The following is a 57,671-nucleotide window of genomic DNA, read 5'->3' as shown; positions in this document are numbered from 1 at the left end:
TGGACTGTGCAAAGAACTCCTTGCCGGTACCGCTTTCGCCTCGCAGAAGCACGGTGGAATTGGTCCTGGCCACGACCGAGACGATCTCCAGCACTTGCTTGAGTGCGGGACTTTCTCCGATGATTCCGTCGACCTTGACATGCGGATGTCGGGCCGGATGGGTCCTGTCCTCGTCGAGCGATTGCTCTGGTCTCGATTGCTTCTCGATAAGTCGCTGACCAGCCGTGCTCAAAGTGCGATGCAGGCGAATGGTCCGGCCGACCAGATTGGCGACCATGGCCAGGAAACGTAGGTCCTCCTCGTAACGGAACTCGGTGGTACCGTTCCTGACCCGGTCGATCGACAGCGTCCCGAAGATCTTTTCCTCAGCCTTTAGCGGGACACCGATAAACGCAGTTGCGATCGTGCCGCTGGTCGATTGAGGATCAGCCTGAAACAGCTCCGACGTGCTTGTGTCTTGTATGACGATCGGCACTCCAGTAGCGACGATTTTGTCTATTACGGCCTGGGGTATGACACTGCCGATGGCTGACTGAGGCACAGCGCCGCCGGTAGTTGCGCTAATCTCCGGCTCTCCTTCAGCGTCCAGGACGACGATTGCGCCATGACGCATTTGCACAAACGAGGAGAGGATATTCGCGACATTGGCAAGCGTAATCTCCAGCCGGGTCGGGGCAGTCAGAATCTTCGATATCTCGTAGATTCCCCTGAGCAAGCTGTCCGCATTGCGCGCCGCTTCGACCGCAGGTTCAGGCGGGGTGTTCCGAGATGCAATTTCACCGACCTGATCTGGAAGCATGTGAGCCACGCAAACACCTCAAGGGTTGTCCAAGGTGCTCCTCCCAAGCCCTTTTTTGTATTTTGAGTTCCAGAAACATAGTATTTTCAGCCTTTCGGCAATTGTGAACGATATTGGCGGTCTTGACCGCATTGCGAGCCTCTCGTTTCCCGCTCTTTGCGCCAGTCATCCGAACTTGAAGAGAACGCCAAAGCCGCCGCGCGGGTAATTCCACACGATCTCACCGCTGGCCTCGCACAGCACGCGACAGGTGCCGCATTCCATGCAGCCGTCGGAAGTCGTCTCCACCTGTCCCTTGTCGTTCAACTCATAGCACTTGGCCGGGCAGATGTGTGTCAGCGCGAGCAGGTTCGCGCTCGGCCTCTCGTGCGGTCGCACTTTGATATGCGGGCGGCCCGGATCGACCAGATAGCGGTTCTGATAAAGCTTCTCCTCGACACGTAACTTCGTCACGGCCATCGTCATCCTGTTTCTCCTTCAGCGCCACGCGAGTGCCAGGCGGACCACATCGCTGATCAGCCCCCAGCGCGAACGCGCCTTGATGAAGGCAGCAGTGGTCGCCTTTTCCTTCTCGATTTTTGGGGTGCCGTCGACCCGCATGAAGTTCTGCGCGGCCTGCGACATCAACTGCGGGTAAGTCATGAAGAAATTGCGGGAATTGGTGTGTATCAGGGCCGGCATGTCCTTATATTTCATCAGGTCTTTGACTACGAAGGACTTGTCCAGCATGGTCTTGTAGAGGGCGAGGTTCCTCCTGATCATCGGCTGGTTGCGGCCCTTGATCTCAATGATTGCCTCGCCCGCGATGCGGCCGGAAGTCATGGCGAGGTTCGAACCCTCGCGGTGGATAGCGTTGTTCAGTTGGGCGGCATCACCGACCGCCACCCAACCGTCGCCGAAGAGCTGCGGAATTGCCTTGTAGCCACCTTCGGGAATGAGATGCGCGGAATACTCCTTGACTTCCGAGCCCGCGATCAGCGGCCGGATCGAAGCATGGTTTTTGAAGGCGTCGAGGAGGACGTAAGGGCTCTCCATTGTCTGGGCGAAATCGGAGACGAGGCAGCCGATGCCGAGAGAGATCGACTCCTTGTTGGTGTAGAGGAAGGCCAGTCCGGCCATGCTGCGGGAAATCGTGCCCGCCGCTTCGATCACGCAGCCTTCGTCGCCCTGGAGGCCGAACCGCTGCTCAATGACCTCATCGGGTAGGAAATGCATTTCCTTGACAGCGAGCGCCACGCTTTCTGGCTTCGGCATCTTGCGCAGGCCGGCCCGTGTACCGAGCAGTCCGTTGACACCTTCTGCGAGCACGACGACGTCCGCGTAGATCGGCCCGCCAGCCCGGTCGGTGCGCACGCCGATCACCTTGCCGCTGGCACTGCGGACAAGTTCGGTCACCGTCGTCTCGCACAGAACCGTCGCGCCGGCGTGGCGCACCTTGCGCGAAAACCACTTGTCGAATTGGGCGCGGATGATCGTGTAGCGATTGGGCTTCGCCTCGTTGAAATCGTCCGATCGATACTGCATCCCGGTGTGGGAGCTGTCGTCCATCAACCAGAATCGCTGCTCGACCAGATGCCGCTCGAGAGGCGCATCATCCCGGAAATCCGGAATGATTTGCTCCAACATGTCGGCGTACATGATGGCGCCCTGGACATTCTTGGAGCCCGGATACTCGCCGCGCTCCAACTGCAGCACCGTCAGGCCCTGGCTTGCCATGGTGTAGGCGGCCGCGTTTCCGGACATACCGGCCCCGACGACGATGGCGTCGAATTCTTCCTCGATCATGGCCCTCTCCCTTAGCTCGCAAGCTTGTCGTGGCTGTGCGGCGACAGCCGCCGGGTGAAAGCTTCCGTCAATGCCGGCAGGAAACGGATTGCGTCGGTGACGATGCCGAGGTGGGCAAAGTCGAAGATCGGGGCGTTCGGGTCGGTGTTGATGGCTACGATCAAATCAGCCCCCTCCACGCCAACCCGATGCTGAATGGCCCCGGAAATCCCGGCCGCTATGTAAAGCTTTGGCCGGATGGTCTTGCCCGTTTGGCCAACCTGCCGATCGGCCGGCATCCAGCCCTTCTGGACCAGCGGGCGCGAACAGCCATATTCGGCGCCGATTGCCCGCGCTAGATTCTTCACAAGCTGCAAATTCTCCGCTGAGCCGAGACCGAGGCCTCCGGCAACCACGATGTCGGCGTAGGCGAGATTTGCCTTTGCCGATTGGCGATCGAGGTTGAAGCCAAGGACTTTGGTGATGATCTCTTCCTCGGTCATTGACAGCTTGTGCCGGATGACACGCCCGACCGGCTTATCCGTCCGCGGTGGCATGGCCATAACCCTCGGTCGTACGGTGGCCATCTGCGGCCGGTAGTTGAGCGTATAGATCGTGCATAGCAAGGAACCGCCGAAAGTCGGACGGGTCGCGGCGAGCGAACCGTCGACAACATCGAGTTCGGTACAGTCGGCAGTGAGCCCTGTCAGCAAGGTCGTCGCTACTGAGCCAGCGAGATCCCTGCCGAGCGTGGTCGCCCCGAGAAGCAGGATCTCCGGCTTGTGGGTATTGACCAGATCCGTCATCGCCTTGGTGAAAGGCTCGTTGCGATAGTCGGCAAGCAACGGTGCCTCGACGAGATAGACAAGGTCGGCGCCGTAAGCGAAGGCCTCGGCAATGGCATGCTGCGTGGCCTCACCGGGCGGTCCGAGCACGATCCCCGCAAGCTGGATGCCAAGCTTGTCGGCGAGCTTGCGGCCTTCGCCAAGCAGTTCGAAGGACACGGGATGGACCTCGCCGCGTTCCAGTTCGATGAAAACCCAGACGTGCCGATAGTCCCTAAAGTGCTCAGGCAATTCCCTCTTGATGCCGGCACGGCCGGCGGAAGGAGGGGCTTCGCGGTTCGCGTTCGACATCATCTCTCCTTGCCGTCCCGTCACTGGCCGCCGTCGAAGGCGAGTTCGTGTTCCAGCGCTGGCTGGCGGGTAAAGATTGCGGCGATCAGTTCGTCAGCGAGGTCGTGCTGCGTCTTGTCGGTCATGTCGATCTGCGTCGCCTTTTCCGCCCGCGTGGTTGGGGCGAAAACGCGCTTGACGACCGTCGGCGAGCCGCGCAGGCCGCATTTGTTGAGGTCGTCAATGCCAGCTTCGGCCGCGCTCCATTTCACGATCTGGCTGCGCGCGGCGCGCATGGCGTCGTCGAGCGAGCCCCTGCGGATTTCGTTGGTGCCTTCCAGCATTGTGACGAGGCAAGGCAGCCTGCTTTTCAGCATCTGCGTACCGCCTTCCGAACGGCGCTTGACGGTGATCTCGCGCGCATCGACATCGATAGAGTCGATCTTCGCCACATAGGTGAACTGCAGGAGGCCGAGGCGCTTGGCGATGCCGGGCCCGACCTGGGCGGTATCGCCATCAATCGTCTGCTTGCCGGCGAAGACGATGTCCGGCGCGCCAAAGGTCTCGCCAATTCTCACGATTGCCCGAGAAAGCGCGAAGGACGTCGCCAGCGTGTCGGAGCCGGCAAAACAGCGGTCGGTCAAGAGTACCGCGCGGTCGGCGCCATAGGTGAGCGCCTTGCGCAGCGCATCTTCTGCCATCGGCGGACCCATCGTAAGCACGGTGACCTCGCCGCCATGGGCGTCGCGCAATCTCAGTGCCTCTTCGAGGGCGAACAGGTCGTAAGGGTTGATGATGGTCGGCACGCCCTGGCGCATGATCGTGTTCGTCACCGGGTGGACACGTATCTGCGCGGAGTCCGGCACCTGCTTGATACAGATTACAATGTGCATTGCGTCTTTCTCGGCTCCAATCCGCAAGCGGCCCTGGCGTTCATCTCCTTCGCAGCATCATTCGTGCCAACCGTTTTGCGTTGCTCTGTTCCCTTTGACATGGGGTTGGTTTGTTCCGAAGGTGCCGTCGTGATGACCGGGTTTGTCGGCTTTTCGACCTTGTCGCGTCGCACTAGTGTCGCGTTCATTCTGTCCCGAACCGCCTCAGGATCGACTCGAACGGGACAAAGGTGTGGTCCCGAGTGGCCGGTTTGTCGGGATCGTGCTCTTTGAGCACCTTGAAGACCCGGTGGGTGAGTGGCGAGGATGTCGCGAAATCCTCATAGGCGCGTTCCAACGTCGCACGCGCCCGCGCGGCGATCACCCCATCGGGAAGACCGGCGAAATCCTCTTCAGCGAGATATTGGCCCATGCGCTTCAGGATATGCAGCCGTGAGACATTGAGCACCTTCGGATCATAAGAGATGCAAAGGACTGCGAAGAACTCCTCCGCAGCCGACAGGCTCTTCAGCCGGGCGAGGATGTCGGTGACATCGATGGCACGACTTTCAGCGAAACAACTGCACATTGCATTACTCCTGGGCCGGAAACGGTGGTCGGGGTTGCGTCGTCGCCCAGGCCTGGAACTGATTGAAGTCCTCTCTGGCTGGCGAAGACGGGGAAAGCTCACGCAGCTTCTTCACGATCCCGGGCATGACCTCGAGCACCCGGTCGACGTCCTCCTCGCCGTTGTTGCGCGAAAAGGAGAAACGGATTGCGCCGTGTGCCGCGCTATTGGGGATATTCATCGCCACCAAGACGTGGCTCGGCTCCAGCGAGCCGCAGGCGCAAGCAGAGCCGGAGGAGCAGGCGATGCCCTCGCGATTGAGGAAATGCAGTATGCCCTCACCTTCGATATCTCCAAAGGCGATGTTTGCGGTGTTCGGCAACCGCTTTAGCAAATCGCCGGCGACGAAGGCGTGTGGGATGCGCTGGAGAAGTTCCTTCTCCAGTCGGTCGCGCAACGCCTTTACCCGTGTGTTCGCGTCGTCCATGAATTTCAAGGCAAGATCGGCTGCCACGCCGAGGCCGACGATGCCTGGCGTATTCTCCGTGCCGGCGCGGCGGTTGCCCTCCTGGCGTCCCCCCTTGATCAGCGCACAGAAGAGCACGCCGCGCTTTACATAAAGTGCGCCGACCCCTTTCGGTCCGTGTAATTTGTGACCGGAGAGAGACAGCATATCGATTGCCGTCGATTTCAAGTCGATCGCAAGCTTGCCGACCGCTTGCACCGCGTCGGTATGGAAAAGGGCGCCGACTTCCTTGGCCAACTCAGCAAGCTCGACCACCGGGAAGATGGTTCCGGTCTCGTTGTTCGCCGACATGATCGAGACGATCGCCACGCGCGGGGTGAGAGCGGCCTTATAGGTGTCGAGGTCGAGCCGGCCGTGGTGATCCACCGGGATCCTATGCACCTTGATGCCGCGCGCCTTCTCAAGGTGGGCGCAAAGCGTCAGCACGGCCGAATGCTCGACTGCGGAAGTCACGATCTCTGTGCGCTCAGGCATCACCTCGAGCGCCGAAAGGATCGCCGCGTTGTCGCTTTCCGTCCCGCCCGAGGTGAAGGTGATCTCGTCGTCGAACTCCGCGCCGATCAGCGTTTGCACCTGCAGGCGCGCCTTTCTCACCGCCGCCCCGGCGGAAGCGCCAAAATCGTGGCTCGACGAAGGGTTGCCGAATTGGTCGGTAAAAAACGGCAGCATTGCTTGAACGACTTCAGGATCGACCCGTGTCGTTGCGTTGTTGTCCAGATAAACAGGTCTCATGGATGTGATCCTTCTCCTGAGCGCAATCACGCAAAGCGCACGCCCGGTCTGTCATGATGATGATGATGGTTAGCCGAAGGAGTTGCCGCGGCCACATTCGGCCTGCGCGCTTCTTGGCGCCGGCGCGGCAACCCGCCTCGACCTTGGTGCGCCAGCGTTGCGCCGGCTCGGCCCCCGGCAAGCGCGGTCTTTAGGCCACGGCGTTTTCGGTGCGCTGGATCATGGACTGTCTCTCCTTCAGGCCGGACGCTTTCGCGAACAGCTACGCATGGACCGTGCCAAAGAAGGGAATCATTTCAAAACAACATGATGGCTCTAACACTGCTATGTCGCATTTCCGACATCGGCGGGAATTGTTCAACGCGGAACGCCGTTGAATCGGGCGTGAATTCCGCTTCGCGTGAGGAGCAATCCTGTCCGGCCGTCCGCCAGGGATGCCCCGCCGACCGATGCGTCCTGTCGGGTTTGTCGAGTGCGCGACGCGGCGCTGTCCGCCCCCGTTGCCTGCTGAGATCTCGTTTGTCCTTGAAGAATATGCAGAAAATTCTTCTGAGCTTCTTTCTGAGCCTTTGGCACGGCTGTTGCGGTCCTCTCCTCGTAGAGCAGCGCGTTCCCGCAGCCGATATTCATCTCGCGGGTGACATCGCGATCGATGGAACGAAGGAAAGAAAGCAACATGTCAGGTCCAGATCAGCCACCCGCGTTCCGAGCGATGATTTCGTCCTCACGCAGACCTTCCATTTCAGGTTTCTTGAGACCGAGCGTCCTGGTGCGCTCGTACAAAGCCACGCGTCGTTTTCACATCGATCTGCGCGGCGCGGCCTTTCGCGACGTTTTCGCCTTCACCGTGCGCCACTGGAGCAGGCAGCCGGTCCGGCTCGCGATCATCATGATCGCGGTGCTTCTCGCAACGCTCCTTGACGTCCTGACGCCGCTCTATTCCGGACGGCTCGTAGACGCGGTCGCCCAAGGAGCGGCAGCCGACGCCGTCGTGTGGGATGCGACGCTTGCGGCCTTTTCAATGTTGATTGCGCTCGCACTCGGCGCCGTCGTCATGCGCAACATCGCCTTCATTGCCGTCAATGACTTCATTCTGAAGATGATGTCCGACATCGCCAGCGACGCGTTCCATCGCGTCCAGCGCTTTTCGACCGATTGGCATGCGAAAACCTTCGCCGGCTCGACGGTGCGCAAGATCACGCGCGGCATGTGGGCGCTCTGCCTCCTCAACGACACGATCCTTTTCGCGTTGTTCCCGTCGCTCATCATGCTCGTAGGGTCGAGCGTTCTGCTCGGCTGGTACTGGCCGATGATGGGGTTGATCATCGCCTGCGGCTCGGTTGGCTATGTGGCGCTGATCATTGTCCTGTCGCTCGGCTATGTGGCGCCAGCGGCAGGCCTTGCCAACAACTGGGATACGAGACTTGGCGGCTCGCTTGCGGACGCGATCAGCTGTAACGCGGTGGTCAAAGGCTTCGGCGCCGAGGTGCGGGAAGATCATCGCCTCGCGAAAGTTATCTCCAAGTGGCGGCACCGGACCCTCCGGACCTGGGTGCGCGGGACGGTCAGTGCTGCATTCCAGGGGATCATGCTTCTTGCGCTGAGAGCGGCTTTGATCGGCTATGCCTTATTTTTGTGGTCGCGCGGCCAGGCTACCCCAGGTGACATCGCCTTGGTGCTCGGGTCTTTCACCGTCCTGTATGGCTACTTGCGTGATGTTTCCATACACGTGCGCAACATCCAGCGCTCTGTAAATGAGATGGAGGAACTGGTCCAAACCTACAGCCAGCCGCCCGACGTGGCCGATGTTCCGGGCGCCAAGCCGATCCGGATCACGAAGGGTCACATCGATTTTGAGAGCGTCCATTTCCACTACGGCAATCATTGGTCGCCCTTCTACAGCGACTTGTCGATTTCGATTGAGGCCGGCGCACGGGTCGGTCTGGTCGGCCCCTCTGGCTCCGGCAAGACCACCTTCGTCAAGCTCATTCAGCGGCTTTACGACCTGGATGCTGGACGAATCTTGATCGATGGGCAGGACATCTCGCGGGTGACGCAGGCCTCGCTGCGCTCGCAGATCGCGATCGTACAGCAGGAGCCCCTCCTGTTCCACCGCTCGCTGGCCGAGAATATAGCCTATGGGCGGCCGGGTGCTTCTCGGTCCGACGTCGAGCAGGCGGCGCGGCTCGCCAGCGCGCATGACTTCATTGCGCGCCTGCCGAACGGCTACGGTACGCTGGTCGGCGAGCGCGGCGTGAAGCTTTCAGGCGGCGAGCGCCAGCGTGTGGCGATAGCGCGCGCCTTCCTCGCCGATGCCCCGATCCTGATTCTGGACGAGGCGACATCAAGCCTCGACTCGGAATCGGAGGTGCTGATCCAGAAGGCGATGGAGCGGCTCATGGTCGGGCGCACCACGCTCGTCATTGCGCACCGGCTCTCGACGGTGCGGGCACTCGACCGGCTGCTTGTCTTCGACCGTGGTTGCATCACCGAGCAGGGCGACCATGCCGCGCTGATCCGTCGCGACGGCATCTACCGCCGCCTGTTCGAGCGGCAGGCCTTGGAACTGACAAAGGGGTGGGATGAGACCAATGTGCAACGCGGTTGAACGCGGCGTGAATTCAGCTTGCCTCCCCAGCAATCCTGTCGGGCCGTTCCTGAAAAGGCGGCCGCAACCTGTCGTCGGGCTTGTCCAATCCACGACACGCCTGGTGCCGGCCTGTCTTCCTGCCGCGCTCTTGAGCAAACCCATCAATGCGATGAAGACAATTTTTTATGAGCTGCGTCCTGCGTTCCCGGCACGGCGCTTGAGGCTTCCTCCTGAGGCGGCAGCCGCCGCGCGATCATTTAGATCCTGGTTGATGCGATCAATGGAGCGAAGGAAAGCAACGCGCCGGATCCACGCGAGATCCGCATTCTCTGGCATAGGGGCGTCGCCAAATCGACACCCTCACAATATGCGCTCACCGCCCGCGTCGACGTCGGGAACAAGATCTTGATTGTCGTCTGCGCTCAACCGCTCTTATGCCGAGCTCGAAGGATACGGACCTGCGTCTCGCCGCGCGGGATTGCATAAGGTGGCTGCAGCGTCTCGCCTTCCATCGGCATCACCGGTTCGGCTTCGAGACGTTCCGGAAACCCGCCGAGGCCGGCACGCCGGCGATGCGGTCGTAGCCATCGAAGCGCGTCCCGACATGGCGCGGGCGTAACGACCGGCTTGCGAGGAAGGGGATCATGTCAGACCTTGCGCTGTTGCAGAAGAAGGTCCGCAAGCTGCAGTCGCGCGCGGGAGCCGCCAAGATGGAATTGCACGACCTTGCCCAGGACCTTCCGGTCAACTGGACCGAGATCAAGGCGGTCGCCTGGAAAGCCTTCAAGGTTTTTTCCGAGTTGGATGCGGCAAAGGAAGAACTCGCAGCGTTGGAGAATTCACAATGACGGGCGCTTTTGTCACCCGCGACGGCTCGCCATGGACGCCGCACTATCTGACGGCGATCGATGGCGCGACCTGCATCGGCTGCGGCCGCTGCTTCAAGGTCTGCTCGCGGGAGGTCATGCACCTTCATGGCCTCGATGACGCAGGCGAAATCCTCGGCATCTGCGCGGGCGAGGACGACGACTTCGATGGCGAGCTCAACCGCATGGTCATGGTCGTCGACCAGGCCGGCCGCTGCATCGGCTGCGGCGCCTGCGGCCGCGTTTGCCCGAAGAACTGCCAGACCCACCTTGCGGCCGACACGCTCGCTGCATGAGCCGAGGACAAGACCAGGAGAACGGCGCCACACTCGCCCATCACGATGGCTGTTTTCTCACCAGCCAATGGTCGCCGACCGATCTGGCGACGGCGTTCGACCGGCATGTGCTTGCCCGTGTTGTCTACCTCGCGCTCAAGGAGGTCGAGGCCGGCAAGGCGACCGCGACCGAAGCAACCGGCCTTTCGCGTGCCGACCTGCGAGATGTCATGACACGCTATTTCCCGGCTGTGCCCGTCAACGCCTTCGCGCTGGAAAAGCTGACCGATCCCGAGCCGGATATGGAGGAAGGGCTTCTGCGCGGCCTGCTCATTGGGCATGCCAGGCCAGGCGATCCGGCCAGCATCCTCTTCGCCAAGATCATCGCCAGGCGGAGTTTGCGAAATGACCATCTGTGGCAGGACCTTGGCCTTTTCAATAGGGCCGAGCTCAGCCAGTTAATCGCCAGGCATTTCCCGGCGCTGGCGGCCGGCAACACCAAAAACATGAAATGGAAGAAGTATTTCTATCGTAAGCTCTGCGAGGCTGAAGGCTTTTCGCTATGCACCGCGCCCAGTTGTCAGGAATGCGGCGATTTCGAAAGCTGTTTTGGACCGGAGGAAGGCGAAAGCCACTTGGCACGGATCAAGAACGGGTTCGCTTTGGATTAAGAGCCGCTTTCGTCGCCGCCGCCGCCCGGGCTTGATTGGCATCGAAGCCGCACGCGCTTTTCCCGGCGACGTCGCGCGGAGGACGGGATGTTCAGCGCCTCACGATATTTCGCAACGGTGCGGCGAGCAATGTCGATCCCGGTTTCCTTGAGCCGGTTGGCGATGTCGTCGTCGGAAAGCACTTCGTCGGGCAATTCCACGGCAACCATCGCCTTGATTTGATGGCGCACAGCTTCGGCGGAGTAGGCGTCGCCGCCTTCGGAGGAGCCGATCGCGACAGTGAAAAAATACTTCAGTTCGAACACGCCGCGCGGGGTCAGCATGTACTTGTTCGACGTCACCCGGCTTACCGTCGACTGGTGCACGTTGATCGCATCCGCGACAGTCCTGAGATTGAGAGGCCGCAGGTGGGCGACCCCATGTTCAAAAAAGGCGTCCTGCTGGCGGATGATTTCAGCCGCTACCTTGAGGATCGTCTTGGCGCGCTGATCAAGGCTGCGAATTAGCCAGTTCGCGTTTTGGAGGCATTCGTTGAGAAATGACTGGTCTTTCGAATTTTGGGCGCTTAGGCGGGAGACCTGGGCAAAATAGTTTTGGTTCATCAGCAGCCTGGGCAGCGTGTCTGGATTGAGTTCGATTTGCCACCCACCTCCGGGAGAGGGCTGGACCAAGACGTCGGGAATGATCGATTCAGGCCCTCCGGATTGGAATCGGTTTCCAGGCTTGGGATCGAGCGCGCGGATTTCGTGCAACATGTCGAGAAGGTCGTCTTCATCGACACCGCAATGGCGCTTCAATGTTTGAAAATCGCGTCGCGCCAGCGCTTCAAGATTGGCGACCAGCGCTGCCATTGCCGGGTCGAACCTGTCTAGCTGCCGCAATTGTATCTCAAGGCATTCGCTGAGAGTTCGCGCAAAAATACCCGGTGGATCGAACTGCTGCAAGGTTCCGAGAACCCGTTCCACAACAGCCTCCCGGACATTCAGGCTGCGGGCCAGTTCCGAAAGGTTCACCGGAAGGTATCCGGTGTCTTCCAGATGACCGGCAAGCTCGCCAGCTATTCGCCGCTCCAGCGGCGCGAATGCGCTGAGAGCGATCTGACGAGCGACATGGTCGTGCAATGTTTCGATGGACGTCCAGGAATCTTCGAACGCATGGTTTCCCCCCGGTTGGACATTGTTTTTGCCGCGGATTGATTTCCACTGCGAGGCCCGATCCGATATTCCGCCCGTGGTCGGCCCGATGCGCGGATTCCCGGCCGAAATCGCCCGGTTTGCGGCCCGTTCCAGAAAGGGGTTCTTCTCGATTTCCTGCTCGACGAACTGATGCAGTTCGGGATGCGCCAGTTGCAACAGGCGAATGGATTCCATCATTTGCGGCGTCAAAACCAACGATTGCTTCTGACGCTGAAGCAGGCTTGCTGAGGACTCCATGGTTAGCGTGAAACTCCTACCGAGCGACCCTTCGCCTTGTGCAAGGGGATTTTCGAGACGTTGACTCGTCTAGATCATGCAGCCGTCACGGCTTTGGCGGCTCTCAGCGTTTCAAGGACGTTCTGCGGCGACGATACGCCATAGGGGTCCGTCTCGCAGTTGTCGCAGAAACCGTCCTCCTCGAACCACCGCTCCACCACGCCATTGTTGATTGCGGCAGCGTAGCGCCAGGAGCGCATGCCGAAGCCGAGATTGTCCTTGGCAACCAGCATGCCCATCTTGCGGGTGAACTCGCCCGAGCCGTCTGGGATCAGCTGGACTTTCTGCAGCCCCAGGGCCTTGCCCCAGGCATTCATGACGAAGGCATCGTTGACGGAAACGCAGTAGATCGCGTCAATTCCCTCCTTCTCGAACTCGTCGTAGAGCATTTCGAAATCGGGCAACTGCAAGGTCGAGCAGGTCGGGGTGAAGGCACCGGGCAGCGAGAACAGGATGATGCGCTTGCCGCTGAAATAGTCGTCGGATGTCTTGTCTTCCCAGCGGTACGGGTTTGGCCCCTCGATGGACTCATCGCGAACACGCGTGCGAAAGGTGATGAAAGGAACCTTTTTTTTGACCGTCATCAATGTGCTCCTGGCGGAAAACTGGTGCGCTGCTTTTTCGGTTGAAACTGACACGGCATCGACCTCGGCCGGCAATTCGGTCGAGCGCCGCGCGTTTTGCGTCGGCCTTGGATCAGCCATGGCAAAACCGCTTGCGAGCACGGGCGTCTGAAGAAACGAGCTCTCGATTTGCGGCGGCAACGAGAACGGTACGCGCTTGTACGGGGCGTCGCGATGTCAGCAATGGTCTTACTCCTGGCCACCTTGTGATGGGTTCTGCCGAGTACGACGCAAGCGCCATGCCATTTGATTTTCAGGCTTGGGTTCACACTGTTTTTTGCAGCGACCCTCTTTGCCTTGAGCGGCCAGAACCATGCCTTCGCCGAGACCGAGCGCGCCCATAATCACCTGATCGTGGGCTCTGGGCGGAGGGGATTCCCTTTATGCGTATCAAGCCGCGACCCTCTTTGTCCGAAGCTGGACAAAAAATGTCGGAAGTCGGACCGGAGGGTCGCCGGGTCGCCGGCGCGGAGAACAGGTGGCTCGTATTCGAAGCGAAAATCTGGGGCTCAAACTCGGAACGAGGGACAGGAGTCGATCGAGGTTACCTGACGAGGTCCCTATGGCCTCCGTTCTCAGGATTGAGACGGCTGACGGGCCACGCGCTTCGCCCTATCGACGCTCGCGAGACAGCTTCGAAATCGACAATGGGTACAAGAAAGCCAGCACGTCCATTAGCAAGCTGGCCATGTGATTTTCTGAACCGCGCTTGCGTGAGGCGGGCACGGTCCCGAAGTGACGGAAAAAGCCGCCTTGTGCTCTCAGAGCATTTTGAAGCTGCCGCGACTTTGCTGCCGGGTTTGTCATGTCCGGGACACGGCTTTGCTCCGCCAGGCTTGCGGCTGCGTTCGTTCAAGCTGTTGAATGATATGTAGAAAATCTCCTGCAGGGCTCTTTCCGCGCCGTTGGCACGACTTTTGAAGCTCTCATGTGAGACGGCAGGAGATACCGACTGGCGTCCATTCGTGAGTGATATCGCGCTCAATGCAATGAAGGAATACAACATGTCAGGCCAGCGTCAGTTCAGATTCTATCCGAAACGGGCATTGCCTGTGGAATGCAATAGCGACCGGCGTGGCTGGCGTCACCGTCACAATCGCCCGGCCCCGGCCAATGGCCACCGATCGACCTGGAGATACAATTCGACCAGCATGTGCTTGCTCGTGTCCTCTCGCCGGCGCTCGAGGAGACCGGCGAGCGCGTCGGCGGCCAACCGGCCTTTCGCGTGCCGCGCTGCGGAAATCCTTGAAGAGATGACCGACCCCGAACCGCTTTGGAGCAAGAGCTTCATTCCGGCTCGCCGTTCGAAGCTGGAAATCGCCGCGTCTCCGACGATTTCGCTCGTCGGCTCTTTGGCGGGCAGGCAGCGGTCTGGCCAAGAGGGTTACAAGTTGCCGGATGGCCAAGATGCAATGCCGCGCGGCCTGGTTAGTTGTCAGACGGCAGAATAAATCCAATGGCGCTCAACCCGGTTCCGGATCATGTCCCGCCCGAAATGGTGAGGGACTTCAGCCTGTTCACGTCGCCTGGCATGCCGCCGACGCCCAACGGGGACCCGCAGGCCGCCACTGCTTGCGTTCATGCCGGGCCACCGATCTTTTATTCCCCCTTTAACACGCGCGATGGCCGAGGCACCTGGGTAATCACTCGCGCCACAGACCAGCGCAGGGTGCTGCAAGACGCTGATACCTTCTCCAGCCATCGCAGCATCTTCGCCTCCGCGCTTGGCGAGAACTGGCCGATGATCCCGCTTGAACTCGATCCACCCGCCCACGGCGTCTTTCGTTCGCTACTCAATCCGCTGCTCTCGCCCAAGCGGGTGACGGCACTCGAACCGGCTGTCCGTGAGCGAGCGATAGCCCTGATCGACAGCATCGCCGCATCGGGCACGAGCTGCGACGTCATGCAGGATTTCGCCTTTCCTTTTGCGGTCAGCATCTTCCTTCGCCTTCTTGGGCTACCCAATCACCGGCTCCATACATTTGTCGGCTGGGCGAACGACCTGCTCCACGGCGACGATGTCAAAAGACCGGCGGCGGCCCGGACGATCCTGGCGTTCATCGATGAGCTCGCAGCCATGCGCCGCGAGGAACCGGTCGATGATTTCATGACCTTCATCGTGCAGGCACAGGTCGAGGGCAGGCGGCTGACCGACGAGGAAGTCCGTGGCATCGGCGTGCTGGTGTTCGTCGCGGGACTCGACACGGTCGCTGCAGCGATTGGCTTTGACCTGGCCTTTCTCGCGCGTCATCCCGAAGAACAGGAACTGCTGCGGAGCGAACCGAACCGAATCGTGCTCGCAGCCGAAGAGTTGCTGCGTGCCTATCCGACCGTGCAGATTATCAGGGTGGCAAGGAAAGATATCGACTTCGAAGGCGCGCCGATCCGTAAGGGGGACTATGTTTCCTGCGCCACGATGATTGCCAATCGCGATCCGGCGGAATTCGAATGTCCCGACACGATCGATCTCATGCGCGAGGACAACCGCCACGCCGCCTTTGGCTATGGTCCCCACCGCTGCCTTGGCTCACACCTCGCCCGGCGAGAGATTGTTATTGGCCTGGAGGAATGGTTGGCGCGCCTCCCGGCCTTCCGGATCAAGGAAGGTACAGCGCCCATCGCCTATGGCGGCCATGTGTTTGGGATCGAAAACCTGATTGTCGACTGGTCCTGACCAAGCAGCCTTAAGCCACGGCACAGACAATGGAGGAGCGCCATGCACATCGTCGTCCACAAAGCCAAATGCCAGGGTCACGCACGATGCTGGGCGCAAGCTCCGAACATCTTCAAGCTTGATGATGAGGGCTACGTCCTGCTTGGCGACATCAATGTCGCGCAAGGGGACGAACTGCTCGCGTCACGGGCGGTGCGATCCTGCCCCGAAAGTGCGCTGGAAATCGATCGCACATCGGCCGCGCGGTTCGAACCAGCCGCCATGCAACCAAGAGCTGGGGAAGCTTAGGTGGAATCGACGAGACGTGGCCCCACACCGCAAGGCAAGCTGTCCGGCCGCTTCCCTGCCTATCTCCTCTCCGGCATCGAGACCTCAATGACACGCACGCGACGCGTGAAGTTCGTCTCCGTTCTGGCTTCTTCAGTTGCCGATCGGTTCGTCCTTACACGCACCTAGAGGCACGAAGCGCCTCTTCCAATCTCAAAATTTGCGACAGAGCGATGGGCCAGGCAAAAATCACCGAAATGCGCGACCGCGAGGCGATCCGCGACTGCCTTTATTGGTACTGCCGCGGCATAGACCGCGCTGATGAGGCTGCGCTGCGCAGTGCGTATTGGCCCGATGCGCAGGACAATCACGGTGCCTATTGCGGCTCAGCCGAGGGCTTCTTTGAGTTTGCGCTTGGTCTCTTCAAGACCGGACCGCGCTTAATCCACCAGATCACGAACGTATTGATCGAATTCATCGACCCGGCGGAGGCCGTGGTTGAAAGCTATTTCACCGCGCTGCAACGCGGACCGGACAACGACGGAGAAGCACGCCAGGTGCTTCTCTGCGGCCGTTACTGCGACCTGTTTCAGAAGAGGGAAGGGGCGTGGCGCATTGCCGAACGGACCGTCGTCTACGATTGGTTCGAAGAGCAGACCCCACCAGCGGTCCCCGAGGCAGAACGGTTCGGCCTACGGCAACCGATCGGAGCAGCGCATCCCAATGACCCGGTTTACGCGCTCAGGAAGCGCCGCAGCTCGTCATCAAAATGAAAATGCAATGCATGTCACCACAATGCTTTCCAAGGGTCCCAACTGGAGAGCCGCATCGCGGGAGCGGTCCCGGAACGCAACACGTCTGCCCGGTATGGAAACTTGCGGTCACCAGGACGTCTTGCAATGCCGCGACCGGCTGGCTCGCGTCGAGATCGCTGACGCTGGCTGCGGAGAGGTTCATATGAAGCAGACAGGACGCGTCGTCATCATGACGGGAGCGGCAGGCGGAATCGGCCGTGCGCTGGTCGATATCGTTGCCGCCGATGGAGACATCGTCGTTGCGGTGGACCTTCCTGGCAGCGGCGTCCTTGAACTGGCCGACGGACTCGGCCATCCGCATCTGGGCCTCGAATGCGATGTCTCGCGAGAAGAGGACATTATCGCGCTATACGGTCGCGTCGAAGCGCAGTTTGTGAAAATCGATGCTCTCGTCAACAACGCGGCGATAGGACCCGCCATGGCTGCGACTGTCGACACCGGTTTCGAGGCCTTCCGACGCGTGCTGGCAACAAACCTGATCGGGCCTTTCATCATGGCCGGCGAAGCAGCGAAGCGCATGCAGCCCGGCGCTGCCATTGTCAACGTCGCTTCGCTGGCGGGCGTGCTCGGCAATCCCAAGCGCAACGCCTATGCCAGCTCGAAGGCAGGCTTGATCGCTCTCACGAGGTCGCTTGCATGCGAGTGGGCCTCGCGCGGCATCCGCGTAACGGCGGTAGCGCCAGGATACGTGCGCACGCCGATGATGGCGGAACTGGAACGCGCGGGAAAGATGGACCTCGCGGCCGTGCGCCGCCGCGTGCCGATGGGTCGAATGGCGCGCCCCGACGAGATCGCTCGGGCCGTGCGTTTTTTGGCCAGCCCACAGACGGGCTACATCACCGGATCGGTGCTGACGGTCGACGGCGGTTGGATGTCGTTCAACCAGCCGGGCGACGCGCACCCGCCGGTCGACGAGACGCCTCGAGCCGAACTCTTCCGGCCGGCCGAACGAACCGGCGCGCGCACAGTGGTCGTGACGGGCGGCGCGAACGGTATAGGCGCCGCCGTCGTTCGCCGCTTCGCCGCGAACTCCGACACAGTCGTGATCGCAGATAAAGATGGTGCTGGGGCGGCAGAACTCGCTGGTTTGCTGGGCGGCAGGCACATGGCGAAATCCGTCGACGTGGCGGTCGAGAGCGAGGTGGTGGCGCTGTTCAAGGAAATACGGGGGCGCTTCGGTCGCATAGAGGCCCTCGTCAACTGTGCTGCTGTTGCCGATACGTTTGTGCGAGGGATCGAAATCCCGCAACAGATCGAGCGGGTGCTGGACGTCAATCTCACCGGCACCTTCACCTGCGCGCGCGAGGCGATCAAGTCGATGGACGCCGGCGGCGTAATCCTCAATCTTGGATCGATCAATAGTTTCCTGCCCTTCGTGCCGCGCCATGCCTATGGGGCGTCCAGGGCGGGTATGAACATTCTGACCCGGTGCATGGCGGCCGAACTCGGGTCGGTCGGCATTCGAACGGCCACCGTCGCTCTTGGCTACATCCGTACGCCTGACATTGCTCAGTTGGTCGAGTCCGGCTGCATCGATTCCGTAGCGATCACACGGCGCATCCCGATGGGCCGGATGGGAGAGCCCGAAGACGTCGCCGAGGCAGTGTTCTTTCTGGCCTCGCCTGATGCCTCATACGTAAACGGCTCGACCCTCTACGTGGACGGCGGCTTGACCTCGTTGGCTGACGCGCGAAACGCCCAGCCAACCGATCAAGAAGATCCAACGGAATGTTCGCCGGCGACGGGTTGCGGTTCGTCGAAGCCGACGAGGTTCGAGGATTGAGACTGCGGCTGCATGGCACGTGCCAAGCGCGGCTTGCCAAGTGATCGTCTTCATCGGTGACGGAAAACTCGTTATCAGGGCCGAACCACTAGCCAAGTTTTGGCGCTTGCCTGCGGCCGCCGAACGATAAGCGGCTTTGCGCAAGATCGTCCACTGCGTCGCCGCCAGGCCGGATCGATACCGAGGCCCACCCGCAATCGGCACAAGTCGAAGGCTTGATTGGCCACTTTGTGTAAACGAGGACACGCCATGGAATTCGCGACATTCATCTTGGCGGCCCAGCGAGGCTATCATCAATCGTGCGACAGCGTCATCGGTAACTCCATAGAACAGGCAATCGCTTCGGAGCAGGCCGGCTTCAACACCGCTTGGTTCGCCGAGCACCACTTCAACAATTACAGCCTGGTTCCCTCGCCCTTGATGATGGTGGCACACTGTGCCGGCCTTACGAGCACCATTCGCCTTGGCACCGGCGTGTGTGTGCTGCCGCTATATCAACCGCAGCGCCTGCTCTCCGAGATCGGCTTTGCCGATATCGTTTCGAACGGCCGCCTCGAACTCGGCGTCGGCTCGGGATACCAGCAGTTCGAGTTCGAGCGCTTCGGCGTCGATGTCGACGAGGCGCCGGCCGTGTTTGCCGAATACCTGGATATCCTTCTCAAGGGCCTCAACCAGAAGGTCTTCGAGCACACTGGCCAGTATGAGAAGATACCTTTGACGGCGATTTCGCTGCGCACCATCCAAAGGCCAGCCCCACCGATCTGGATCGCCTGCGGGTCCGCGCGAAGCATGTGTCGGGCCTATCGTGAGGGCCACAATCTTTTCGTGACGGTGTTCCACAACGGCTTGGAGAACGTGAGAGCGCTGCGTGAGACCATCGAGGCGGCGGCGGCTTCGCGGGGCAAGGATGTCACCGCCGCCAAGATAGGGCTTCTGCGCTGCTGCTATGCCAGCGACGATCAGGCGGAGATCGACAGCTATCTCGACAACGCCCGCTTCCAGCGCCGGCTATCTGAAGCACTTCATCAGCGCCGCCAGCAGAGTCGGGACGGCTATCTGCTGCAGGAAACACCGACGCAGCAGGATCTGTCGTTCGAGACCATGCGCCAGAACCTGCCGATCGGCAGCGTAAGTCGCGTCATCGATCGCCTGCTGGAAGAGATAAGTATCCTGAAGCCGGACCAGATCGCTATTCAGACCCAATTGGGAGATTTCGACCAAAAGACGATGCTGCGCCAGATTGAGCTCTGGGGAGACAAGATCATTCCAGCGATCAACAAGTCGCTTGGTTAGGTCAAGGCTTGAAGTTCGGGGCGGCCACTGGGGGTGTTGAAATTTCGCGTGCCGATGCTCGACAATTCGTCCATGCGGCATGGAAATATAGTCAAGCCGCCTGATGATTACCGGATCGAAGACCAACGCCGTCCGTCACCTTGCCTGCACGGACCGCCGGTCTGCCATTCTCTGGGCCATCTCGCTTGCGTTGATCGGCAGCCTCGGAACGGCCGCCATGGCGTAGACGAATGGCCACTCCCGCGACCCCTCTTGTGTCGGAAGTTGGACGAGGATGTCGGAAGCCCGACAAATGGTCGAGAGGGGACCTGGCTCGCCGGTATGGAGAACTGGTGCGGCGCAGGTAGTACGCCAATTCGGCACGCGCCTTGCTTCATTGATTCTGTGTGGGTGCACGACAGTGGCAGATCGCCGATCGGTGGGCAGAGCGGTTCGCCTCTGAAAGTACTTCGTGCGGCAGCGATGACAGGCTTGTCGGCTGGATAGCGTCGGTGGAGGTGAGACCGCATGGTGGAGAGGCAGTCTGCGCAGATGGGAGAGAGCTTGCGCCGAATGATCGCGTCCAGTGAACTCGCCTTCGCAATGGAGGCTCATGACGGCCTTTCGGCGGCGATTGCCGAGCGCGCTGGCTTCAAGGCGCTCTGGGCGTCCGGCCTCTCGATTTCATCCAGCCTCGGATACCGAGATGCTAACGAAGCTTCCTGGTCCCAAGTCGTCGATGTCGTTGAGCGAATCACCGACACGGTGGACATTCCAGTCCTCGTCGACGGGGACAGCGGGTTCGGGAACTTCAACAATGCCCGTATGGTCGCCCGCAAGCTGCGCCAACATGGTGCGAGCGGCATATGTCTTGAGGACACGGCGTTCCCGAAAATGAACTCGTTCGTCGGTGATCGGCACCCGTTGGCCGATATTCCCGAGTTCTGCGGCCGGCTTAAGGCAGTGAAGGACCAAGTGCCGGATGCGGAGTTCGTTCTGGTCGCCCGGATCGAGGCGCTCATCGCCGGCCACGGAGAGGATGAGGCGCTGGCGCGGGCGCAAGCATACGCTGAGGCGGGCGCCGATGCCATTCTAATTCATTCCCGCAAGTCCAACGCTGAGCAGATTTTCGCCTTCACGCGCGCTTGGCAGAACCGCCTTCCGGTCGTGATCGTGCCTACGAAATATTATCGCACGCCGGTCTCCGCGTATCGGGCGGCCGGAATCTCCACAGTCATCTGGGCGAACCATAACATGCGCGCGGCGATCTCGGCCATGCGCCAGGTCTGCGACCGCATCCTCCGCGAAGAAAGTATCGCCGGTATCGAGGACGAGGTGGCGACGCTCGACGAACTCTTCGATCTGCTCAACTACCAGGAACTCTCAGCGGCGGAAGAGAAATATCTGCCGCAGACGGCGACCGGCGTCCGGTAGCAGGCCCAGCCCGTCTTTTGAAAAAGCAAAACGAAAACGGGAGCGCACATGCTTGAAGTCGCAACGCTCGACAAACTGTTCGAACTGATGAACTACGGCGAGCTCTCGGCGGCAGAAGAGAAATACCTTCCGCGGGCAGTGGACGGCCAAGGACCACGGCGAGCGGCTCCTCGAAAAAGATGGATGGAGGCGCCCGTGCTGGCGCAACGGACACGCTTGTTAAAATCCTCGGGAACGGCGGCGGCGCGCGCCGCCAAAAGGCTGCCAGGGACGCCAGCCGGAGATCGTCGATCTGACGGCTAGCGAAATCTGGAGCGATCTGGTCTCGACGATTTGCGGAGGACGATCGACGCATCCGAAAGGGCGTTGATCGCCACAATACCCGGTCGGGCTGTATCAGCCCACGGGCAGCGCGGCTTTATGGCATTCCGCCTAAAAAGCCCGAACCCGGCCTGGGCTGTCTCGCTGCCGGCTTCAGCGCATGGGAACTACGAATAGTCCGCAAAGGCACCGCACCAAGGGATAACCAATGACCGACATCTATCCAAGGCAAGCCGTTATTCTCGCCGCTGGTTTCGGCTCGCGTCTGCGACCGCTGACCGACTTGCGGCCAAAGCCCCTGGTTGAAGTCAATGGCACTCCGATCCTCCACAACGCACTGCGAAACCTCGAGATGGTTGGTGTAGAAGCGGTCACTATCGTCGTCGGCTATCGCAAGGACGCAATCGAATATTCCTGCGGCAACTGCTTCGGAAGTCTCGACATCAGTTATGTCGAATCCGATGTTTTCGACAGAACCGGTAGCGCCTATTCGCTCTGGCTGGCACGCCACGCCCTCTTGATGGGCGATACCTATCTTCTCGAAGGTGATGTCTTTTTTGAGCCGGACGCGCTTCACTGCCTCGCAATAAGCGAGGCAAAAAATGTAGCAGCCGTCGCCCCGTTCGGCGCATCGATGGAAGGTTCCGCCGTGATCCTGACGGATCACGGATATATTGCCGAAGTGCGAATGGGACAGACCGCTGCAAACCTAACAGACGGTTCACCGCAGCTGTTCAAGACCATTAACCTCATCCGCCTTTCCGGCGAGGATCTGCGCACAACGATCATCCCGCACCTCGATGCTCTCATCGGCGCTGGCGCCGTTAAATCCTACATCGAGGAGCTGCTATCTCAGTTGGTTCAGCAGAAGGGCCTGCAGATCGCGGCGGCCCGGTGCGACGATCTCAAATGGTACGAGATTGACAGCGAGGAGGATCTTCTGATCGCCGAAAGGATCTTCGCGCCAGAAGGCCTGACGGCAGCCCGCCCCCTGGTTGCGAGCGGTTCTAAAGGCTGAGGCCTGGCAGAGGCGAACAACAGGAGACTGACATGTTGGCGCAACGAATTTCTCTCCTTTCCGGACCAGGGACCGCGGCAGCTCGGGAAGCAGTTAAGGCAGCGGCAGCCCAAGGCCGCGAGATTGTGGACCTGGCCGCCGGCGAGGTGATCACCGAACCACCGGAACTGGTTCGCGAAGGTGCGATCGACGCCATAAATGCCGGCGTAAACCGTTATACCGAATCCATCGGCCTCGCGTCTCTCCGCAGAGCCGTTGCCAAAAAACTGTCGAATGAAACCGGGCTTGCCTGGGACACTGACAACATCGTCATCACCGCAGGTGCGAAACAGGGCCTGCTAGACGCCGCCTTGGCGCTCCTCGATCCAGGCGACGAAGTCATCATTATTCGTCCCTGCTGGCCGACATTCCCATCACAGGTTCGCCTGGCCGGCGCAAAGCCTGTTTTCGTGGATGCCAAACCGCCTTCTTATATTCCTGAAATCCGCGCCATCCGGGGCGCCGTAACGCCGAAGACGATGGCGATTATCATCAACTCGCCGAATAATCCGACGGGAGCAGTGTACGACCGGGCGACCCTCCAGGAAATCGGTGATCTTGCAATAAACTACGACCTTTGGATCGTTTCCGACGAGTGCTACTCCGGTTTTGTTTTTACAGGTGAACGTCATCAGTCGATCACCATGGCTCATGCGGGCATTCGTTCGCGAACCATCTTGGTCAATGCCTTTTCCAAAGAGCTGGCTATTACCGGGTGGCGCCTCGGCTATTTCGCGGCACCACCGGAGATAGTCGCTGTGGCCAAGAAGCTTCAAAGCCACACCACATCGAATGCGAATGTGATTGCTCAACACGCCATACTGCATCACCTCGAACTCGGCGACGGTAGCTATGAACGGGAGATGCATCAGCGCCTCGCCACCATACGGAAGGCGGGACTAAGAATCCTTTCAAAGCTGGAAGACGTCGCACCACCGCGTGCCGATGGCTCGTTCTTCTTCTATCTCGATCTCACGCTGCTTCTCGCCAGGCTGTCGAGGACGAGCTCAATCCGGACGGTGGATGATATTGCCTGCATCCTTCTTGAGGAAGCATGTGTCGCTTCGGTCGCAGGAACCACGTTCGGCGACGAGGCAGGACTGCGGCTTTCATTCGGAGCGCCACCGGAAAAAATCGAACTGGCCTTGGAGAAAGTCGTCGCTGCACTCAATGGCCTGAAAAGCCGTCAGTCGGCATCCTGATTGAAGGCAATTGGAGGCCGAGTAGGCCAAGGCACGTTACGGATGGCACTCGCTCTCTGGAATGAACTACCTGGATCGCACGCCCCCTCTTTTTCTACTTGCGGGCCGACGGCGCCCGGTGCCGCCACCAAGAGCTTTGTCAAGGAAGTATGCCCATGCTGATCTACCTTCGAGACTATGCCAATGCCATTACAGCAGCGGGCTATGTGTTCGCGATCCTCGGACTTTTCCTGGCGCTGAACGGTCGCATCGAGCTTGGTACCGCATCGATGCTCTGGATGTGGTTCCTTGACCACTGGGACGGTCATGTCGCCCGCAAGATGGATAACCGTCGGCGGCCAGGCATGGCGGATTTTGGGAAGAGCTTTGATGGGTTCGGGGATTTCTTTCACGGCGTCCTATTTCCGTCCACCGTTATCGTCCTGATCGGCAATGGAAGCCTTCTGTCCTTTATCGCCGTCCTCTCTTTGGTAATGGCCGGCGCGCTCCGGCTTAGCTATTTCGCGAACGTTGGATTAACGTCTAACGCCCGGTTCCAGGGAATTCCCGTGTCCTACGACACGCCGCTAGTGGCTATCTTTTTGCTCGGCAAACCGGCCGTTCCGGATGGCATGTTTGCAACGCTGCTGTGCGTTGCGTTCATCGTCCTTGCGGCTCTTCATGTGGCAACACCCGTTCAAGTACCCGCCATACGCGGCAAGGCAGTGCCAGTCGCCTCGGTTGTTGCCGCATGCGTGTCAGTCGCTTTGGCGATCCTCGGCCAGCTGAATACGGGCTTCGGCAAATGCTGAAAAACGGGATGAGGACACAACGGAGGAAACCATGAACAAAATCCTGCCATTGGTGGATCCATCAAGAAATACGTCAGAGTCAGAGCTCATCGACTTCGGCCGAAACTTCCCCCCGCCGTGTCCGATTGTTAACGGCCGTTTGGAGGCCACGTTAAGCGCGATCGTCGAAACGGATGTGGCTACGGCCATCCGCTTTCCTCGATTCTTGGGATCGGAGCGCGATCGTCTCGCAGGCGTAAAGTGGCTATCTCGACGGTTGGGGGCACCGCCATCTTTGGAAACAACGATACTCACCAACGGATCGCAAAGTGCGCTGATTATGTTGATGGCCAAACACGTGGGTCCAAGCGAAATTCTGCTGACAGAATCTCTCACATACCCCGCCATCAAGCCCCTTGCGAAGCTTCTCGGCATTCAGTTGCGGGGTGTCAGTATCGACCATGACGGTATTGACCCCGACGACCTTCTGCGTGTTTGCCGGCAGGAAGGCAGAAAAGCGCGCGCATTATATTGCATGCCGACGATCCACAATCCGACTTCGTTAATCACGTCCCCTGAGCGTCGCGCGGCGATCGCGCAGATTGCCCGAGACACCGATCTCCAGGTTTTCGAGGACGACATCTATGGCGTGCTTCCGGAAATTGCGCCTCCGCCCCTGTCAACATATGCGCCCGAGCGGAGCTGGTATATTCAGGGACTCAGCAAATCGCTTGCCGCCCAACTCCGCATTGCCTACGTCGTCGGCCCGAGCGGAGAAGCGCTATCTGAGGTATTTTGGCCTAGCGTACGCACCACCAATTGGATGGTTGCACCGATCGTAGCCGAAATCGCGACCCGATGGCTGGAGACGTCGACCTGCGAAGAACTCCTGTCAACCGTGCGGCAAGAGACCGCCGAACGCCGCAGGCTCGCGACGGAAATCCTACATCTCGCGCCAAGCACCGGCCATCCCTCCAGTTATCACCTATGGCTTCAGGTGCCGCCCGGGATGACGCTGAACAAACTGATACTCAGATGTCGAGATCACGGAGTCAGCATCGGGTCGGGCAATGATTTCGAAGTCGATTTCGACTCAAGTCCCGAGCGCTTTCGTGTCGGTCTTGGGGTTCCGAGCAATCGCGCGGTTCTAACACGCGGCCTTGAGGTCGTTGGCAATTTAACTCAATGACGCCCAGCCAAAAGAAAAGGCCATGGGGAAAAAATGCCCATCAACGAGGAACTGTCGGATCTCACATACCACCGCCTTAGCGCGGCCTCGTTCATATCCGTGTTCCCCCGAATGTACATGACAGAGGATGCGCTTCATGTTGGACTTGTCGAGGAAGTCGAATGCGAGGAAGTCCGACGGATCGGTCTTTTGCCCGCTCGTGCACCGGCACCAGTATATTCCTATGCGGCCCAACAATTTCACCTGACCGTCTTTCTTGGCGACATGATCGTTTCTGTCGCAACATTCTTGCGCGAGGATCAAGCCACAAGCAAACGGTTGGAAGGCTCTTCTTGGCGCCTGCGAGCCACGGCCACGCATCCCGACTTTCGTGATCAGGCATTGGCATCTGCAGTTCTCGAGCACGGCCTACGAACGCTTCGCAGAAGAGACGCCTCGCTCCTATGGGCCAACGGCCGATCGACTGCGATGGGGTTTCTACCTTCGGCACGGGTTTTGCAAGCGGGCGAAGAACGGAAACCGCCCGGCGTTCAACCACACTACCAAATTGAACGCCGTGTCTGAATAAAGCGCATTACTCAAAAAAACACAGCCCGTTTCGGGGAATCGCGAGTATGCGCAAACGGACGAAATCCCAATCCGGTTGCCAAAGGTCCGTCTGGCTGGAAAGGCGGATAGTTGGGACGGCTAAGCGGCCACTCACTCAGCGAAACAGGACAGCCCTACGCTTCCGCCGTTCCGCCCTCAATATAGGTAGTGCTTCCAACATGGACACGCCGAAGAACCTGGCGGAATCCGCCGAGCGTGGCCTCGAAGGCCTCTCCACGAATATTCTGGCCAGATCGCGATGCCGGCTCAATAACTTCGCGCATAACGCGCCCGCTCATAGTGCCCGGCTGCGCAATTCCGAGAAGGTGTAGAATGGTCGGAGCAAAATCGCAGATGCCCGACGGAACCATGGAGACGGAACCCGGCGCTGGGAATGCCGAACCGGCGACAATTCCGACGGCAGCGAGCTCTTTCGGATGCAATCCGCCATGCACGCCTAGGCCCGTGCGGCGGTCGTTGTCATAGAAGGTTCTCCCGTCAAGGCCAAAGAGGTCGACACCGTTATCCGCCCGGAAGGAAAACGAGACGTCTGGTGCGTGCGGGTGATCGGCAAGGACCAGATGGTTGCCAAGGCTGCCGGGTGCTATTCCGTCGATCTCGTTTCGCTCACGTGTGAAGACCGGTCCACACCACGGTTGGCTGGTGATCGTCGCCACAAGCCGCACGATCTGTTCGTCAGTAGGTTCGGCGAGATAGAGCGCGCCCACCTGTCCGGGCACCACCACGACATCTATCTCCGGCGCCGGCGCGACGCCTGGCCGGAAGCCGGCGTCCCGCAGGCTCTCGATCACCGAGACACGTGTATGGCCGGTGATATGACCGTGATCTGAGACTGCGATGATCTGTACGCCTTCGGCACGACCTTCCGCCTCCCACCAGTCGAGAACACGGCCAAACTGCCGGTCGCAGTGAGCGATGATGCCCCGAGTCGCCTCGGCTCCCGTTCCATGGAAATGCGACGTTACGTCAGGCTCGCCATAGGAAAGGATCGTCACATCCGGCCGATGCTTCGGCCAGACCACCTCGAGAAAGGCCGACGTGATCCAGTCCTGCCCAGCCTTGTCCGGCTCGATCTTGGGCGGCCCCGGCGTTAGCGGACCCACAAGGGCTTCAGCTTCCGCCAACACATCATCAGGTGTGCATGCCTCCAGGAAATGTCCCGAGAGACGAACATGCCCGAAATCCTCCGCCTTATGATGGAAGAAGCGGGTCGTGCCCGGCGTGTTCGTGGCCAGCACGGCAAGGCTTCGGCCTGCTGAAGCGAGAATTTCGCCCATCGTCGGCACACACATCAGTTTGCCGCCGCTTTCGAGATCGAGCTTGCGCAAGAGCACAGCGTCCGACGTATCGATATAGCGCGGCGGCGAAATCGAGCGATCGAAATATTTGTTGCCGACCATGCCGTGCCGTCCGGTGGTGGCGCCGGTGACGAGGCTCGGGAAGGCCGAACGGGTTTCGCTGGGATAAACCGTGCGATGGTTCGACAGCGTGACGCCCAGCGACTGCAAACGGCAAAGGTTCGGCGTCAACTCGGAGGAGACGAGGTCGGGACGTAAGCCATCGAAGCTGATGATGAGGAACCGCGGGGAGTGCATCTTATACTTGGCTCGTTGTCGACAATGATTTCCGGACTTGGTGATGGAGTTGCTTCCTGGGAGTTGGTACGCCAAGGCGAGCACGCAACCGCGACTAATGGAGTGCTATTAACGAACCGCTCGGCAGTGAAGCAACGCGCCGGAAACACTGGGTGATCCCCAGGATAGCTCGGGGTGAGTAGACGCCACCCCTGCTCCTCGAGCCAGTAGTCAAGCAAGTCGCTTCTACGGCCTTGTGGATCGCCATAAACAATGCGAGCGAGCACCCCCTCTGCCGGTCAGGAAGACCACGAGTGGCTTCATCGGATCGCCGAGGCGAGCATGACAGAGGACAGGAATACCTAAGCAATCGTGTTACCTGCCATCAGCAGGACAGCGGGGGCTCTCGCCGATGCGAATGGTGACCACGGGTATGGCCTCGAAATTGTATCCGACATCGTCTCCGGATCGGTGTGCACGGCGAGCGGCAGCCGGACATATCCAACCTGCTTGCCGTCCGCGTCCAGATCGAGGTCAGTCCGGATCTTAGTATTTGGCGCTGTATCCATGTCCGTTACTCAGCAATTGTAGGCCTGGATGATGGTATCCAAGCCGCGTTGAAAGGTGGCTCGATCGCGGGCTGTCCCGGTTCCAAAGCGGATCGCATTTGGTGGTGTGCGATTACCAAAGGCATAGGTGGCGCTGGGACTGATATTGACCCCCAGGGAGCCCACCAGCTCGACGAACTTTTCCGCCGGGCGCTCTTCCGGAAGATGAAGCCAGACATGTAGGCATTCAGGCATGGTACGGAGATCGGCACCAGTAAAGCAGGCTGCAATAAGGGCCTGTCGCTCGCGCGTTTCTGTGCGCACAGCATCGATGATGCAGGTAGCTCCGTCGCCCTCGATCAGTCTGGATGCAACGGCTGCGTTGATCGGCGCGCACATCCAGTAGGTCGCGCGTACCCCGGGCCAGAACAGCTTAGGTACGTCTTCTGCTTTGGGCGCAACGAGATAGGCAACCTTGAGTGCGGCTGCCATGGATTTGGCAGTGCCAAGGATGTACCAGGAAAGCTCCGGTGCGAAAGACGAGAGCGGCGGCGGAATGTCACGCGGCAAGAGACTATAGATGTCGTCCTCAATGATCGCGACATTATAGCGGCGGCAGATTTCGGCAACTGCTTGTCGCCGTTCCATGCTCATGATTGCCGTTGTCGGATTCTGAAGGGTCGGGAGCGCATAATAGGCGGAAGGCGCATCCTTGCGGCACATCGATTCGAAGGCCTCCGGCTCTATACCTTCACTGTCCATCGGTATGGCGCTCAGGCGAAACGCGAAGATGTCGGCAAACTGGCGCATCGTCGGGTAGCTCAATGCTTCGATAGCAAGGCAGCCGCCTTTCCCCACGAGGCTATGCAAAAGCATGGACAAAATACTTTGCGTCCCATTGGCGACAACCACCCGATCCTCAGACGGAATCTCCGGTAGCCGCAGAGCCGCAAATCTCGAGCCTGCGGTCCGGTCGCGTTCGGAACCGCAGAATTGGTGGGCACCTATCAGTGAATTAGGGGAGCCCTCATCCAGAACCTGGGCGATCGCGGCGCGGTAGATGTCGTCGAAAACGTGAGGTACGAGCGGGGGCAGGTTTCCGCTCATATTGATGGGATTCATTTCATTCGTCCTAGCATTCTATCCATTGCGTTGTTTCGGATGAGCCAGCAGACTTCCGGAAAACGGGGGCCGTGCCGCCACCGAATCGTAGATCATTCCGCCCATCTATTTTCGCTGTGGTCTGGGGCTGGGAGGCAATCGTGCCTCCCACTGGAACAACTCACCGGCCAAGCAGCTTTGTTGTCACGTCGACCATAGTGGCCATGGCCTCTTCTGGAGTGGTCTGACCGGCAATGAGCTTGCGCTGAGACTCGACCATTACATCGAAAATCTTCACCGAGTTATCGCCTGGGAATGCGTACCAATCGACAGTACGATCAAGCTGTTGGAGCGAAGCTTTCTGTAAGGGATGCGCATCAAAGAAGTCGCTCAGCGCGCCGCCGGCTTTCGCCACGTTCTGATTGACTGGCATATATCCGGAGTTCTCGACCAGAATCTGCTGGCCAGCTCCGCTCAACATAAACTTGAAGAATTCCCATACTTCTTTCTGCTTCTCGGGATCGTCGGTCAGCATCATCAGACCATTGCCGGCTCCGGGGATTAGTCCCTCCTTGGACAGAACCGGAAGCGCCTTAATGTCGAAGTCGAAGTTTCCAGCGCTCTCCTTCACTACCCCGGGAATACCGGAGGCGGTGCGGATGTTGATGCCAAGAGTGCCGGCACTGAATGCCCGCCTTGCCTGTGCAGACGACATATCGACGGAACCGGAGCGACCAAATTCGGCGATGAGCTCAAGAGCTTTTTCGCCCGCGTCGCTGTTAAACATTATCGCTGAGTCGTCGGGGCTCATCATTCGCCCGCCATAACCCATCAGGAAAGTCTGAAACATCCAGGCTGAGGAGGAATCATATTCAAGATTGATTCCTATGACGTCCTTTTTCGAACCATGGATCTTTTTGGAAATTTCGAATATTTCCGCCCAGGTATTTGGGAAGCTGTTTGGATTAGATCCTGCAGCCTTGACCAGATCACGGTTGATGTACAGCACCGGGATCGTCGTTGCATAGGGGATGGCGTAAACCTTCCCGTCCACCGAGACGGTTTCCTTCATTGCTGCCGGCAGACCCAGCGCTTCCCATCCTCCGTCTGCTTCGATGAACTCGTCGAGCGGTTGCGCCAATTTTCGGCTGGTAAGGAGCTTGGTATAGTTCAATGCCTGCTGAACGAAATGGGGCTTGTCACCAACAATTGCCTGGCGCAGCAAGGTTTGGACGGCGGGTTCCCAATTGTCGCCCAGCGGAACTTGCCGGACTTCGATGCTGGGGAAGCGAGCTTCGAATTCCTGCTCTGCAGTGCCGTTGATTCCTTTGAGTGACGCAGACGATACGGTGCCGAACTGCATACCGTTGCCCGCTGCATAGCTCGATCGTCCCGCAGCTCCCAAGACTGTCAGTGCAGTGAGACCTGAAAGCAATTCTCTTCTGTTAATTTCCATAACCAACTCCTCGGTTCATCTGTTTGTAGCCTTCGATCCGCGTCAGTTGAGGGATCGCCATAACTTCACTTGACGGCTCCCCCGGTCAGCCCTTCAACGAACCACCTTTGAGCAGAGAGGAAGGCGATGATGAGTGGAAGGACGACTAGGGTAGATGCCGCCATAAGGGGACCGTAGTCGTTCCCAGCCTCCTCGTTCTTGAAGACCATGATACCGAGCGGCGGCGGCATTAGGTTCTGATCACGCACAGCGATCAGCGGCCAAAACAGGCTGTTCCAGTGGCTGACAACGGAGAAGATGCCGAAGGCGATGATCGCGGGCAGCGCCATCGGCACCATGATGCGCGAGACTATCCCAAGCTCAGAGAAGCCATCGAGCCTGGCGGCATGGACGACGTCGTCGGGGATCGTCTTGAAGAACTGCCGGAACAGGAAGATGCCGAAGGGCGAGACCACGTAAGGGAAGACCAGCGCCGCATAACTGTTCAGAATCCCGAGCTTGGCACCGAGGATGAAGAGCGGAAGCGCCAGCATCTCGTGCGGCAGAAGAAGGGCGATCAGCACCAGCGCGAAGAGCAGGTTGCGACCGGGGAAGTCCAGCTTGGCGAGTGCGTAGGCCGCCGGCGCACAGATCACGATCTGGAGAGCCAGGATTGCGGCGCAGACCACGACGCCGTTAATCATGTAGCGCGGCAGCGGTGAACTCGTCAGCGCCTTGGTGTAGTTCTCGATGCCATAGAACTGCTCAGGCCAAAAGCTGAAGGACGCGCGGAAGATTTCTCCCGGTGACTTGATCGACAGCGACACCATCCAGACGAATGGAATGAGGATCAGCGCGCCGCTGATTAAAAGGACCGCATGGCGAACGATGGCCGACGGCGGTGCAAGGCGTTGCGCCCTCATTGGTAGTGAACCTTCTTATCCATCACACGCGCCTGGATCAGCGTGAGGGCTACAACAATGAAGAGAAAGACAACCGCGACCGAGGCGCCGTAGCCGGTCCGCAGATATTGAAAGCTCTCGCGGTAAAGCGTGTAGAGCAACATCTCCGAGGCATGGCCGGGCCCGCCCTGGGTCAGGATCTGCACTGTGTCGAAGGTCTCGAAGGCTTTCAGCGCCACGACAATGAAGATGAACATGGTGACGGGCCCGAGCATCGGCAGCGTTACGGTGCGCAGACGGTCGAGAAAGGCGTCCGCGCCATCGATGTCGGCGGCGTCATAGAGGTCCTGGGGGATGGACTTCATGCCCGCCAAGAACAGCACCATCGCATAGCCGAGGTTCTGCCAGATGCCGATAATGGCGAGCACCGGCAGGACCGTGTTCTCGTCGCGCAGCCAATTGGCCGTCGGCAGGCCGAGACTGACAAACGTTTGGTTGACGAGTCCGATGGTCGGATGCAGCAACGCCTCCCAGGCGATCGCCGTGGCCGTCAGCGTTGCCATGAATGGCAGGAAGTGAATCGCGCGATAGAAGGCGCGGAACGACTTGCCGCTCTCGATGAGCAGCGCGATGGCGAGACCCAGAACGATGGTCCCGGGCACGACGATCACGACATAAAGGATGCTGTTGACGAAGGAGGCGCGGAACACCTCGTCGGCTAAGAGTTCGCGGAAATTGGCGAGGCCAACGAAGGTGAACGAACTTGCCCCGAACTGCCAATCGGTAAGCGCGACGGCAATGACGGCGAAGACCGGCAGGAAGAACAGGACGATAAGCAGTAGGAGCGCCGGGCCGGCGAGCGACCAGGCTGCCAGCATCTCCGCAATCTGGTGACGGCGCAGTGCCTTCTGTGAAGCGCCGCGATCAGCTGGGGATGTGATCGCTTCCGCTGTGGCGGACGAGGCGCTTCTCATTGCACGCGCTCCTTCATCTTCACGAGGCTGGCGCTTTTGTGGTCGTGAGGACGCAGGCGCCGCCCGTCCCCGGCAAAGAGGAGCAGCCTTTCCGGTTTGACGCCGAGATGCAGCGTCCGGCCGAATGTTATCTGCGGCGCACGCTCGGCAAGCAGGCGGGCGATGACGGGATGGTGCGTCCCCGGAACGTCGAGATGCACGTAAAGGTCGGAGCCCATGTGCTCGACCAGGCGTACGGCGCCGGTCAGGATGTTGTGGCCGCCGGCCTCGACGAGGTGGAAGGCCTCGGGCCGGATTCCAAGAGCAACATCGGTCCCCAACGCAATATCCGCAGGAATGGTGAAGCTCGTACCCGCAGTTTCGGCCAGTCCGCCATCGCGCACGCGTGCCTGGAGCTTGTTGATCTTTGGCGAGCCGATGAACTCGGCCACGCGCAGGTCATCGGGATTGGCATAAATCTCCTGCGGCGCAGCGACCTGTAGAAGCTCGCCGTCGAGCATGACCGCGACCCGGTCGGACATGGTCATGGCCTCGGACTGATCATGGGTCACATAGACGAAGGTGACGCCGAGGCGGTCGTGCAATTCCTTGATTTCGGCGCGCATCTGCACCCGCAGCTTGGCATCCAGATTGGAGAGCGGCTCGTCCATCAGGAAGACGGCCGGCTGGCGCACCATGGCGCGACCGACGGCGACACGCTGGCGTTGGCCGCCGGAAAGCTGGCCCGGCTTGCGCGCCAGAAGATGGCCGATGCCGAGCGCCTTGGCTGTTCGCATCACCTCGATCTCGATCTCGGCGGCAACCGCCTTCGTTCCCGGCCCGAAACGCCCGACCAGCGGCAGGCGCTGCCAGGCGGAAAGCCGGCGCATTCGGAGCGGCACTGCCATGTTCTCCTGAACCGTCATATGCGGGTAAAGCGCGTAGGACTGGAACACCATCGCCACGTCGCGCCAATTCGGCCGCACGCCGTCAACCACGCGTTCACCGATCGCGACCGAACCGCCGGACTGCACCTCGAGCCCTGCCAGAATCCGCAGCAGCGTCGACTTCCCGCAGCCCGAGGGACCAAGCAGCGTCAGGAACTCGCCGTCGGCGATCTTGAGCGAGACATCACGCAACACAGGCGTGGCGCCGAAGGATTTTTCTATTTTTTCGATAGTGATGGCCGCCATAGTGCTTTACCTCTTTCAGCCGAGCGCGGCGGAAAACCACCTCTTACTGAACTAATACCGCGGCAGAAGATCAAAGCGTTTTGTTACACGCGCGTGACATGTATCGAATATTTCGATAATTGCCCTCCGAATCGGGATGGATGAGCGCGCGGATAGGGGTGAGATCTTGGACGAGGAAAAGGATCTTTCGCTCAATGCTGTTCGGGCTTTCGTGCAGGTCGCACGAGACAACAGCGTTACTCGGGCCTCGAAAACCCTTGGCATCACCCAAAGCTCGGTGAGCCGCCACCTCGCGGTATTGGAAGAGTATTTCGGCGCCAAGCTGCTCGAACGGCACGGACGCCTGAGTCAGTTGACGGATTTCGGGCGGCTATTCGCCGACGCCGTTGCCGAGCCGCTCGACACGATTTTCTTTACGGCAAAGCGGATGCGCCGCGGTGACAGGAAAGATGCCAACCGGCTCGTCGTGAGGACGTCGCTCTCGACGTTCGCCTATACGCTGCTGATTCCCAATTTGAACGACTTCTCGAAGGAAATGGGCGGCGTCACGGTCGACGTCATCAGCACCCTGTCTGCCCCCGCCTCAAACGACAGCTTCGATGTCCTCCTGACCCGTGACCTGACGCTGACCGAACCGGGAGATCGCTGGGATTTCTATGATGAACAACTCGTCTGCGTCGGGTCGCCTGACTGTGTCGCCGGCCGCGGCCTCGAAGCGCTGCGAACCACACCGCTGATTGCCGTCACCGCGCGGCCGGACATCCTGCCGACCTGGCTCCGCGGCATGGATCTGAAGACGTCGGACATCATCTCTGGGGCACGCTACGACCATCACTACCTGGCGCTGCCGGCGGTAACGACCGGCCAGACCTTGCTGGTGACGCCGCATATCGTCGTCGCGGACCTAATCAAACAGGGGCTTCTTGAGGTCCTTCCCGACTCGCGCGCGCCGAGCGGCATGCAGTACCGGGCCTATGCGGTCGATCGCAGCGGCAATCCGGATCTCGCCCGCGCCTTCTGTCGTTGGCTCACAAGGCTCTGCCGGAAAAAGACCGAGGAGGAGAGCACAGCGAAATAATTTCCTGGCGCAATTGCATCGCAAAACGCGATCATTTTGCCCGCATTCCGCGATGCAAGAACTGGCGAACAAAGGGCGCCTCATCTAGCTCTGGGCATAAACTCCCCTGGTTTGAGGAATATCCATTTGCCCCTACTAGCCAAAAGACTCCAGGCCGTCCGCCCCTCCCAGACAAAAGACATGACCGCCAAGGCGACCGCCTTGCGCGAACAAGGTGCCGATATCGTCACGCTGAGCCAAGGTGAGCCGGATTTCGACACGCCAGAACCCGTCCAGCAGGCCGGCATCGCCGCCATCCTCAATGGCAAGACGCGCTATACGCCGGTTGCCGGAGTCAAGCCGCTGCGCGAGGCGATCCGGGAGAAGCTCTCACGGGACAACGGGCTCGATTACGACATCGATCAGATTACCGTCGGCTGTGGCGCCAAGCAGGTGGTCTTCAATGCACTCTTCGCCAGCCTCGATGCCGGGGACGAGGTCATCATCCCGACACCCTGCTGGGTCTCCTATCCGGACATGGTACGGCTCGCCGGCGGCGAGCCGGTGCTCGTCCCCTGCCCCGAGCGGTTGGGTTTCAAGCTGAAGCCGCAGGACCTGGAAGCGGCGATCACGCCGCGCACCAAGTGGCTGATGCTGAACTCGCCGAACAATCCGACCGGCGCGGTCTATTCCAAGGCCTGTCTGGCCACTCTGGCTGAGGTCCTGCGCCGACACAGCCATGTCCACGTCCTTTCCGACGATATCTATGAAAAGCTCGTCTATGGCGTGCCTTTCGCCACGATGGCCGAGGCCGCGCCGGACCTCATCGACCGGGTGCTGACGGTCAACGGGGTTTCCAAGTCCAGCGCCATGACCGGCTGGCGCCTTGGCTACGGTGCCGGTCCAAAGGATCTCGTCAAGGCGATGAACACGATCGAGGGCCAGACCTCGTCGCATACCAGCTCGATCTCGCAATATGCAGCGATCGAAGCCATTGCTGGCAACCAAGACCACATCGCCGATTTCGTATCCGCCTTACGCAAGCGCCGCGATCTCGTTGTCGAGCAGATCAATCATGCCGAGGGCCTGAAGTGTCGCGTTCCGAACGGCGCTTTCTATATCTTCGTCTCCTGCGCCGGCGTCATCGGCAAGGTGACCGGCAAGGGCAAGGTGATCGAGAGTGACATGGATTTCGCCATGCATCTTCTGGAAGAGTTCGGCGTCGCGGTCGTGCCCGGCAGCGGCTTCATGGCCTCACCCTATATCCGCATTTCCTATGCCGCATCCGAGGACGAGTTGAAGCGCGCCTGCGGCCGCATCCTCGCAGCCTGCACCGCCCTTTCCGAAAGCGAGAAGACCCATGAGCAAAGCGAAGCAGCTGCGTGACCGCATAGCCGAACGGGGCCTCGTCCATATCATGGCCGCCCACAGCCCGCTTTCGGCCGTCTTGGCTGAGGAAGCGGGCTTTGACGGTCTCTGGGCCTCGGGCTTCGAGCTCTCCGCCCTTTACGGCCTGCCGGACATGAGCCTCATTTCGATGACGCAGCATCTCGACATGCTGCGTGCGATCGCCAGCCGGTCGTCGCTGCCGATCGTCGCCGATATCGACACCGGCTACGGCAATGCGATCAATGTGATCCATGCCATCTCCGAATATGAGCACGCCGGCGCCTCGGCCGTCGTGATCGAGGACAAGACCTTCCCGAAGGTTACCAGCCTCGCCGCGGGCGGACGGCAAGAATTGCTCCCGGTCGCGGAATTCCGGGGCAAGATCGAGGCGGCCATCAGCACCCGCCCCGATCCTGACTTCCTCGTCATCGCCCGCACCGAGGCCTTGATCGCCGGTCTCGGTGAGGAGGAAGCTCTCGCACGCGCCAAGGCTTATACGCAAGCCGGGGCGGACATGATCCTGATTCATTCCAAGAAAAAGGATCCGTCCGAGATTGAAAGCTTCGCGCGCGCCTGGGATGGCGATGTGCCGCTCACCATCGTGCCGAATGCCTATCCGGAGCTCGACGCGCCCCGCATCCAGGCGCTCGGCAATATCCGCATGGTGATCTACGGGAATTACGGCATCCGCGCCGCCACGACCGCCATGCAGGACACCTTCCGCCGCATCATCGCCGACGGTGGCGTGCACAACGTCCATAAGGACATCATCCCCGTCGAGGAAATTTTCCGGCTTCAGGGTATGGAAAAAGCCAAGGCCGACGAGAAACGCTTCCTCCGATAGTCACGGTTGAAATTGCGCTCGGCCGGATCGAGGCAGCTAATGGCAATAGCGAGGTTTTCGCCGCCGCCCGCGATCTCGACGGTTTTGCCCGGGAAAGTGCGATCCGCTTTTCGCGAGGCAAGCCCGGCGACGAGCCTTACATCGTGTCGGATGGCGAAGACGCTATGCCGTATGACTGTGAGTGGCAGAGCACTGGCTGGATTGGTTCACCTCAACCGGCGCTTCAAATGGCTATCGAACCCTGACTATCACACGCTCGACCTTCGCGATCTCGATGCTGAAACACGTTTCCGTCGATACAACCGCGCTCTGAAAGTCATACGATGGAACCTTTTTGACCATGGCCGATCCTGTCCCATCGTCTCGAGATCGAGGCAGCCGGACAAAGAACCGCCAGGATCGATGTTGCGCGGTCTTCAGATCAAAATCGGCTCAGACTCGCTGCCTGACATCCCCAACCCTCTCCGGTCTGCGAGGTATACAGGTCACAATCAACACCATCCGACATCTCCTGTCGCCTTTGTCGGGCCCGCGACACAAGTTTATTTAGCCAATTTAATATTTTTGCCAAATGTTAAATAGCTGAAAAGCAATCATAAAATTTCTTCTTCGATCCAACCGGCCAAATTGGCACGAGTTTTGAAACGATCGGTGCGAGGCGGCGGGATCTGCCGACCGACATTGAAGTCGCGGGTAGCCGCTATGGATGGAAGAAGGAAGGAAAGCAACATGTCAGGTCTGCGTCAGATCGCATTCTACGGAAAGGGAGGCATCGGCAAGTCCACCACCTCTCAAAATACGCTAGCCGCCCTGGTCGACCTCGGACAGAAAATCCTGATCGTCGGCTGCGACCCCAAAGCCGACTCCACCCGGCTGATCCTGAACGCAAAGGCGCAGGATACGGTTCTGCATCTCGCCGCCCAGGAAGGTTCTGTGGAAGACCTTGAACTCCAGGACGTGCTCAAGATCGGCTACAAAGACATCAAGTGCGTGGAGTCCGGCGGCCCCGAGCCGGGTGTCGGCTGCGCCGGCCGCGGCGTCATCACCTCGATCAACTTCCTCGAGGAGAACGGCGCCTATGATAATGTCGACTATGTCTCCTACGACGTGCTGGGCGACGTGGTGTGCGGCGGCTTTGCGATGCCGATCCGCGAAAACAAGGCCCAGGAAATCTACATCGTCATGTCCGGCGAGATGATGGCGCTCTATGCCGCCAATAATATCGCCAAGGGTATCCTGAAATACGCCCATTCGGGCGGCGTGCGGCTCGGCGGGCTGATCTGCAACGAGCGCCAGACCGACCGCGAGCTCGACCTCTCCGAGGCGCTGGCCGCAAGGCTCAATTCCAAGCTCATCCACTTCGTGCCGCGCGACAACATCGTCCAGCACGCCGAACTGAGAAAGATGACGGTAATCCAGTATGCGCCGGACTCCAAACAGGCAGGGGAGTACCGCGCGTTGGCCGAGAAGATCCATGTCAATTCGGGCCAGGGCACCATCCCGACCCCAATCACCATGGAGGAGCTCGAGGACATGCTGCTCGACTTCGGCATCATGAAGACGGACGAGCAAATGCTTGCCGAGCTTCAGGCCAAGGAAGCGAAATTGGCCGTCGCTCAGTAGCCGCCGCTACCGACAGGGGGCGCCGACCGTGACCTGGCGCCCCTTTGTACGAAACAAGGCCTCGTTGGCGAGGCGTTACCCGAACCTTGAAAGGGGCAGGTCCCATGGGCCTCGACTATGAGAATGACGGCACTTTGCATGCGAAGCTTATCGAAGACGTGCTGTCCCAATATCCAGACAAGGCGGCGAAGCGTCGCAAGAAGCACCTCAGTGTCGCAACGAGCAAGGACGAGGCTGGAGGTGAGGACAAGGGCCTTTCCGAATGCGACGTCAAATCGAACATCAAATCCATTCCGGGCGTGATGACAATCCGCGGCTGTGCCTATGCCGGCTCCAAGGGCGTGGTGTGGGGTCCGGTCAAGGATATGGTCCACATCTCGCACGGGCCAGTCGGCTGTGGGCAATATTCCTGGTCGCAACGCCGCAACTATTACGTCGGCACGACGGGCATCGACACGTTCGTGACAATGCAGTTCACCTCCGACTTCCAGGAGAAGGACATCGTTTTCGGCGGTGACAAAAAGCTGGAAAAGATCATCGACGAGATCGAGGACCTGTTTCCGCTCAGTGGAGGCATCTCGGTGCAGTCCGAATGCCCGATCGGCCTGATCGGGGACGATATCGAGGCAGTGTCGCGCAAGAAAGCCAAGGAGCACGAAAAGACGATTGTACCGGTGCGCTGCGAAGGTTTCCGCGGCGTTTCACAATCGCTCGGCCACCACATTGCCAATGATGCGATCCGCGATTGGGTCTTCGACAAGGGCGATGTCGCGTTCGAGTCCGGCCCATACGACGTCAACGTCGTCGGCGACTACAACATTGGCGGCGATGCCTGGGCCTCGCGAATCCTGCTCGAAGAGATTGGGCTTCGTGTGGTCGGCAACTGGTCGGGCGACGCCACACTCGCCGAGATAGAGCGCGCGCCCAAGGCCAAGCTCAACCTGATCCACTGCTACCGATCGATGAACTACATCTGCCGGCACATGGAGGAAAAGTACGGCATCGCCTGGATGGAATACAATTTCTTCGGCCCCACCCAGATCGAGGCCTCGCTGCGCAACATCGCCAAGCATTTCGGCCCGGAAATCGAGGAGAAGACCGAAAAGGTCATCGCCAAGTACCGGCCCCTGGTCGATGCCGTCATCGCCAAGTACCGACCGCGCCTCGAAGGCAATACTGTGATGCTCTATGTCGGCGGGCTGCGTCCTCGTCACGTCATCACTGCTTACGAGGACCTCGCTATGGTGATCGTTGGCACCGGCTACGAGTTCGCCCACAACGACGACTACCAGCGCACCGGCCATTACGTGAAGAATGGCACGCTCCTCTATGACGACGTCACCGGTTACGAGCTGGAGAAGTTCATCGAAGGCATCCGCCCTGATCTCGTTGGCTCCGGTATCAAGGAGAAATACCCGGTGCAGAAGATGGGCATCCCGTTCCGCCAGATGCACTCTTGGGACTACTCCGGCCCGTATCACGGTTATGACGGCTTCGCCATCTTCGCGCGCGACATGGATCTGGCCATCAACAACCCGGTCTGGGGTCTCTACCGCGCGCCGTGGAAGAAGATGAAGGACGCACCGCTGAGGGCCGTCGCCGCCGAATGAGGACTGGCCTCCCTGCCAGGCAGGGAGGCCGATAAATGCTCGGGGGCACTCGATCCGCGAGGGGCCCTTCAAGTTTCGATGTCCCTGTGCTGCCGCTTGCCGCGGCCAGATGGAAAAGGTGACCACCATGCCGCAATCGGCCGAAAAAGTTCTCGACCATGCTCCATTGTTCCGCGAGCCGGAATATAGACAAATGCTTGCCGAGAAGAAGCTGAATTTCGAATGTCCGCACCCTGATCAGATCGTCACCGATCAACGCGAATTGACCAAGACTTGGGAATACCGCGAAAAGAACCTCGCTCGCGAGGCGCTTGTCATAAACCCCGCCAAGGCCTGCCAGCCGCTCGGCGCGGTGTTCGCGGCCGCGGGCTTCGAGCGGACCATGTCTTTCGTTCACGGTAGCCAGGGCTGCGTTGCCTACTATCGCTCGCATCTGTCGCGACATTTCAAGGAGCCTTCGTCAGCGGTTTCCTCCTCGATGACCGAGGACGCGGCAGTGTTTGGCGGCCTGAAGAACATGGTCGACGGGCTCGCCAATACCTACAAGCTCTACGACCCCAAGATGATCGCCGTCTCGACCACCTGCATGGCCGAAGTCATTGGCGACGACCTGCGGAGCTTCATCGAGAACGCCAAGAACGAAGGCTCGGTCCCGAGCGACTTCGACGTGCCTTTTGCTCATACGCCTGCCTTCGTCGGCAGCCATGTCGATGGCTATGACGGCATGGTGAAGGGCGTGCTGGAGCATTTCTGGAAGGGCAGCGAGCGCTCGCAAGCCGCTGGGACCATCAACATCATTCCAGGCTTCGACGGATTCTGCGTCGGAAACAACCGGGAACTTAAGCGCCTCCTCGACCTGATGGGTGTCACCTATACCGTCATTCAGGACGCCTCAGACCAGTTCGACACGCCGTCGGACGGCGAATACCGCATGTATGACGGTGGCACCAAGATCGAAGACGTGAAAGGGGCACTGAACGCGGAGGCGACACTGTCGCTGCAGCATTACAACACCCGCAAGACGCTGGAATATTGCAACGAGGTCGGGCAGGCGACGGCATCCTTCCACTATCCGCTGGGTGTCCAAGCGACCGACGAATTCCTGATGAAGGTCTCGGCGATTTCCGGCCAGGAGATCCCCGAGACAATCCGGATGGAGCGCGGCCGACTGGTTGACGCCATGGCCGACAGCCAGTCATGGCTGCACGGCAAGAAGTACGCAATCTATGGGGATCCGGACTTCGTCTACGCCATGGCTCGCTTCGTCATGGAGACCGGCGGCGAGCCGACACATTGCCTCGCGACCAACGGCACATCGGCCTGGGAGGCCGAGATGAAGAAATTGCTTGCATCCTCGCCCTTCGGCCAGGATGCCCAGGTCTGGGCGGGCAAGGATCTCTGGGCGATGCGTTCGCTGCTGTTTACAGAGCCGGTGGACCTGCTGATTGGCAATTCCTATGGCAAGTATCTGGAGCGCGACACCGGCACGCCGCTGATCCGGCTGATGTTTCCAATCTTCGACCGGCACCATCACCATCGCTTTCCCCTCATGGGCTACCAGGGTGGATTACGCGTGCTGACGACGATCCTCGACAAGATATTCGACAAGCTCGATCGCGAGACGAGCGAAACGGGCGTGACGGACTATTCCTATGACCTCACCCGCTAAGCCCGTACCGGCTTTTCGTCGAGGCCGCCCATGCCCAATGGACGTCGGAGACTGACGCAATGACCTCGCTCAGTGCCAAGATCCAGGACGTTTTTGACGAGCCCGCCTGCGATAACAACCGCGGCAAGGATGCCAAAGCGCGCAAGGAGGGCTGCTCGAAGCCGCTGACCCCCGGGGCGGCAGCCGGCGGCTGCGCCTTTGACGGCGCCAAGATCGTCCTGCAGCCGATTACCGACGTTGCGCACCTGGTCCATGCGCCGCTCGCCTGCGAGGGCAATTCCTGGGACAACAGAGGCGCAGCTTCGTCCGGGCCAACCCTGTGGCGGACAAGCTTTACAACCGACCTCACCGAACTCGACGTCGTGATGGGGCAGGGCGAGCGGAAGCTGTTCAGGGCGATCCGCGAGATCAAGGAAACATATGCGCCGGCGGCAGTCTTCGTCTATTCGACCTGCGTGACGGCGCTGATCGGCGACGACATCGAGGCCGTGTGCAAACGCGCGGCAGAAAAATTCGGCTTGGCCGTGGTGCCGATCAATGCGCCGGGCTTGGCCGGCTCCAAGAACCTCGGCAACAAACTGGCCGCCGAAGCGTTGCTCGATCATGTCATCGGCACGGTGGAACCCGACGACGCCGGACCCTATGACATCAACATCCTTGGCGAATTCAACCTCTCCGGCGAATTCTGGCTGGTGAAGCCGCTGCTTGATCGGCTCGGCATCCGGGTGCGCGCCTGCATTCCGGGCGATGCGCGTTACATCGACGTTGCATCCGCGCACCGCGCCCGGGCGGCTATGATGGTGTGCTCGAGCGCACTCATCAATCTGGCCCGCAAGATGGAGGAGCGCTGGGACATCCCGTTCTTCGAGGGCTCCTTCTACGGCATAACAGATACCTCGGAGGCACTTCGCAACATTGCTGAGCTGCTGGTGAGAAAGGGCGCCGATGCGGAGATCCTCGATCGCACAGACACGCTGATTGCTGAGCAGGAGGCGATTGCGTGGAAGAAGCTCAAGGCCTACCGCCGGCGGCTTCAAGGCAAGCGCGTTCTGCTCAACACGGGCGGTGTGAAGTCCTGGTCAGTCGTCCACGCGCTGATGGAGATCGGCATGGAGATCGTCGGCACCTCGGTCAAGAAATCCACAGTCGAAGACAAGGAGCGGATCAAACGGATCCTCAAGGACGAAAACCACATGTTCGAGCAGATGGCAGCGCGCGATCTTTACGTCATGCTCTCAAAACACCAGGCCGACATCATGCTGTCGGGCGGGCGCACGCAATTCATCGCCCTGAAGGCCAAGACGCCCTGGCTCGATATCAACCAGGAGCGCCAACATCCTTATGCCGGCTATGACGGCATGGTGGAACTTGTCCGGCAGATCGACCTCGCCATTCATAACCCGATCTGGGACCAGGTGCGGGAGCCGGCGCCGTGGGATCGCCAGCCTGCCGGGGAGGACGATCTGGCGAGCACGAAGAACGGGACCGCGACTGTGAACGCCTTCAATGAATTCGCTGGCGCGACGGCTCACCGCTTCGGCAACCGTTGAGGAAATCCGATGGTCCGCATCCTTCGCAAAATCAAATCAGCGGCGGTCAACCCGCTGAAGTCGTCGCAGCCGCTGGGTGCCGCCTTCGCTTTTCTTGGAGTCGAGGGTGCGATGCCCCTGTTCCACGGCGGCCAAGGCTGCACCAGCTTCGCGCTCGTGCTCTTCGTGCGGCATTTCAAGGAAGCGATCCCCTTGCAGACAACGGCGATGGATGAGGTGGCAACCATACTCGGCGGAGCGGACCATCTGGAAGAGGCGATCCTCAACCTCAAAACCCGCACTAAGCCAAAGCTGATAGGAGTGTGCACGACCGCGCTGGTGGAGACCCGTGGCGAAGACTGCGCGAGTGATATCGCCAACGTCAAGCTGAAGCATGCGGAAGAGCTCGCGGGTACGGAGGTTGTGCTGGCCAACACGCCTGATTTCGGCGGCGCTATCGAAGAAGGCTGGGCCAAGGCTGTCGCGGCGATGATCGAAGGGATTACACGGTCGGGCGCACGGACCCGGCAGCCGAAGAAGATCGCGATCCTGCCCGGATGCAACCTCACTGTCGCTGACGTCGAGCATTTGCGTGACATGGTTGAAAGTTTTGGGCTCAAGCCGGTTATCCTGCCGGACGTCTCCGGCTCACTCGATGGCACGGTTCCTGACCGCTGGGTAACCACTACCTATGGCGGCACCAGCGTCGAGGAAATCCGCGAGCTTGGCACGGCGGCGCAATGCATCGTCATCGGCGAGCACATGCGCCACCCGGCGAAAACGCTGCACGGGTTGACCGGCGTGCCTTACGCGGTGTTCCAGTCGCTGACCGGATTGAGGGCTGTTGACCGGTTCGTCTCGCTGCTATCGGCGGTTTCGGGCGCGGCGGTGCCGGCCCGGGTGCGCCGTCATCGGGCGCAATTGCAGGATGCGTTGCTCGACGGACATTTCCATTTCGGAGGCAAGAAAATTGCGATCGCGGCTGAACCAGACCAACTCTATCAACTCGCAACCTTCTTCACCGACATGGGCTGCGACATCGCGGCGGCGGTCACGACGACCGATATGTCGAAGATTCTGCAAAAAGTACCGGCGGAGTGGGTTCAGATCGGCGATCTCGGCGATTTGGAAGCTCATGCAGCGGGCGCGGATCTTCTCGTAGCACATTCCCACGGTCGCCAGGCGTCGCAACGCCTTGGGATTCCGCTCATGCGCGTCGGCTTCCCGATCTTTGACCGGCTGGGCAGCCAGCATAAGCTCACAATCCTGTACCGGGGGACCCGCGACCTGATCTTCGATGTTGCCAATATCTTCCAGGCCAACCAGCGCGCGCCGACACCTGAGGCGCTTGACCCATTCCGTAATCGAGAAATGCCAGATGAGCTCCGTTCGTCGCCTCTCACTCGTCACTGACGAGGTTCACGCACCGATGCCTGAACGACGAGCAGGCGCATTGCGCGTAGCCATCGCCACGCAAGACATGAAGGGTCTCAATGCCCATTTCGGGTCGGCCAAGCGCTTTGCTGTCTACGACGTGACGCGCGAGGAGTGGCATCTCGTGGAAGCCCTGGCCTTCGATGACGTTTCCGATGAGAGCGGGAAGCGTCGGACCGAGGGCGATGACCGCATCACGCCGAAGGTGGAGGCGCTGAAGGGATGCCACCTGCTGTTTTGTCTGGCCATTGGCGGGCCTTCGGCAGCCAAGGTTATTTCGGCAAAAATCCATCCCATCAAGGTGCCGCAGCCACAAACCATCCAAGAGGTGCTGTTGCGCACGCAGATGATGCTGAGAACCTGTCCTCCGCCCTGGCTGCGCAAGGTGCTGGCCGAAGCCGGTGTCGCCGAAAAGAAACCCTCCTTCGAGGACGAGGACTGAAACGAGGAAAGAGCAAAATGTTTGAAGTCGCGATCAGCCATGCTGTCAACGATGACGAGGCGGCCCTTGCCAGCCCGTTCGTCAAGTGCCTCGTGCGGCTGATCCTTGCTCAAGATTCCCACGGGTCCTGGGACGGCAAAGCGGACGCCGAGTTGCTGGCGGACTTCATCGTCAGCAAGGAACAGCGGCGTACGATTCCGATCATCGGCGATCCCGATCCGGACGTGCTGTGGAGGCTCGACAAGTTTTACACTGCCGTCGCCCTTGCGATCGAGGAGCGCTCCGGCCTGATGGCATCGCCGATGATCGAAATGAGCCATGAGGGGTTCGGGCGCGTGCTTTTCACCGCCGGGCGGCTGGTCGTTCTGTCCAAGACCGTGCGCGACGTCCATCGATTCGGCTTCGAGACGTTCTGCAAACTCGCCGCGGCCGGTACGAAACTGGTCGACGATGCCATCGCAGCCATCGACGCCTATCCCGAGGTGGCACGGGCATGAAACCGATTTTCGAGCAAGAGGATCATGTCAGGCCTTGAGGAGCCGCGATGGCCAGCCCACGCGGCCGACGCGGTCGAGGCCAATTTGGTTCTCGGGGTAGCGCTGATGAAGCCACGCGTCCTGATCTGTTCGCAAGATGCGGAGTTCTATCTGTTCCTCAGCCACATACTGGAGGTGGACGGGTTCGTCAGTGAGCCGGCAGGCGGCGCGAAGGAAGCACTTGCAATGGCCGACGATCGCGACTTCCAGGCCGTGGTGCTGGACTGCGGTTCAACGAGCCTTACCGGGTCCGCAATCTGCGCCCGGCTCAAGCGGGAGCCCCGAACCGGCGGCCTGCCCATCATTGCCCTGATCGCGCCCGGCGCCGAGAACCAGCACCTCGATCTGTTGAAGGCCGGCATTGACGAGAGCTTTGTGCGGCCTGTGGCGCCGGCCAAGCTGCTCGATTGTCTGCGGACGAGGCTGGCGCTGCCGAAGCCGGGTTCAAACGCGATTGAAAACGACAGCTGGCTTTCCTATGGCAGCCTTGAGATGAAGCTCGATGCCCACCGGGTTTGCGGCAATGGCCATGACATCCATCTCGGACCGATCGAGTTCAACGTGCTGCGGCATTTGCTCGAGGCGCCCGGCACGGTCTTCAGCAGGGACGAGCTGATCGGGGGGGCCTGGCCGGCCAATATCCATGTCGGTGTACGCACAGTCGATGTCCATATCAGTCGGCTCAGAAAGGCGCTGGAGACGGCCTCGACCGATATCGTCATCCGTACCGTCAGGTCGGCCGGCTACTCGCTCGAGAAGCTGGACGGCTGAATCGAGTGCCGGGTGTGGTTCCACTCCCTTTCCTCGCGCTGTGAGCCGGTCTCGCGGCCTGAAACGCCCTCAACGGATACTCAGGAAGAAACAGGAAAATGGGCTTTAAAACGGTACTCTGTTTGACCGGCGCTGACCATTCCGATCAGGACGTCAGAACTGCTGCCGGCTTGTGTGCGGAAATCGGCGCGCACCTTTCCGTACTGATCATACCCGCTCCGATGCTCCTTATGTCGCATCGGCGGATCGGAGATGGTGTCCCAGAGTGGCCGGTAGCACGTGGACAGGCAATTGCCAGATTGAACGATCGGTTTCGGCAAATCGATCGATTTACACAGAACGCGATCAGACTGGAAAAACGCTCCCGAGATATCCACAAACTGCTGGAATCTATGTCGCTCGCCTATGATGTTGACACCGACTATTACGATCCGGCCAGCCTCGGTGAAGTGGCACGACAGCGTGCGCTCTGCGCCGACCTCACGATCATCGGACCGGAGCTCCTCAACGACGAGAATCTCGGACCTCCTATGGTCAACGGCTGCTTGTTCGATACGGGAAAGCCGGTGCTCGTTGTGCCGAAGGGGGCTGAGGCGACGCTGTGGCCACGGCGCGTCCTGGTCGGTTGGGATTCGCGAGTCGAGGCGTCCCGTGCGGTTCGAGAAGCGCTGGGCCTCCTATGCGTTGCTGAGGAAGTTCGTGTCGCCCTGGTCGATCCGAAGGGCAACTACAACGGGAACGGCGCGGAGCCTGGAGCCGACATCGCTGCCTATCTCACTCGGCACGGTGCTCGGGTGTCGGTTGACCTCCTGCCAAGTGCCGGCAAATCGGCGGCCACGGTGCTTGCGCAGCACGCAATCGACACGTCTGCCGACATGATCGTCATGGGCGCTTATGGCAACCGGCGGCTGCGTGAGCGGCTCTTCGGCGGCATGACGAGATGGATAGTCGAAAAGCCGCCATTGCCGCTGTTTTTGGCTCGCTGAATGGTTTCGGAAGTTCCGTCTCTATGCCCATCCGCTTGGCTTCATCGACCACAAGCACATGAAACTGGTTCGCCGCAGCGCAGCGCCAACCCAACCGCTTGGCGCTGCGGCGAACCCATCATAAGCGGGGAAACTGTTACCTAGTATGGACTGCGCCCCTCGGACCGGACAGATTGAACAAGGCTTGGAAGCCGGGCTTTCGAAGGATGGAAGCCCATGGTGACTTATCGCACGCACAGCATCCGGTTCAATCTGTTAACCATCTATCGGCTGGACACTCAAGGTCCATATAGCAGGAAGGCCCTCACGAGGGCCTCTCTGCGGCGTTATCCGTACCCAGTTCGGCCGGCTATCCTCGCGAAAAAGGCCGCCGGTTCCTTCTCCGTGTATGTCCAAGAGCTGTGTCCCTACGGCGTTTCTCCAAAACCCGATTGATGAAGACGCCATCGAACAGAACGCGCCGCCGATGCCACCACTTGGCGCACCGCCCTACGTCGTTGAGGAAAGAGAAAAAAGATGACCACGCCTATGACCTACTCCGAAGTTCAAACTGCGCTCGCGCGCGGGGAGACCGTGCGCGACCGCCCCATGAAAGTCGCGCTTACGCACAAAGCTGGCGTGCAGGCCGGCGATATTGATCGCAAGATGCAAGCCGAAAACGCAGCCGTCCGGCCGGAGACTCTGGAAAGCCGCCATGCAGCGGCCCTCGGAAAAATAACTCGAATGCCGCTGGTGCCAACCTTCACCAGCGTCGCTGCCCGGTCGCCTAGAGTGGCTCGTCTCTCTGCCGATCTTCGACGATGTATTCGCTTGCGGTGCATTCTGCGGTTGCGCAACGAGTAGCCTTGGCTATAGCCATGAAGCCATTGCGAAGCGATCATCGCTGTGCGAACATTTAGAGAACAAACATTGTGCCGATCGGCATCTCGATTGCATGGGGCGGGAAAAAAATGTCGACAACGCGGCGCAAAGAAGTCGTCGGTGAACTGGCGAAGCTCGATCGAGACGATCTCGAGAAAATTGTGCGGAGTCTTCTGAGCAACGGGGTTGCGTTGAGCTTTTATGGGAAGCGCACGGCGCTCGAAATCTATCGCCGCGTTCGTCCTCGCGTCACCAGGCGCGAACCGAAACTTCATGTGGGCAGTCCGGAGGATCAGGCATGCAATCTGCTCATAGAAGGCGAGAACCTTCAGGCGATGGTGACCCTCTACAAATATCGCGGAGGAGTAGATCTCATACTCACTGATCCGCCGTATAACACCGGCCAGTCCTTCCGCTACAATGACAAATGGGACGAAGATCCCAACGATCCCGACCTTGGTACGATTGTAGCCAAGGAAGACGGATCGCGGCATACTAAGTGGATCAAGGCTTTGATGCCGCGTCTTCAGATGATGAAGGCGATGCTGAAACCCTCAGGCGTCATTGCGATCTGCATCGATGATAATGAGCTTTTTCACCTCGGCATGATGATGGACGAGGTGTTCGGGGAAGAGAATCGTATCGCTATCATCAATTGGCAGAAAACCACCCCTAAGAACGCTCGTCACGTATCAACGGCAACCGACTATGTGCTTGTCTATGCAAAGGACAAGTCGCTCAGTACGACTAAATTGCTCGCGCGCTCGGAAAAGGCCGACTCCCGTTTCAGCAACCGCGATGACGACGAGATCGGCGAATGGAAACAGGGCGATGTGACCGGCAAGCGCAGCCCGACGTCGCACAAATCCAGTACCTATGCCATCCAGTCGCCCTTCACCGGCGAGCTTCATTGGCCGCTCGAGACACGCCACTGGGCGTTTGAGAAAGATACCATAAAGAAATGGCTGTCCGATTGGGGCTCTCCCTATGAAGAACGGGACATTGGTGACGGAAAGCCCAAGGCTCTCGTGGTGAAAGGTGCGCCTACTTCGCAAACCCTAGACTTCAGTGCCAATCATCCCCGCCTTGTGGAAGCAAGGCGAAAGGCGATTGCGCGCCTCGAGGCTGGTAACTGGCCGAAGCTTTATTTTGGGATCAAGGGCGATGCCCAGCCCATGCTGAAAGTCCATGCCGCCCATGTCAAACTCGGTGCTGTGCCGACGACCTTCTGGGTGGAGGAGGCTGATCCCGACAGACTTACTTCGATCGGTGCCGTCTCATGGGCCGCCCCGGAATCGGGTCGAAACCGCGAAGGAATAGAGGAACTCGATAGTGTCGTCGGCAAAGGCCATGGGTTCGAGACCGTAAAACCCATGCAGCTGTTCAAGAAGATCATCCAGCTCTGGTGTCCTCTCGGCGGACTAGTGCTCGATCCCTATGCAGGGTCGGGGACTACCGGCCACGCCGTCCTCGCGCTCAACCAAGAAACTGATAGCGACCGGCGTTTCATATTGGTTGAACAGGGCGCGCCCGAGAATGGCGATAAATATGCGCGGACGCTGACCTGGAAGCGGCTCAATAATGCCGTGACGGGTGAGAGGCCCAACGGTAGGAGTGCTGAACCTTTGGGAGGCGGGTTTGAGTACCGTCTACTCACCAAGACTATCGATGCGAAGACCGTGTTGTCGATGCAGAGAGACGAATTGATCGACATCGTGCTCACTTCGCACTGGGAGTCTCAGCGCCGAAGCGCCCCCAATCTGAGTGTCTTTTCCGACGAAGGGTATCAATATCTCATTGGGACCGATGATACCGGCGAGGGGTATTTCCTAATTTGGGACAATGGTGGGCCCGTCGGTTCGCTGGATCTGGAGACCTACCGAACCGTTGCAAGCGAGGCTAAGCGAGCTAGGATCCCGACACCCTATCACGTTTATGCGCGATATGAGACATACCAGTCGCCCAATGTCAGGTTCTGGAAAATTCCGGATCGGATTCTCGCTCACCTTGGGCTCAACGAAAACGACGAGTTCAACTCGCCAGAGGAGGCCCGTTGATGGACCTCTTCAAATTTCAGGAAAATGCCGCCAGTCAGATCGCATCGCGATTTGCCAATTATGTCGCCAATCCCCTGATGGTCGATCGCGTTACCACCGTGCCATTTCTTCAAACGCTGGTCTCGATAACCGGCAGCGGAAAAACGATCATTCTCGCGGATTCGGTTGCCCAAATCCGCGATTGGTTACCCTTGCAGCCGATTGTCCTTTGGGTCTCGAAAGGCCGGATCGTAGTCGCCCAAACCCATGCCAACCTCTCCTCAGGCCGTTATGCCGACAAGCTTCCGGGATTTTCGGTGAAACCGCTGCTGCAAGTCGCACCTTCCGATATTGAAGACACCGAGCAAGGTCTGCTTCTGGTGGCGACGGTCGGGAAATTTGCCGTTGAGGAAGAAGCCGGCAGCGATCGAAAAGTATTTGAAGCTCAGCTCGACCTCGCCAGTGAATCGCTCTGGGGTCTGCTCAAGCGACGCCGGTCGCGAAGCGGGACGCGCCGACCGCTGCTCATCGTATATGACGAAGGGCATAATCTGTCAGACCTTCAAACGCGACGTCTACTCGAGCTCTCGCCCGATGGCCTGATCGCTGCCAGCGCGACAATGTCGCTGCCTTCGCGCCTCGAGAATACGATAACGCGGCTACGAACGGATAGAGCTTGGCAGGATGAGGATTTTATCACCGCAGTGACGAGTAAGGACGTCGTTGCGTCAGGGCTGGTCAAGGAACGCATCGCCATCGGCGGATATGTGACGCCGATGGAAACTGCCGTTGATGCCCTGCTTGCCGATATGGCGGATGCACGGGAAGCAGCGGGACATCTTCCGATACCTTTTCGGCCTAAGGCTATCTATGTCTGCAGCACCAATGCGGTGGACGGCGTCCCCATTTCGGAGGATTTGAAACGGCCGTTTGACGAACGGCAGGCCCGGCCGATTCTCATCTGGCGTCATCTGGTAGAAAATGCCGGCATCGATCCTGAGAAAGTAGTCATCTATAGTCAGCTCAAATTCGCGAAAGAGATGCCTGCTCCGAAATCGATGCGGGTGTTGTCTGGCGGCGACCGAGACTATACCGACTTCATAAACGGTGATTTCGAGCACATCATTTTCAATCTCAGCCTGCAGGAGGGATGGGACGATCCCACATGCGGTTTTGCCTATATCGACAAGGAAATGGCATCGGCGCGGCAGGTCACGCAAGTGATCGGTCGCGTACTGCGCCAGCCTGGCGCCGAGCATTATAGCAATCCCTCGCTCAACACCGCGCATTTCTATATTCGAACCGACGAGCGCGGAGTCTTTGACGACATCCTTGAAGACGTCCGCAAACAGCTCGTTTCAGAGCATCCGGCAGTTGCGCTGACGATCAAGAAAGAGGGGGGCGGCCGCATCCTCGACAAGGTCAATCCCGACCCGCCTCGCACGGTCCCTACCATTGGTATTCACTCGATAAAAGCCAAGCAGCCGATCGCAGATATCATCAACAAAATGATGGATTTCTCATTGGGTGGCCTAAACACGGTTGGCCAGGGAAGTCGTATGCTCGTCCTTCAGGAAATCGGTGCGGGAGCCGAAGCCATTTTCGAGTGGACCGAAGTGGAGCATAGCAACAGGGTTACGGCTCGATCGATCTTCCGGCGCGAGCTGCACCGGTTGTATTCTGGAGCACTCCGCAGGGCGGGAGGGCCGATTAACCTAATTGACATCGAGCTTCCAAAATTCGATGCGTTGATCGAACTGACCAGCCCGGCCGCAGATCATGTCCGTGGGGTCGCGCGATCGGTAGTTGAAACCTACATTGCACATTCGCGAATTTTTCAGAATGATTTCGACGCGCCCTATTCTGTGGGACCGATAGCCGTCGATCGTGCCGACGCTGTCGAGTTCGGGAAGGCCTTGCATGGCCTATATTCCGGCCTAAACCCTCTTGAATTGCGGTTTGCCCGGGCTCTCGACCGAACCCAGCGTGTATGGGCACGGAATCCGAGGAACAGTGGATTCTATATCCCGCTGCTAGATATGGCCTCCTCTTCCACTTATTGGCCAGATTTCCTAGTCTGGGTTGACAAGGCCGTGGTCGCTATCGACACCAAAGGAGACCATCTCCTCGCCGAGGCGAGCGTCGGCAAACTGTTTGACATTGATACGCTTGGTGAGCCGGCAAAGGTGGTGCTTCGGCTGATCTCTGATGGCGAGGCCGAAGCGCTTCCCTCAGGTCAGATCAACCGCATCGGCAAGCAGGGATTTACAGTGTGGAGTTGGAAGAATGGACGCCTGCACGGAATTCATGCAGCCGATGAGAAGTCCGCGGTGCGACTTGCGCTCGATGTTGCGTGATAGGCGAATGCGCCGGCAAAGCAAGCCTGCAATCGCTATTGAACGACCTTCCCGTAGCCTTCAGGGTTTTTCATGGGTGGCGCATCTGATTTCGCCAGCGCCTTGTCAAAACGTTCCGCTTGTTTTCGCTCCACCGACTTCACAAGAAGGTCGGTTTGGAGATCAGTGAGGCTGACGTCGCCTTTGATGACAGCGAAGATCCGAACGAAAACGTAGGTGAGCAGGAAGCCGACAACGGCAGAAATTCCCGGCTCAATATACGGCGCCACCTTCACAGGAACGAACGTGGCAGCGACCATGGCGGTGTTGATTGCCTTCGCAAACACCAGCGATCCCATCGCTGAGAAGATAACGGCAATAAGCGCACGAAGAGCCCGGATGGACTGCCTAATCGCACTAGCGATTTGGCGGGCCTCATCGAGGGCGAACTGATCGGGATTGTTGAACGGCAAGCCCCTGGCAAGTCGCACGAGAACACCCGCCGCGATCACCGACATCGCTGTCAAAAGCGACGGCTTCGCAGCGTCCCAGAAGGCCACGGAAGCCAACTCCCACGCAGCAACCGCGCCGGCAATTGGAATGACAAGGTGGCTCCAATTAATCTTCATCATCTCAATATATGGCGACTACCCGACGATCTTTCCATCGTGGAGGAAACGGCGGTGAACTTCGAGCATTTGTCCAAGGGCGCTCTCAAGATCCAGTAGGCTGCTAGTATCAGACATCTTGCGCACCGTCATGTCAGCAGAGAGACGGGCGTCATCGCCTTTTATCTCACCGTCGCGCCCACGAACTTTCAGTTCGCCGTCCGGTGCATTTCGCAATCCGGCTGCAATATTGCCCATAAATTCCTTACCGAATTTTCTCCGGGTCGCACGATAGCCGATGTTCACGGTCACCTCCAACGGCGATTCTATCCCCAAGGCTTTCATGTGTTTCGACCTCAACCACTCTGCCTGGAGTTGCGGGAACCGGGGGCGGGGCGGGTCGAATGGTCTCGGGCACAAGCCCGCCGATTTCAATTGACCTTACATCACCCAGGTCTCCGCCAACCTGATCGCGGTCAAACTCCGCCTGCAATTCTACATATTGTGCCCCCGATATGGCGCCCGACTGATCCCGAAGCAGCCATGTCAAATATTCCTCCATCGATTTGGCTTGGAGGGTTACATGCTGAATTTGATAGAAGTGATCGCCGATCGCCAACCAGTAGGCGATGCCATGGAGGTATTCGTGCCCGGCTGGCGCCTTCGATTCCGCAATCGCCCAAGCCTTCATGACCTCATCCAGCGTTGGGTGAGCCGGATCGGCAGACAACTGGAGCAGGGCTTGCATTTCGCCTGGAGAGAAAAGGCAGATGTCACCGAAGACGTATTCGTCGGTCTCGTAAAAGTCATTCAGGAAGCGGCGATAGCCTTCCTGTTTTGGCACTTCAGCGATCCGGTGCTGGACGCTTTCACCAATACGCGACGCTCCCTTTCTGGTATTGAGGGCTTGCTGTATCTTGGCGCTCAAACTTTCCGACGGAAACTGGCCGTTGTCACGACGCAATTTCCTGTAGTGGATTTTACACCTCTTGCTCGACATCTAGCTTCCCCGATTCGTAAACGGGGTAGAGAAGAACACAAATAATCTATCTCGGCGAGGTTACTTTCTCCGCTGGCAACTGCAAAAATCACACGTACCGGCGGGATGGTCTCAGCGCCGGCATCAATCATGACACCACGCCGTTGGCCTTCATCATCGCGATCATCACTTTGAGGCTGTCGCCGACGGCAGCCTGAATTTCGTAATCTGTCGGCCCCGCCTGCACCCGGACCCATCCCCCTTGGAGCGTTTGCTGGTAAGTCTGAACTTGCACGTGCAGCACGAGTTGCCCAGGCACCATGTACATGTTGAAGAAGCCAAGTTCGTCTGAGATTCGCCTGTAGAGGCGATGGTGACCATCGATAATGTTGACACCATCGGACGCCATGACCGAAATCACGGGCTCATCGCGCCGTTTTCTGGTCATCTGGCTAACCCGGTTCTCATCGATTTCGACAAGCCGGATATGGTCCATTACGGCCGGGTCCAGCTTCGCCCGCAGAGGCTTTGCCTTCATAAGCTTCAACTCTCTCATCACGGCCGAGATGTTAAGCGTTCCGAACTTGGAGCTTTGGAATAGGTGTTCGCCAACGACAGAACCCCGGACGGCCATGCGGCCGTTCGGCGACGTGTAAGAATATCCGTTGCCATCTTCGTGCTGAAGGTAGCCGGGCGGCACCTTAGTGGAACTGTGCTGGATCATCATCGCAGGCCATCATATTGGCGGTCACGATTCCATCAATCTCCATCCCGATCCAGCGTTTTCCACGTGGCTGATATTAGACGGATATTAGACGACTTCGCCGTTGCCTGCTAAGCTATTGAAATCCTTGGTACGCCCAAGGGGAATCGAACCCTTGTCCCCGCTGTGAGAGTGCGGTGTCCTGACGGCTAGAGGATGGGCCCGCTCAAGAAACGACGATATAGGCTGACGGTAGGGTGAGGGTCGGGGGGCTTTACTTTACGGTAGTCTTCCGAAGCAGATTCTTTTCATTCTTCGTAGTATCTATTGTTTTGATGAAATGTATCCGAAGTTTCAAGTGGCGTGGAACGGATGTCGTCCCACTTTGCGATCTCATTGGCTTTCGCCGCGAGGCCGAGCCAAGCTCAAGACGTTCGCCAAGCGCACGCCTGCGCAACGGAAATTCCTGTTGACGGGATCGACACTCGGCGCCGGGGCCAGTCCTCGATGACGGCCGTGTGGAAAGTGCCAAGAGCGCCTGCAACGCTATGAAGCCGAGAAGTACGACTACGTGCAAAATCGGCGCCGGTGCAAGGTTTCGGCCTCAATGTTGGATACTCGACAGGATCGCAAACCTGCCTTCCGTTGCTTTTGCTGATGTTTTGCTCTGGCACGTTCGATGCAGGGGACCTCCCGAACGCAGCAGCGGATGTCTTCTATGATCAAACCCACGGATAAATGCTGTCGCCGCACTTATGAGCGTGCCCTCGCTGGTCGCCAAGCAGGCCGAAGGTCGGCTCATCACGGTCGAGGCGGGCAACCGAGCCCAGTTGCAATGAGGGACAGGCTGCGAAAGCATGTCACTGACCACGCGGGGGTTATCGAGGCGGGATTCTCGATGCCAGCCACGCGCAACATATCACCTGCATGAGTGCCGATCTCATCAGGGAGCCGGGATCCGCGGGCGCCACACCCGACAATACGAACGCGCGGACAAGCTATCGCAAGTCCGGCGGTGTCGACGATGAGTGCACGGAGGGCAGGCCCAACGGCTATGGCCGACATTCGCCGCCAGCGCCTGAATGGGAGACATCAGTAGGAGTAAGACAACTGGAGCTCTCTTGCATTGGGATCGGTGCTGGTCCGTCCAATTTGAGCCTTGCCTGTCAAATTCATGAGCAGGTTGGGCACGGGGCACTGTTCTTGGATCGGCAAGTCGACTTCCGCTGGCATCCAGGCAGCGCATTCGAGTCCTCAGAACTCCAGGTCAGTCACTTCAAGGATCTGGTCACGTTGGTGGATCCGCGGTCAGCCTATACTTTCATAAATTTTCTGCACGAGAACGGGCGTCTATACCACTTCCTGAATGCACAGTTCGATTCTGTGCTCAGGGCTGAGTTCGGACAATACCTGAACTGGGCGTTCCGCAGGAACCCACTTGTCCGCGGCGGCGAGACTGTCCACGAGATACGGTATGATGGCGAGTTTCGGGTGCGGACGGACGACGCGGTGCTTAGTGCCAGAAACCTGGTGGTCGGCATCGGCAAGCAAGCGCGGATTCCACCTCAATTTCAGGGCTGGATCGGACGCAACCTGTTCCATTCATCCGATTTGCTGCACATCCATCCTGAGGTGCGGCAAAAACATGTTTGCGTCGTTGGTGGAGGCCAGTCGGGAGCCGAGGTGCTGTTGCATTTGGTAGGTGGGCCAAGAGAACGGCGGCCTGCCTCGATCACCTGGGTCTCGCAGCGCGAAAACTACCTGCCCCTCGACAACAGCCCGTTCACAAACGAATTGTTCATGCCCTGTTTTTCGGATCGTTTCGCGGCAATGAGCGAGCCGCAGCGCAAGCTGTTCCTGCGGCGTTTCGTGCTCGCCTCGGATGGTATTTCGGATCGCACTTTGCGCGCCGTCTACCAGGCGCTGTATCGCCACGAATTTCTTGAGCCAGACTTATGTGACATCGCACTGCGGCCGGGTTGCAACGTTTCGCGCTGCATCAACGCCGGCGCGGGTCATAACTTGACGCTGCAGCGCGGCTTGGGCGACGTCGAAGAAGTCACGGCCGACATCGTCATCCTGGCCACCGGTTACGAGAACGCCGTGCCAAGCTTTTTGGAACCGATGGCGGATCGGCTGCAACAGACCGACAATGAGTTGGTCATCAACGAGGATTTTTCGGTGTGCTGGGACGGACCGCTTGACAGACGCATCTTCGTACAGAACGCCAATCCCGGGCAGCGCGGGCTGGCCGATCCGAACCTAAGCCTGCTGGCCTGGCGAGCT

54 protein-coding genes (2 of these 54 cut by a window edge) are annotated in these 57,671 nt (G+C 59.4%); 33 read left to right on the top strand and 21 right to left on the bottom strand.

From position 1 onward, the window contains the following. The 8 genes from nifA to SLT36_RS26325 form a co-directional block, all read right to left on the bottom strand. On the bottom strand, window positions 1–808 hold the 5' end (the start) of the coding sequence (gene nifA / locus SLT36_RS26360) for a nif-specific transcriptional activator NifA (protein ID WP_432284993.1). 953 nt of this gene lie to the left of the window's left edge; the window shows 808 of its 1,761 coding nt (coding positions 1–808); its start codon is at window positions 806–808; its stop codon lies off the left edge, out of view. A 156-nt stretch (window positions 809–964) separates the two neighbouring features. Continuing rightward, window positions 965–1,264 carry a ferredoxin family protein gene (locus tag SLT36_RS26355; RefSeq protein WP_006333856.1) on the bottom strand — a complete coding sequence of 100 codons (300 nt, stop codon included), beginning with the start codon at window positions 1,262–1,264 and terminating at the stop codon, window positions 965–967. Window positions 1,265–1,276: 12 nt separating this feature from the next. Further along, window positions 1,277–2,584, bottom strand: a complete 1,308-nt coding sequence (locus SLT36_RS26350; protein ID WP_432284992.1) for an FAD-dependent oxidoreductase — start codon at window positions 2,582–2,584, stop codon at window positions 1,277–1,279. Window positions 2,585–2,595: 11 nt separating this feature from the next. Next, window positions 2,596–3,699: an electron transfer flavoprotein subunit alpha/FixB family protein gene (locus SLT36_RS26345; RefSeq protein WP_027056557.1), complete on the bottom strand. Its 1,104-nt coding sequence runs from the start codon at window positions 3,697–3,699 to the stop codon at window positions 2,596–2,598. A 20-nt stretch (window positions 3,700–3,719) separates the two neighbouring features. Next, complete coding sequence (locus tag SLT36_RS26340; RefSeq protein WP_107652838.1) at window positions 3,720–4,571, bottom strand: electron transfer flavoprotein subunit beta/FixA family protein; 852 nt, start codon at window positions 4,569–4,571, stop codon at window positions 3,720–3,722. 184 nt (window positions 4,572–4,755) lie between these two features. Next, window positions 4,756–5,139, bottom strand: a complete 384-nt coding sequence (nifW, locus tag SLT36_RS26335; protein WP_432284991.1) for a nitrogenase stabilizing/protective protein NifW — start codon at window positions 5,137–5,139, stop codon at window positions 4,756–4,758. Between the two features lie 4 nt (window positions 5,140–5,143). Continuing rightward, window positions 5,144–6,376, bottom strand: a complete 1,233-nt coding sequence (gene nifS, locus SLT36_RS26330) for a cysteine desulfurase NifS (protein ID WP_432284990.1) — start codon at window positions 6,374–6,376, stop codon at window positions 5,144–5,146. Window positions 6,377–6,733: 357 nt separating this feature from the next. Beyond that, window positions 6,734–7,054 carry a hypothetical protein gene (locus SLT36_RS26325; protein ID WP_432284989.1) on the bottom strand — a complete coding sequence of 107 codons (321 nt, stop codon included), beginning with the start codon at window positions 7,052–7,054 and terminating at the stop codon, window positions 6,734–6,736. Window positions 7,055–7,088: 34 nt separating this feature from the next. On the opposite strand from SLT36_RS26325, the gene SLT36_RS26320 reads away from it, so the two are divergent. Beyond that, complete coding sequence (locus tag SLT36_RS26320) at window positions 7,089–8,984, top strand: ABC transporter ATP-binding protein (protein WP_432288502.1); 1,896 nt, start codon at window positions 7,089–7,091, stop codon at window positions 8,982–8,984. 499 nt (window positions 8,985–9,483) lie between these two features. Here the strand turns inward: SLT36_RS26320 and SLT36_RS26315 are convergent, their stop codons facing one another. Continuing rightward, on the bottom strand, window positions 9,484–9,612 hold the full coding sequence (locus SLT36_RS26315; protein WP_432284988.1) for a hypothetical protein: 129 nt from the start codon (window positions 9,610–9,612) through the stop codon (window positions 9,484–9,486). Between SLT36_RS26315 and SLT36_RS26310 the strand changes: the two genes are divergently transcribed. Genes SLT36_RS26310 through SLT36_RS26300 form a run of 3 tightly spaced genes read left to right on the top strand, consistent with a single transcriptional unit; the run spans window position 9,611 to window position 10,778 of the window. Further along, on the top strand, window positions 9,611–9,814 hold the full coding sequence (locus SLT36_RS26310; RefSeq protein ID WP_432284987.1) for a CCE_0567 family metalloprotein: 204 nt from the start codon (window positions 9,611–9,613) through the stop codon (window positions 9,812–9,814). The two genes, SLT36_RS26315 and SLT36_RS26310, sit on opposite strands and share 2 nt — an antisense overlap. Continuing rightward, on the top strand, window positions 9,811–10,128 hold the full coding sequence (gene fdxB / locus SLT36_RS26305; RefSeq protein WP_432284986.1) for a ferredoxin III, nif-specific: 318 nt from the start codon (window positions 9,811–9,813) through the stop codon (window positions 10,126–10,128). The genes SLT36_RS26310 and fdxB overlap by 4 nt, the downstream gene beginning before the upstream one ends. After that, on the top strand, window positions 10,125–10,778 hold the full coding sequence (locus tag SLT36_RS26300; RefSeq protein ID WP_432284985.1) for a nitrogen fixation protein NifQ: 654 nt from the start codon (window positions 10,125–10,127) through the stop codon (window positions 10,776–10,778). The genes fdxB and SLT36_RS26300 overlap by 4 nt, the downstream gene beginning before the upstream one ends. Here SLT36_RS26300 and rpoN read toward each other — a convergent pair. Then, window positions 10,775–12,211 (bottom strand): RNA polymerase factor sigma-54, encoded by a 1,437-nt coding sequence (gene rpoN, locus SLT36_RS26295; RefSeq protein ID WP_432284984.1) that lies wholly within the window; start codon window positions 12,209–12,211, stop codon window positions 10,775–10,777. The two genes, SLT36_RS26300 and rpoN, sit on opposite strands and share 4 nt — an antisense overlap. Window positions 12,212–12,285: 74 nt before the next feature. Beyond that, entirely contained in the window at window positions 12,286–12,834 is a 549-nt protein-coding gene (locus SLT36_RS26290; protein WP_432284983.1) for a peroxiredoxin, read from the bottom strand. 1,004 nt (window positions 12,835–13,838) lie between these two features. Here SLT36_RS26290 and SLT36_RS26285 point away from each other — a divergent pair. From SLT36_RS26285 to SLT36_RS26225, 13 genes are all read left to right on the top strand, one after another. Beyond that, window positions 13,839–14,324: a hypothetical protein gene (locus tag SLT36_RS26285; protein ID WP_432284982.1), complete on the top strand. Its 486-nt coding sequence runs from the start codon at window positions 13,839–13,841 to the stop codon at window positions 14,322–14,324. Between the two features lie 5 nt (window positions 14,325–14,329). Beyond that, on the top strand, window positions 14,330–15,547 hold the full coding sequence (locus SLT36_RS26280) for a cytochrome P450 (protein WP_432284981.1): 1,218 nt from the start codon (window positions 14,330–14,332) through the stop codon (window positions 15,545–15,547). Window positions 15,548–15,589: 42 nt separating this feature from the next. Then, window positions 15,590–15,835: a ferredoxin gene (locus tag SLT36_RS26275; RefSeq protein ID WP_109671367.1), complete on the top strand. Its 246-nt coding sequence runs from the start codon at window positions 15,590–15,592 to the stop codon at window positions 15,833–15,835. A gap of 212 nt (window positions 15,836–16,047) precedes the next feature. Further along, window positions 16,048–16,587, top strand: a complete 540-nt coding sequence (locus SLT36_RS26270) for a nuclear transport factor 2 family protein (RefSeq protein WP_432284980.1) — start codon at window positions 16,048–16,050, stop codon at window positions 16,585–16,587. A 184-nt stretch (window positions 16,588–16,771) separates the two neighbouring features. Next, the gene (locus SLT36_RS26265; RefSeq protein WP_432284979.1) at window positions 16,772–18,412 is read left to right on the top strand and encodes an SDR family oxidoreductase; all 1,641 of its coding nucleotides are present in this window, start codon (window positions 16,772–16,774) and stop codon (window positions 18,410–18,412) included. Window positions 18,413–18,661: 249 nt separating this feature from the next. Continuing rightward, window positions 18,662–19,705, top strand: coding sequence for an LLM class flavin-dependent oxidoreductase (locus tag SLT36_RS26260; RefSeq protein WP_432284978.1), 1,044 nt, complete (start codon window positions 18,662–18,664; stop codon window positions 19,703–19,705). Between the two features lie 552 nt (window positions 19,706–20,257). Next, complete coding sequence (aepX, locus tag SLT36_RS26255) at window positions 20,258–21,118, top strand: phosphoenolpyruvate mutase (protein ID WP_432288500.1); 861 nt, start codon at window positions 20,258–20,260, stop codon at window positions 21,116–21,118. Between the two features lie 48 nt (window positions 21,119–21,166). Then, window positions 21,167–21,421, top strand: a complete 255-nt coding sequence (locus SLT36_RS26250) for a hypothetical protein (RefSeq protein ID WP_432284977.1) — start codon at window positions 21,167–21,169, stop codon at window positions 21,419–21,421. Between the two features lie 226 nt (window positions 21,422–21,647). Then, window positions 21,648–22,457, top strand: a complete 810-nt coding sequence (locus tag SLT36_RS26245; protein WP_432284976.1) for a phosphocholine cytidylyltransferase family protein — start codon at window positions 21,648–21,650, stop codon at window positions 22,455–22,457. A 32-nt stretch (window positions 22,458–22,489) separates the two neighbouring features. Continuing rightward, on the top strand, window positions 22,490–23,698 hold the full coding sequence (locus SLT36_RS26240) for a pyridoxal phosphate-dependent aminotransferase (protein ID WP_432284975.1): 1,209 nt from the start codon (window positions 22,490–22,492) through the stop codon (window positions 23,696–23,698). Between the two features lie 155 nt (window positions 23,699–23,853). Continuing rightward, on the top strand, window positions 23,854–24,489 hold the full coding sequence (locus SLT36_RS26235; RefSeq protein WP_432284974.1) for a CDP-alcohol phosphatidyltransferase family protein: 636 nt from the start codon (window positions 23,854–23,856) through the stop codon (window positions 24,487–24,489). A 31-nt stretch (window positions 24,490–24,520) separates the two neighbouring features. After that, window positions 24,521–25,657 (top strand): PLP-dependent aminotransferase family protein, encoded by a 1,137-nt coding sequence (locus tag SLT36_RS26230; RefSeq protein WP_432284973.1) that lies wholly within the window; start codon window positions 24,521–24,523, stop codon window positions 25,655–25,657. Window positions 25,658–25,690: 33 nt separating this feature from the next. Continuing rightward, entirely contained in the window at window positions 25,691–26,221 is a 531-nt protein-coding gene (locus SLT36_RS26225) for a hypothetical protein (protein ID WP_432284972.1), read from the top strand. Window positions 26,222–26,379: 158 nt separating this feature from the next. Here SLT36_RS26225 and SLT36_RS26220 read toward each other — a convergent pair whose 3' ends face one another. The 6 genes from SLT36_RS26220 to SLT36_RS26195 form a co-directional block, all read right to left on the bottom strand. After that, entirely contained in the window at window positions 26,380–27,861 is a 1,482-nt protein-coding gene (locus SLT36_RS26220) for an alkaline phosphatase family protein (RefSeq protein ID WP_432284971.1), read from the bottom strand. Between the two features lie 557 nt (window positions 27,862–28,418). Next, window positions 28,419–29,510 carry a PLP-dependent aminotransferase family protein gene (locus SLT36_RS26215; RefSeq protein ID WP_432284970.1) on the bottom strand — a complete coding sequence of 364 codons (1,092 nt, stop codon included), beginning with the start codon at window positions 29,508–29,510 and terminating at the stop codon, window positions 28,419–28,421. A gap of 160 nt (window positions 29,511–29,670) precedes the next feature. After that, window positions 29,671–30,945, bottom strand: coding sequence for an extracellular solute-binding protein (locus SLT36_RS26210; protein ID WP_432284969.1), 1,275 nt, complete (start codon window positions 30,943–30,945; stop codon window positions 29,671–29,673). Between the two features lie 65 nt (window positions 30,946–31,010). Continuing rightward, window positions 31,011–31,847 (bottom strand): carbohydrate ABC transporter permease, encoded by an 837-nt coding sequence (locus SLT36_RS26205; protein ID WP_432284968.1) that lies wholly within the window; start codon window positions 31,845–31,847, stop codon window positions 31,011–31,013. Further along, window positions 31,844–32,704 carry a carbohydrate ABC transporter permease gene (locus tag SLT36_RS26200; RefSeq protein WP_432288499.1) on the bottom strand — a complete coding sequence of 287 codons (861 nt, stop codon included), beginning with the start codon at window positions 32,702–32,704 and terminating at the stop codon, window positions 31,844–31,846. Before SLT36_RS26200 ends, SLT36_RS26205 begins: the two co-directional genes overlap by 4 nt. A 92-nt stretch (window positions 32,705–32,796) precedes the next feature. After that, a complete protein-coding gene (locus SLT36_RS26195) occupies window positions 32,797–33,972 on the bottom strand; it encodes an ABC transporter ATP-binding protein (RefSeq protein ID WP_432284967.1) in 1,176 nt (391 codons plus the stop codon). 166 nt (window positions 33,973–34,138) lie between these two features. On the opposite strand from SLT36_RS26195, the gene SLT36_RS26190 reads away from it, so the two are divergent. From SLT36_RS26190 to SLT36_RS26120, 15 genes are all read left to right on the top strand, one after another. Continuing rightward, on the top strand, window positions 34,139–35,050 hold the full coding sequence (locus SLT36_RS26190; protein ID WP_027056533.1) for a LysR family transcriptional regulator: 912 nt from the start codon (window positions 34,139–34,141) through the stop codon (window positions 35,048–35,050). Between the two features lie 180 nt (window positions 35,051–35,230). Continuing rightward, a complete protein-coding gene (locus SLT36_RS26185; protein ID WP_081709753.1) occupies window positions 35,231–36,415 on the top strand; it encodes a pyridoxal phosphate-dependent aminotransferase in 1,185 nt (394 codons plus the stop codon). A 31-nt stretch (window positions 36,416–36,446) separates the two neighbouring features. Then, on the top strand, window positions 36,447–37,262 hold the full coding sequence (locus SLT36_RS26180) for an isocitrate lyase/phosphoenolpyruvate mutase family protein (protein WP_432284966.1): 816 nt from the start codon (window positions 36,447–36,449) through the stop codon (window positions 37,260–37,262). 729 nt (window positions 37,263–37,991) lie between these two features. After that, complete coding sequence (nifH, locus tag SLT36_RS26175; RefSeq protein ID WP_006331760.1) at window positions 37,992–38,885, top strand: nitrogenase iron protein; 894 nt, start codon at window positions 37,992–37,994, stop codon at window positions 38,883–38,885. A 104-nt stretch (window positions 38,886–38,989) separates the two neighbouring features. After that, on the top strand, window positions 38,990–40,495 hold the full coding sequence (nifD, locus tag SLT36_RS26170; protein ID WP_432284965.1) for a nitrogenase molybdenum-iron protein alpha chain: 1,506 nt from the start codon (window positions 38,990–38,992) through the stop codon (window positions 40,493–40,495). A gap of 127 nt (window positions 40,496–40,622) precedes the next feature. Beyond that, on the top strand, window positions 40,623–42,164 hold the full coding sequence (gene nifK / locus SLT36_RS26165; protein WP_432288498.1) for a nitrogenase molybdenum-iron protein subunit beta: 1,542 nt from the start codon (window positions 40,623–40,625) through the stop codon (window positions 42,162–42,164). A 59-nt stretch (window positions 42,165–42,223) separates the two neighbouring features. Then, window positions 42,224–43,714, top strand: coding sequence for a nitrogenase iron-molybdenum cofactor biosynthesis protein NifE (gene nifE, locus SLT36_RS26160; protein WP_432284964.1), 1,491 nt, complete (start codon window positions 42,224–42,226; stop codon window positions 43,712–43,714). A 9-nt stretch (window positions 43,715–43,723) separates the two neighbouring features. Beyond that, complete coding sequence (gene nifN, locus SLT36_RS26155; RefSeq protein WP_432284963.1) at window positions 43,724–45,106, top strand: nitrogenase iron-molybdenum cofactor biosynthesis protein NifN; 1,383 nt, start codon at window positions 43,724–43,726, stop codon at window positions 45,104–45,106. Then, on the top strand, window positions 45,072–45,569 hold the full coding sequence (gene nifX, locus SLT36_RS26150; RefSeq protein ID WP_027056526.1) for a nitrogen fixation protein NifX: 498 nt from the start codon (window positions 45,072–45,074) through the stop codon (window positions 45,567–45,569). Before nifN ends, nifX begins: the two co-directional genes overlap by 35 nt. A 17-nt stretch (window positions 45,570–45,586) precedes the next feature. Next, window positions 45,587–46,066 carry a NifX-associated nitrogen fixation protein gene (locus SLT36_RS26145; RefSeq protein WP_027056525.1) on the top strand — a complete coding sequence of 160 codons (480 nt, stop codon included), beginning with the start codon at window positions 45,587–45,589 and terminating at the stop codon, window positions 46,064–46,066. Between the two features lie 24 nt (window positions 46,067–46,090). Next, window positions 46,091–46,876, top strand: coding sequence for a response regulator transcription factor (locus SLT36_RS26140; protein ID WP_432284962.1), 786 nt, complete (start codon window positions 46,091–46,093; stop codon window positions 46,874–46,876). Window positions 46,877–46,974: 98 nt separating this feature from the next. Continuing rightward, window positions 46,975–47,862, top strand: coding sequence for a universal stress protein (locus SLT36_RS26135; RefSeq protein ID WP_432284961.1), 888 nt, complete (start codon window positions 46,975–46,977; stop codon window positions 47,860–47,862). A 516-nt stretch (window positions 47,863–48,378) separates the two neighbouring features. Beyond that, window positions 48,379–48,705 carry a hypothetical protein gene (locus SLT36_RS26130; RefSeq protein ID WP_432284960.1) on the top strand — a complete coding sequence of 109 codons (327 nt, stop codon included), beginning with the start codon at window positions 48,379–48,381 and terminating at the stop codon, window positions 48,703–48,705. Between the two features lie 68 nt (window positions 48,706–48,773). Then, window positions 48,774–50,780, top strand: a complete 2,007-nt coding sequence (locus SLT36_RS26125) for a site-specific DNA-methyltransferase (protein WP_432284959.1) — start codon at window positions 48,774–48,776, stop codon at window positions 50,778–50,780. Continuing rightward, complete coding sequence (locus tag SLT36_RS26120) at window positions 50,780–53,116, top strand: DEAD/DEAH box helicase family protein (protein WP_432284958.1); 2,337 nt, start codon at window positions 50,780–50,782, stop codon at window positions 53,114–53,116. Before SLT36_RS26125 ends, SLT36_RS26120 begins: the two co-directional genes overlap by 1 nt. A gap of 35 nt (window positions 53,117–53,151) precedes the next feature. On the opposite strand, the gene SLT36_RS26115 is transcribed toward SLT36_RS26120, so the two are convergent. The 4 genes from SLT36_RS26115 to SLT36_RS26100 form a co-directional block, all read right to left on the bottom strand. After that, window positions 53,152–53,727, bottom strand: coding sequence for a hypothetical protein (locus SLT36_RS26115; protein WP_432284957.1), 576 nt, complete (start codon window positions 53,725–53,727; stop codon window positions 53,152–53,154). Window positions 53,728–53,742: 15 nt separating this feature from the next. Continuing rightward, the gene (locus SLT36_RS26110; protein WP_432284956.1) at window positions 53,743–54,009 is read right to left on the bottom strand and encodes a hypothetical protein; all 267 of its coding nucleotides are present in this window, start codon (window positions 54,007–54,009) and stop codon (window positions 53,743–53,745) included. After that, window positions 53,969–54,703: a hypothetical protein gene (locus SLT36_RS26105; protein ID WP_432284955.1), complete on the bottom strand. Its 735-nt coding sequence runs from the start codon at window positions 54,701–54,703 to the stop codon at window positions 53,969–53,971. The genes SLT36_RS26110 and SLT36_RS26105 overlap by 41 nt, the downstream gene beginning before the upstream one ends. A gap of 127 nt (window positions 54,704–54,830) precedes the next feature. Then, window positions 54,831–55,409, bottom strand: coding sequence for a hypothetical protein (locus SLT36_RS26100; RefSeq protein ID WP_432284954.1), 579 nt, complete (start codon window positions 55,407–55,409; stop codon window positions 54,831–54,833). Between the two features lie 1,086 nt (window positions 55,410–56,495). Between SLT36_RS26100 and SLT36_RS26095 the strand changes: the two genes are divergently transcribed. Beyond that, window positions 56,496–57,671, top strand: the 5' portion of a protein-coding gene (locus SLT36_RS26095; protein ID WP_432288496.1) for a lysine N(6)-hydroxylase/L-ornithine N(5)-oxygenase family protein. The gene runs 129 nt beyond the window's last position; 1,176 of the gene's 1,305 nt are visible here — the first part of the coding sequence; its start codon is at window positions 56,496–56,498; the stop codon falls past the right edge of the window.

Origin of the sequence: Aminobacter sp. BA135 (genome assembly GCF_050859125.1) — a bacterium.
In the GTDB taxonomy this organism is placed as follows: Bacteria; Pseudomonadota; Alphaproteobacteria; order Rhizobiales; family Rhizobiaceae; genus Aminobacter; species Aminobacter ciceronei.
Note: the sequence above shows the minus strand (reverse complement) of the source record. Positions and strands in the feature narration are given on the sequence as shown.

Bases quoted from the DNA above. Each gene is read 5' to 3' on its own strand.
- SLT36_RS26355 (WP_006333856.1), bottom strand. From the start codon at position 1,264: ATGACGATGGCCGTGACGAAGTTACGTGTCGAGGAGAAGCTTTATCAG.
- SLT36_RS26350 (WP_432284992.1), bottom strand. From the start codon at position 2,584: ATGATCGAGGAAGAATTCGACGCCATCGTCGTCGGGGCCGGTATGTCC.
- SLT36_RS26345 (WP_027056557.1), bottom strand. From the start codon at position 3,699: ATGTCGAACGCGAACCGCGAAGCCCCTCCTTCCGCCGGCCGTGCCGGC.
- SLT36_RS26340 (WP_107652838.1), bottom strand. From the start codon at position 4,571: ATGCACATTGTAATCTGTATCAAGCAGGTGCCGGACTCCGCGCAGATA.
- nifW (WP_432284991.1), bottom strand. From the start codon at position 5,139: ATGTGCAGTTGTTTCGCTGAAAGTCGTGCCATCGATGTCACCGACATC.
- nifS (WP_432284990.1), bottom strand. From the start codon at position 6,376: ATGAGACCTGTTTATCTGGACAACAACGCAACGACACGGGTCGATCCT.
- SLT36_RS26325 (WP_432284989.1), bottom strand. From the start codon at position 7,054: ATGTTGCTTTCTTTCCTTCGTTCCATCGATCGCGATGTCACCCGCGAG.
- SLT36_RS26320 (WP_432288502.1), top strand. From the start codon at position 7,089: ATGATTTCGTCCTCACGCAGACCTTCCATTTCAGGTTTCTTGAGACCG.
- SLT36_RS26310 (WP_432284987.1), top strand. From the start codon at position 9,611: ATGTCAGACCTTGCGCTGTTGCAGAAGAAGGTCCGCAAGCTGCAGTCG.
- SLT36_RS26315 (WP_432284988.1), bottom strand. From the start codon at position 9,612: ATGATCCCCTTCCTCGCAAGCCGGTCGTTACGCCCGCGCCATGTCGGG.
- fdxB (WP_432284986.1), top strand. From the start codon at position 9,811: ATGACGGGCGCTTTTGTCACCCGCGACGGCTCGCCATGGACGCCGCAC.
- SLT36_RS26300 (WP_432284985.1), top strand. From the start codon at position 10,125: ATGAGCCGAGGACAAGACCAGGAGAACGGCGCCACACTCGCCCATCAC.
- rpoN (WP_432284984.1), bottom strand. From the start codon at position 12,211: ATGGAGTCCTCAGCAAGCCTGCTTCAGCGTCAGAAGCAATCGTTGGTT.
- SLT36_RS26290 (WP_432284983.1), bottom strand. From the start codon at position 12,834: ATGACGGTCAAAAAAAAGGTTCCTTTCATCACCTTTCGCACGCGTGTT.
- SLT36_RS26280 (WP_432284981.1), top strand. From the start codon at position 14,330: ATGGCGCTCAACCCGGTTCCGGATCATGTCCCGCCCGAAATGGTGAGG.
- SLT36_RS26275 (WP_109671367.1), top strand. From the start codon at position 15,590: ATGCACATCGTCGTCCACAAAGCCAAATGCCAGGGTCACGCACGATGC.
- SLT36_RS26270 (WP_432284980.1), top strand. From the start codon at position 16,048: ATGGGCCAGGCAAAAATCACCGAAATGCGCGACCGCGAGGCGATCCGC.
- SLT36_RS26265 (WP_432284979.1), top strand. From the start codon at position 16,772: ATGAAGCAGACAGGACGCGTCGTCATCATGACGGGAGCGGCAGGCGGA.
- SLT36_RS26260 (WP_432284978.1), top strand. From the start codon at position 18,662: ATGGAATTCGCGACATTCATCTTGGCGGCCCAGCGAGGCTATCATCAA.
- aepX (WP_432288500.1), top strand. From the start codon at position 20,258: ATGATCGCGTCCAGTGAACTCGCCTTCGCAATGGAGGCTCATGACGGC.
- SLT36_RS26250 (WP_432284977.1), top strand. From the start codon at position 21,167: ATGCTTGAAGTCGCAACGCTCGACAAACTGTTCGAACTGATGAACTAC.
- SLT36_RS26245 (WP_432284976.1), top strand. From the start codon at position 21,648: ATGACCGACATCTATCCAAGGCAAGCCGTTATTCTCGCCGCTGGTTTC.
- SLT36_RS26240 (WP_432284975.1), top strand. From the start codon at position 22,490: ATGTTGGCGCAACGAATTTCTCTCCTTTCCGGACCAGGGACCGCGGCA.
- SLT36_RS26235 (WP_432284974.1), top strand. From the start codon at position 23,854: ATGCTGATCTACCTTCGAGACTATGCCAATGCCATTACAGCAGCGGGC.
- SLT36_RS26230 (WP_432284973.1), top strand. From the start codon at position 24,521: ATGAACAAAATCCTGCCATTGGTGGATCCATCAAGAAATACGTCAGAG.
- SLT36_RS26225 (WP_432284972.1), top strand. From the start codon at position 25,691: ATGCCCATCAACGAGGAACTGTCGGATCTCACATACCACCGCCTTAGC.
- SLT36_RS26220 (WP_432284971.1), bottom strand. From the start codon at position 27,861: ATGCACTCCCCGCGGTTCCTCATCATCAGCTTCGATGGCTTACGTCCC.
- SLT36_RS26215 (WP_432284970.1), bottom strand. From the start codon at position 29,510: ATGAATCCCATCAATATGAGCGGAAACCTGCCCCCGCTCGTACCTCAC.
- SLT36_RS26210 (WP_432284969.1), bottom strand. From the start codon at position 30,945: ATGGAAATTAACAGAAGAGAATTGCTTTCAGGTCTCACTGCACTGACA.
- SLT36_RS26205 (WP_432284968.1), bottom strand. From the start codon at position 31,847: ATGAGGGCGCAACGCCTTGCACCGCCGTCGGCCATCGTTCGCCATGCG.
- SLT36_RS26200 (WP_432288499.1), bottom strand. From the start codon at position 32,704: ATGCTGGCAGCCTGGTCGCTCGCCGGCCCGGCGCTCCTACTGCTTATC.
- SLT36_RS26195 (WP_432284967.1), bottom strand. From the start codon at position 33,972: ATGGCGGCCATCACTATCGAAAAAATAGAAAAATCCTTCGGCGCCACG.
- SLT36_RS26185 (WP_081709753.1), top strand. From the start codon at position 35,231: ATGACCGCCAAGGCGACCGCCTTGCGCGAACAAGGTGCCGATATCGTC.
- SLT36_RS26180 (WP_432284966.1), top strand. From the start codon at position 36,447: ATGGCCGCCCACAGCCCGCTTTCGGCCGTCTTGGCTGAGGAAGCGGGC.
- nifH (WP_006331760.1), top strand. From the start codon at position 37,992: ATGTCAGGTCTGCGTCAGATCGCATTCTACGGAAAGGGAGGCATCGGC.
- nifD (WP_432284965.1), top strand. From the start codon at position 38,990: ATGGGCCTCGACTATGAGAATGACGGCACTTTGCATGCGAAGCTTATC.
- nifK (WP_432288498.1), top strand. From the start codon at position 40,623: ATGCCGCAATCGGCCGAAAAAGTTCTCGACCATGCTCCATTGTTCCGC.
- nifE (WP_432284964.1), top strand. From the start codon at position 42,224: ATGACCTCGCTCAGTGCCAAGATCCAGGACGTTTTTGACGAGCCCGCC.
- nifN (WP_432284963.1), top strand. From the start codon at position 43,724: ATGGTCCGCATCCTTCGCAAAATCAAATCAGCGGCGGTCAACCCGCTG.
- nifX (WP_027056526.1), top strand. From the start codon at position 45,072: ATGAGCTCCGTTCGTCGCCTCTCACTCGTCACTGACGAGGTTCACGCA.
- SLT36_RS26145 (WP_027056525.1), top strand. From the start codon at position 45,587: ATGTTTGAAGTCGCGATCAGCCATGCTGTCAACGATGACGAGGCGGCC.
- SLT36_RS26140 (WP_432284962.1), top strand. From the start codon at position 46,091: ATGTCAGGCCTTGAGGAGCCGCGATGGCCAGCCCACGCGGCCGACGCG.
- SLT36_RS26135 (WP_432284961.1), top strand. From the start codon at position 46,975: ATGGGCTTTAAAACGGTACTCTGTTTGACCGGCGCTGACCATTCCGAT.
- SLT36_RS26130 (WP_432284960.1), top strand. From the start codon at position 48,379: ATGACCACGCCTATGACCTACTCCGAAGTTCAAACTGCGCTCGCGCGC.
- SLT36_RS26120 (WP_432284958.1), top strand. From the start codon at position 50,780: ATGGACCTCTTCAAATTTCAGGAAAATGCCGCCAGTCAGATCGCATCG.
- SLT36_RS26115 (WP_432284957.1), bottom strand. From the start codon at position 53,727: ATGATGAAGATTAATTGGAGCCACCTTGTCATTCCAATTGCCGGCGCG.
- SLT36_RS26105 (WP_432284955.1), bottom strand. From the start codon at position 54,703: ATGTCGAGCAAGAGGTGTAAAATCCACTACAGGAAATTGCGTCGTGAC.
- SLT36_RS26100 (WP_432284954.1), bottom strand. From the start codon at position 55,409: ATGATGATCCAGCACAGTTCCACTAAGGTGCCGCCCGGCTACCTTCAG.